Genomic DNA, 57,671 nt, shown 5'->3' with positions numbered 1-57,671 from the left:
ATATATTATTATCAGCAGTTAGTTTGGAATTAGTTTCACCAGTGTTGACTACACCTTTAGGCTCTACCAGCATTATATGGCATTCCTTTTCAGCATAAGGCTTATGCTCCACACCTTTTGGTATCACATACATTTCTCCTTTGGAAAGTTTAACCTGTCCATCACGGAATGTGATGGACATCTCACCGTCTATCACGATGAATACCTCATCGGTGTCTTTATGATCATGCCATACAAAATCTCCTAGAATCTTAACTAACTTAAACTGATAGTCATTCATTTCACCAATTACTTTGGGCGACCAGTGTTCACTGAATTTGGACAGTTTCTCGCTTAGATTAATAGCATTATAATTGATATAAATCCCCCCAGAACTATTCTTACCCTTATTTTACAACTTTGATAGATTAATTACTATTTTGATTAAGATCTCAAAATTTTCTACTGATCTTCAACAAAATGGCCCGATTGTTTAATAATAAATTCCTTCTAAGCTAGAACTTTTTATAAACCTCTGCATAAGCAACTTTCAATTACTCACGTAATTTTTTATTTTCTTCTTCTAACTTCTCATTCTTACGCTTAAGCGATTCAATAAGAGCTTTCTTTACAAACATCATAGTCTGTATATCTGTTGCTTTATACAATGTGTTATAATAAAATCAATCCAATATTAAAAAAGAAAATTGCAAAAGGACACACCTACGCAGAACCATGGCGTAGGTGTGTCCTTTTTTGTTTAAGGAGGAAAAAGTTATGGGAAAAACATTATTTATTGCGGAAAAACCGAAAGTGGCCAATGAAATTATGAAATCGCCAAGATTCCGTCACTCACAAAAGTACATTGGGAGCAAACCTTATTATGGTTATTATGAAAATGATCATTATATTGTCAGTTGGTGCCGTGGGCATCTGTTGGAACTCAAAAATCCAGAAGAGATGGATCCAGAGTATAAAGTGTTTAAGTTAGAGCATTTACCTTTAATTTATCAGCCGGCTTATAAGGTGAAACAAGAAAATGCTGAACAATTACAAATCCTTGTTAAATTGCTGCAACGACATGATGTTGACCATGCGGTTAACATATGTGACGCGGACCGCGAAGGAGAGTTAATCTATAGGGAAGTGTACGAATATGCAGGAGTGAATAAAAAGCAATCTCGTGTATATAAATCCTCTTATGAAGCGGCAGAACTAGAGGCAGCTCTCAATCGATTAGAAAGCGCATCAAAATACGATGGGCTGGCGTATTCTGCTAAAGCAAGGCAGTACCTGGACTATCTATTAGGTATGAACATAACGAGGGGATGTACAACGAAATTAGCACAGAATAAGTTCCTGCTATCTTCTGGTCGTGTACAGATGTGTTTGTTACATGAGATACGACAACGTGAGATAGCGATTGAAAACTATAGAGAGCAATTTTATTATCATCTGCAGCTAATTACAGATTTAGGACTTACTCCGGTTATGAAAACAGAAGACCAGGTGTTAAACCCATCGCCATTAAGAAGTTTGGGAGAAAACTTGAAAGGTCAATATCTCGTGGTGGAAGAATTTAAAGAAGGAAATCGAAAGAAGAACCCTAAATTATTATATAACTTAACGGATTTATATAAAGATGCTCACGCCCAGCTGCAGATTAATGCAGAAACTGCAAAAAAACACATTCAGAACTTGTATGAGGAAGGATTTATTACCTATCCACGTTCTTCTTCTAGGCATTTACCTACAGAACAAGTAGAGCGTGTGAAAGGTGTTATGCACTCATTAGCAACGAGTCACTATTCGTCATTGGTACAATTAGTAGATATTGAGGCAATTAATACAAAACATAAAACATTCAATGATGAGCTTGTATCAAGCCATTTCGCTATCATTCCGACGACAAAACAATATAAGGGAGGAGAGCGTCCTGATATTGAAAAACAGCTCTATGATCTTGTAGTAAAACGCTTTGTGGGTAATTTCATGCGTTCTGCAGTGTATCTAGTAAGAGACGTATCGCTTATTGACTCAATGGGTAATATCTATCAAACAAAAGAAAGTGTACTCAGGGAAAAAGGGTTTCTAGAAGTATTTCAAGAGGAAAAAGAAGAAGAAAGTGTGGAAGTATTTAAAATTCCTATTCTGCAGAAAGGACATGAACTTCAAATCTGCGATTTTGAGTTACTTGAATCCAAAACAAAGAAACCCGCGCTACACACAGAAAGCTCAATTCTGACTTTCATGGAAACAGCTGGACGCAAAATTGATGACGAACATTTAAAAGAACTGATGAAAGGAAAGCGAATTGGAACCGTTGCAACCGAAGCAACCTTTATCCCAGCTTTACATGGGAAGAACTATATAGCCATTGAAAAAGGGAAAATCACGACAACTCCAATTGGTCGTGCTTTTATTGAGCAATTTCCTGTCCAACAAGTCAAAGACCCATTATACACAGCTGAAATGGAAGGGATGATATATCGTATTGAAAAGAATGAATTGAGTTATGAAGACTTCATTGTACAAACAAATGCGTTTGTACGAAAAATAACGCAAGAGATTATAAAAATTCCTGATACCGTTTCGTACAATTTAATAGAGACCTGGAAGCAACAAATAGAGGTTTGCCAATGTCCTTGTAGAAATGGAATTATTTTAGATAGGGGGAAATTTTTCGGTTGCAGCAATCACCCGAACTGTAATATTGGCATGCCAAAAAAAATAAAAGAAAAAGCAATCCCTGCAGCACAAATCAAAAAACTGTTTGAAGATAATAAAACAGATGTTATCAAAGGGTTTAAATCAAATGGGAAAGAGTTTTCTGCTTATCTATCATTCATAAACGGTGAAATTCGTTTTAGTTTACCTACAGCTGAAGAATTATCACTAGGTCAGTGCCCAAAGTGCCAAAAGGGACAAATTCTAAACCGTAAAACATTTTTCGGGTGCTCAGACCATCAAAACGGATGTAATTTTATGTTTCCAGCTAAAATTAAAGGTAAGAAATTATCGGATAGTCAGATTAAGAAGCTATTAAATAGTAATGTAACAGACTTCATTAATGGTTTTAGTGGGGAAAAAGGAGAATTCACAGCTGCCATTCGATTAAAGCCAGACTTTAGTATTTGTTTTGAATTTCCAACTGCAGAGGATCGTACGGTAGGTAAATGTCCATTATGCCAGGGGAGAGTTATTATAGGGAAAACAAACTATCTATGCGAACAATACAAAAAGGGTTGTGATTTCATCGTTTCAGGTATGATACTTGAAAAAAGAATTACAGCAAGCCAGATTAAGAAATTATTAGAAAAGAATATGACAGATACAATCCAAGGCTTTATATCGAAAAAAACGGGGAAATCGTTTGGTGCAAAATTAACATATGACTCTGCACAGAAGAGAATAACCTTTGTATATGAGAAGAAGAAATAATATTATAAAATCCTAAATTTCATATATAAAATTAATAAGAATTATGATATGATGAAAGTAACAAAATACTTCTAAATCTACCTGCAAAAGGACACACCTACGCATACATATGCCATAGGTGTGTCCTTTTTTCGTTGTCTATAAATCGCTAAAAAAGAGAGAGGGGGAAGATATATTGCGTACGAGTGAAATACCATCTACAGATGTATCTTTTGAGAATGTGGAGAGTCATAAGCGTAATAAGGGGAATGAAATATCAGTATGTCCCAAATGTAAAAAGCAATCATTCAGGGCTACGTTTAACGAACATCCAAAGTGGGTTCGTTTTTGCTTGTGTTGTGATTATAAAGAAGTTAATCCAGCATATAGTCCATTTGTATATTAAGTAGAGTGATACTAATAGGAAAGGATACTACGGTATGAAACCATGGATTAAGATTGCTTGTATAACTTCATTAGTCTTTCAAATTACAGCATGTAGCAGTTCAACACAAACAAATGATTCGAGACCTGCACAAACGGCCTAAAAAGCAATCCAGCAGAATGTAGAAGGAAAGAGTAATGTTGATATTCCAGAAGCATACAGGGACAAATTAAAAGGCTTAGAAACGGGTAAAGGAAAAGTAATACATGTAAAAGACGGAGATACAGTAGATGTGAAAGTAAACGGGAAGAAGCAGACGGTAAGGTTACTATTATTAGACACCCCTGAATCTGTTTCTCGAAAGATTCCGCCACAAAAGATGGGTAAAGAAGCATCTTCTTTTCTAAAGAAACAAATAGAAGGAAAAGATGTAACCCTGGTATATGATCATGGACAAAAAGAAGACAAGTATGGCAGAAAATTAGCGTATATATTTTGCGAGGGAATACATGTAAATGAATTAATGGTCAAATTAGGATACGGGATTGTAGCTTATATTACTAAACCGAACACTACGCTGCTTCCACAAATGTTAGATGCAGAAAAGAAAGCAAAATCATCTAAAAGCGGAGTGTGGAGTATCAAAGGTTTTGTGGATGAAAAGAAACATCATTATAACCGAAATGATGCCGCTTAACGCATATCACTCAAGCCTAGTAAGAATACTAATGCTTTGAGATTAAAATAAGGAGGTTTTTAAGTGTGAAAGAGAATAAAAGAAACATGATCTTATCGTTTGTTATTTCGATTGTCTTTATATTTTCGAGCATGATGCCTTTCAGTAGTAACGAATACATCTATGTTATTTCAAAAATTGGAGCTGCAGCTGGTGTAATAAACATTGTGATGATGAGTGTTTTTTTGTATGTTCAAAGCAAAAAAATGAGATATTCATTGAATTAAACTGTAAGAGAGAAAGTTTTCCTTACTCACATTAAAAAGAGAGTGGTAAGGAAAACCGTGAAGGAGATGGAATAGATGAGTCAGGTAGCGGGATTCTTGAAATTCGTTTTAGCGAAAGAAAAACGATACGTATATTTGGCTATATCAGAAAAAAGAAACAAACGTGTAAACACGCACATTTTATATAAATTTGGTCCAATGGAAAAAGCATTGGAAAGCATGTACGAAATGCGGGATGATTTCGAGAATAGTTTCCCGATAGAGTTAAAAGAAAAAGGATATGACTGGAGAGATATCAACGATTGGATACTTTCCATCGAGACAGGATTTTCAAAACATGGAAATAAGCTAATCACATACGGACGCTAAGTAGAGCAAATCATTAAATGAGGTGAATGAAGAATGGCGTTAATTCGAAAGTATCATATTGCAATTGCTTGGATGATAGCTACAAGTGCAATGTTGATTAGTTTGGTTTTTAGTGAATGGATGAAGCTACCTCCATGTGATTTGTGCTGGTATCAAAGAATGGCCATGTATCCATTAGTATTGATATTGGGGATAGGGATGTATAGAAAAGATCCACACGTAAGTACTTATGCATTCCCATTTGCAATTAGTGGTTTATTACTAGCAGTCTATCAAATTACAATTCAAACCTTTCCCGCAAATGAGATGAAGATATGTTCTGTAGGAGTTTCTTGTACAGAAGATTACTTGAATTTATTCGGTTTCATCTCGATACCTATGCTATCATTTGCTGGATTTTTAGCTATTATAGTATTTTTATATATAAAACCGGATAGTAAATAGTAGTCAAACAGAAAGATACGCATGAACTCTATAAATTTAAATACAAACAAGTTTATTCAAAATAAAATAAAAAATATTAAGGAGATAACAAAAATGACAACAATGCAACTAAATAAAGAAATGAACAGAATTCCAGAGGCGGATGTAGAATTACTAAAGATCATGGCTCATCCAGTTAGGCTGCAAATTGTAAAAGAGTTAGAACATCGTAAGGTTTGCAATGTAACTCAGTTAACGGAGCTATTAGATATACCTCAATCTACTGTATCTCAGCATTTATCTAAAATGCGTGGGAAGATTCTTCGTTCAGAAAGAAAAGGGTTGGAGATGTACTACTATATTGTGAATTCCAAAGCATGTCAGATTGTTAGTGTATTAGGTATGTAATTATAGAAGGAGATAGATGAAGGGAGGTTCAGAGCCTATTTTAAAGTAAGTAAAATAAAGGATGAAAAAATGAATATTGAAATGTATGTTCCAAAAGGTATTGAGAAATTAGTAAGGGATCAAAAAAAATCTTAAATAATAAAGTAACTAGAATGGACGGTGTTTATGGATACGAAAATAAAAAAGAAAGATAATCAAACATTTATTTCACGCTTCTTTCAAATTGGAATTAGTGGGATAATGGTTGCCTTATGCATGTATATTGGTATATCTGCTTTTGTTTTTGTTTATGCATTTATCGGTATACACACTGAAGCAATAAAGCTTATGGATTTATTGCTTCCATTTGTTGATCTTTGGTCAGAAATTACATCAACTGAGCGTATTGGTTTAGGAATAAATAATGCGCTTAATGTGGGAACAAAGCACTTATTTATAAATAATACAATTGCAGTAATAATCTTGTTAATTTTGAAGCAGTTAGTGAAAAAAGAAGAAAATCATGGTTAATATATGGTTGATATCTCTCATTGTGATTGTAGGTGTTTTCATATTAACCAGGATTCTATCTTTAGACTTTGATACATCTGCTAGTATCATCACAGGAGCAATTTTAAGTATTGTTTTTATAATAATTGGCCTTATGTTGATGGGGGATCCGACTGTGATGGATTTTAATCAAAGTTCTATATGATTTTAGTTGTTTATAACAATATATTAAATGTTAGGCGCAGTCTCAACTGATTTTATGGACTGCTACTAATGTAAAAGGATGGTTATAAGTTGAGGATCTTCATAGAAAATGGTGATATTACAAACTATTGCGATAAGGTAGATGTAATAGTTAACGCTTGGAATAGAAACTTCATACCTGGATTTTTATTAATTGCATCAGGTGTTTCGAGGACAATATTTAAAAAGACTGGTAAGAACGTGTATAAGGAAGTAAGGGGAAAAGGTTTCTTGAAAATTGGGGAGGCGGTTATTACTTCTTCTGGATTTTTAGATTGTAAAGCTATCGTACACGTTGCTGGGATTAATGCATTTTGGAAAGCTACAGAGTATTCAATTAGAGAGTCAACTAAAAACGCTTTACAATTATTGATTAAAGAGAATTATAAATCAATAGCAATTCCGCTTATAGGAAGTGGCTCTGGTGGATATAAGAAAGAGAAATGTATAGCACTTATTAAAGAAGAATGCGAGAAATACCAAGAATATAATGTTGATGTATTTATTGTTAATTATGAGAGTGATAAATAGTAATTTACTTAAAAGCATTTGGATTAGAAAAAGTAAGGCTGGTGAGTAATTAATGTTAGATAAAAAAGCGATTGGAAAACGAATTGAACAAATTAAAAACTCTCATATTCCGCCTTTAAGCCTTGTTGAATTAGGAGAAAAACTTAAAAATAAAAAAGGATTACCAATTCCTAAAGGGACAGTAAATTCGTGGATTAGATGTTTATGTGTACCATCAAGAGAAATTGTTGAGCAGCTTGCACTTTTGGGAGATGTTACACCAGAGTGGATTTATACAGGGAAGGAAATACCTAAATTAAAATGCACAGACTGTAAAAGTGATTTGATAATTGAATCGAATAACACTTTATTTTGTATTCAATGCAGTTCGAATTTTAAATTGAGTAAACATGTAGGATAAATGACTTATATATTAGAGGTAATAAAAAGAATGCAGATTATATGACTGCATTCTTTTTATTATCAGGTACTATCGAGTAAAATAATCAGGTGATATATTATAAGTGTTATTCATACTATCCCAGAAGGAGTCTCCAGGACGTTTTATACCTTGTTCATACATAAATATCAGAGTAGGATTATAGCTTAGTTTGTTTGCAAACTGGGAAATTGTTAATGATTTATTTTGTCTAAATTCTCTTAGTTTCCAACTTTGAATTGATTTCAAAATTTTTTACGCTCCTTCTATTACACTATTTTAGTATCTCACTAAAAGGTTTTGTTTTTTACGAAAGTATACTCTAACGTCTTACGCCATCTTAATTTACAAGCCTGGAAAAACACTTCGAAAATTTCATCGTTATATAAGGGTAAATCGGATAAATCTACTTTATAGCCATTAAATAGCGATTGACCAGCCTTGACGATTGGCAGTGTGGATCCTGTTAGCGCCTCTGGATTTACCCCTTGTTTCTTATCCTCATGGTAAATCAATGCACTTAATGGAGAATGTTCTGTTTCGAAAATATTCCAATCAAAGCATTTATAAATTCCGGGGTATGCAGTTATATATAATACAGTTTCATAATCTGGTTCTTGGCCACTTTTCTCGATTCCTCTCATAGCTAATAGTTTTTGATAATTACGTTCATGCTCCTCGTTAGAAAAATACATTTAACCAGCTCCTTTTAAGTGGAAATTAATAAGTTTAATCAATATATCAATAGTTTTTTCATAAATTCTTATTTTAATAGTTACTATTCGACAAATTTTATTTCTCACCTTTTTAAGAAATTATGAATTATTCTAAGAGACCTCGATAGAAATTGTGAATTAAAGCATAAATTGGTCTGCAAACTAATCGTATATTTTCAGTTTTATATGAATTAACTTCCACACAATAATGTCAACTGGACATGATATGGGGGTAATAATATAAAATATGTTACCTTTATACGTAAAATATAAGTTATGCCATCGTATTTTCGATAATGTTTTAAATATTTCTCAATATATTTAGCGGATTTTTAAAAAGGGTATTTTGAGAATGAAAAGAATTATTATTTGGAAGGATGTGTTTAGAGAGGAGGGAGCATGTGAAGAAATTAGCCTTTTTAGCATTTGTAATTATAATGTTTTTAAATTTAAGTGGGTGTACTCTTAATTCTAGTGATAAAGGTGTTTCATCTAAACATGTAGCGTTTGAGGGAATGGAAGTAGAGAAATTAATAATCAAGGATTTGAATAATAGTTCTGAAAAAACAATAGATAAACCAAATGAAATGAAATTGTTAATGGATAGTATGAGAGGGTCAGATAAAGATTCTTTAAATTTAACGCCGGATATTACTCAAAAGGCAGATATAAGTTTGAGGTTGTTTTTTGAAGACGGTAAAGATAAGGAATTTTTAGTATGGCTAGATAAAAATGATGGGAAAATTATATTAGGAGAGAACCAACAACCAAATAATAAAGATACATCTGAACCTTATCCGACGGTTAAAGGTTATAGTATAAAATCGGCTGATGCGAAAAAATTTCAGGATTTGTTGAATTTTAAAGAATAAAAAAAGATTGCCTTGGTTATACCAAGGCAATCTTTTTTTATTCTTTAATTTCTGTAAAGTTTGCGGGAGAAGTAAGTTGGATTTTATTATAGTCAACAGGTTTATTTAGTTCTAGATTTTGAGCGGCAATAGAGTAAACTACTTTGCCTTGTTTATCGTATTCTTCCATTTTTAACATAATACCAGTGTCTTTATGAGTCCATATTTTAAATGTTTCAGCTTTGTGCTTTTCTTTATAATTATTTTCTAATTCACCTGATAAAACAATTGCATCAAATCCATTTAATTGTTCTTCAGAATCGATATTCCATTTTGAGTAGTCTTCTAAAAATCCAAGTGCGATATTTTGATTAAATAAAATTTCAGTTGCAGCTCCCATGTTAGCAGGGTCTTTTCGCAATTTTACACCTTGTACCTTACCGTCGGAACCTTTATAATACCTTTGTTTAGCAGGGCTTGCTTGTGAGCTTTTATTACTAGTATTATTATCTTTAAGAACAGGAATTTTCTTGAATTTTTTTGTTTTGCTATCTGCTTGTAAAACTTCATTACCGTCATATATCATAGTGATTTCTGAGGCGTCTTTTTTCTTTATTTTTGTATAACTTACTGGCGTGGATCCTTTTACGTTCACGTCAAAATCAACAGTATAATCAGCTTTACTATGCTCAGCGTAGTAGTGATATGAACCTTTTGCCGATGTAAAATAATCTATACTATTTACCATTTTATCCTGGATTTCTGCTTTGTGGTTTTCTGATATTGTTCCTGTATCAGCGTGTACATTGGTTTTATTGTCTGGCAATGAAGAATATGTAAAACCCATACCCCCTGCTAATATACCGAATGATGATAATATAATTAGCGCTTTTCTTTTCGAATTCATATTAAATCCTCCTCATATTAATCTATTAATTGGATTGAATCTGCTCCAGTGTTAAACCAAGATTCCGGAGCACTGCCATTTACTGTAAATGTATATGGTTGTCCAGACGTCATCCAGACTGTTCCAATCTCGTTATAACCACTTCTAGCTGTATCTTGATTGAATAAAGCGAAATTTAAACCATCCTTTCCGTAAATAGCCACTGTATTGGTGAAATTAGGGTTATTCAGATATACTCGGACCGAAAACCAACCACTAGCGACATACTGTGTAAAAGACCAATTATATTTGACAGAAATATCAGCACTGTCCCAATGAATTCTTGAATCTCCGTAGTTACCATTACTTAGTTTGCTCCAGGAACCTGAATAATAATTACTGTAACCATTAGTGTTTGTGTCATTGTCAATTTCCACTGTTCCAGCTGCATAGGCACTATCGGACGGTATTAAGGGTAAGAGTGCAATACTTGCTATTAAAGCGCCTAAAATTTTCTTTTTAAATCTCATGTGATTCCTCTCCTTTTATCGATAATTTTTGACTTGCAAGTATATAATTTGACGAAATAAGAGAAAAACCTCTTTATTTTTTGTAATATTTTGAAAATATAAATATTTTTATATGGTTCCATTTTTAATGGTTTTTATCAGAAAAAAAGTTAATCATAAATTGTCCCTCAAAAATAATGCATAAACTGTCCAAACTGACAATTTATGCTTAAACTTAAATATATACATGCTGAAAGTCAATTAATTATTGTCTATTTTATATATGTTACTCATAATTGTAACTTATAATAGTTTTATAAAAATTTTCTCTGCTTATGTTTACTAAGTATTTCGAGCGGAAAGGAGCAAGCAAATGGAAAGTGAATTTTTAGTAAAAATACCAGGGAAGGGGCTTCTATTAAAAGAGATAGCTTTTTCATATTTAGTACGGATTGAAGATGATTTCAACATGACAATTGATGAAATGGCTAATTATCTTAGATGTAGTTATGATTATGTGCAGAAAAATATAGCGCCATACATCCATCATATATATATTAATTCGGTAGCAAACAAAGCGCTGACTGAACATGATACAAAAGGTGTACATACTCATTTATTTACAAAACGTAAATTATTTTCTCGAAGGGGTTTTCAGGAATTTTTACTAAAAGAATCGGTATTATTGGTTGATCGGAATAGGTATTATATAGATGAACTAAGCATGGCAGCCAGAGAGAAGTTAGATGAAATAGCTAAAAATCAAGAAAAAGAAATGACTACTTTGGAAGCATTTCGGAAGATAGCAACGAAACAAGTGAATCGAATGTATTCTAAAATCGAGTTAAAGGATAAGCGTGTTGAAAATGTTGTGGTCAATGAAATGCCAGTTGAATTATATAGCTTGAAAGATTTTTTGGAAGGAATAGAGGATTTACATCTAAAGTTTAAATATAAAGTATTAGTATATAGATATCTAGAAGGGAAGGGCGTCCCTAAAATAAAGGTTCAGTCACTTGTGCGGTATAGAAAAGAGGATGTTAAACAAGCTGTAGATATGTCGTTCCCTCTTATAGTAGATAGAGAAAAATTATTATTAGCGATAGAGAATGAAATTGAGTTGTTAACATGCAATCAACAGAAATAGTAAGGAAACTAGATAATTTGGGGCGTATTGTAATACCTATGGAATTTAGAAGGAATATGGGCATTGGTGAAAAATTGCTCATGAGCCATGTATAAAAGTGCGATTCGGATTAGTCATAAGTAAAACAAAAAGATCCTAGCTTGATTTATGAGCTAGGATCTTTTTGTTTTACTTAAAATGATTCATGTATGGTGCGTGAAGTTAATATGAAAATAAATGTAATTAATAGGATTGTAGCTACAATATCTGAAATTAATATGTTGAATGTTAAAAATTTAAGTCCGATTAAAACGGTTCCTATCCAAGTTGCAATAAGTAAGCTTGACTTTTTATCTATCGAAATTTTGAAATCTTTGATAGTAGATAGATCATTTTCTTTCCATGCAGACCAAAATGGAATAGAAAATAAAAATAGTAATGTGAAAGTTAATGAGAGAAATATTACGTATAGGGCTATACGCATTAGTGTTGATGGATCAATTAGCATAATATCAGCTACTTTCATTTTTATTTTTGATAAAGATACGCGCATATCCTAGTTCTAATGTATTATGTGGCTTAATTTGATGCAAGAAGAGTTTTCCCCTTAATTAAGGTTTGTCTCGTTAACGGTTTTGCCTAGTGATTTAAACACAGCTTTCACATTAGTAGTCTGATCCGTTGCTATTGATACTCGATGGGTTTGTCGACATACTCATCTTTGTGAACATTTTATGAACATTGTGTATTAGTAGGAGATTATGGTGGTCGATGCAAAATATAAAGAGCACTATCTAAATTAGGATGGCGCTCTTTTAATATAAAGGAATTAGGAAAGAAACTCTGTAAATTGACTTGAAATATAATCGTTCATTGTGGATTGGTGATATTCAATCCATTCTTCAGTGGTCATATTAAACACCCTGGCGAACTTTTTGGCGTATTTATGGACGGTTTTATGTGTTTCCTTAAAGCCATATAAATCTATGTTACCAGTGGTTTCCCCATGCCCATCAACTTAAGAACCCAAACAAAATGAACTTTCGTTCATATGAACGGAAAAACTCTTAAAATACTTTGTGTCCTTAAAAATGAGCATACCAAATAAACCTCAATCGACCCAATTTTAAAAATTATGCAATTTCCCTTTGTTTTTCCAATCCACTATACTCATAAATAACACCCAGGATATCAAAGACTGTTTTCTTCTCATATCGGTGAGACTTTCTTCCATTTTTCAGTAAGAGGTTGAATAGACGGCACAAGATTTTGGTTATTTTTTGAGTGTTTTGTTGTATTGCTTGATACAAGATGTATAGATGATCTTGTATCATTCCAATGGCTTTATATTCGCTTAATTCCTTTTGTTTCTTTTGTAAAATTAATTGTCTCATCTTAAACATAGTAGAAGAACATAGAAAAATAGCGATGAGTTTTCCATAAATGTGGCATTCTAATCGCTCTCGTTTGATATTTTGCCAATTATGAATTTGAAATAAGGATTTCCAAGTTTTAAAGATAATTTCAATCTGCCAACGAAGGGAATAAAAATCATGTATTTGTTCCATCGGAACCCATTCCAAAGGTGTATTGGTGACATAAATATTCATACCAGCTAATCGTTTGCTTTTCTCTGAGTACGTAATACCCTTTTTACTTTCCTTATACACTTGTTTTTTCTTACGTTCTCGAAGTTGCTTTTCAGTTAACCGATATATAATAACGCGTGTAAATAGTTTTTTATCCTTTCCAATATAAGGATCTGCTATTTCATAGACCTGTCCCGGTTTTAAGGTATTCATAATGTTTTCTAAATCAATCTTGATGTACTGAGATTGTTTTTTAGCTGTCCCATTTCGAAAGTATTCAGGAAACTCATTTTTGATATACACCATATTATTTAATTTCAGCCGCGATATATAATATCCCCCACGTTGATCCATCTGATCTAAATCGTCCAGTGAATAATAACCTAAATCTCGAATACATAAGTCGCCAGGCCGTAATGTCGCTAAACATTCTGTTCCAAAGGTTTTATCATTATTCTTCCCTGGTTCAACTTGAAAATTTAAAAACTGTCCACTATGTAAATCATATTCTAATTGAATCTTTATACCTGCTGTTTGTGCACAACCACCCGAGCCAGGATACACACTAGCTAAGTGTTTTGGTACTTGAAAAATTGTTGCATCTAAAATGCGAATCCGTTGAAAATGGGTAAGTGAAGAACTGGGAATCACTGAGGTTTCACAAACTTTATTTTTTAATAATGCAGAGAAAACATGTTTTAAAAAGCAAACAGCTTTTTTATTGAAGCGTTTATTTAGTCCTTCTGGACTAATAAGAGTTCCTGTAGCTGCATGTAGTTGACTACACAGTCTAACTAAAGAATCACTCGCTATCCGTTGACTCACCCAAACACAGATAGTGGCTAAGTCATGCCCTGAAAACTTACGCTTTCTTTGAACAAAATCTAATTCTCTAGCAAGCTCCTCTAAGAATGAAGGAGTAAAATATTGATATAATTCCTCAGCAAATAATTGGAGTTCATCTTGAATCGAAAGATTCATAAAAAATGCCATCCTTTCTGTATATTTCTACAAAAAGAATAGCGATTTTTTTGCTATATGGATACAAATTTATTTTAATTTGATGGTGATGGATGGTGACCACTATTAAAAAGATACTAACATACTTTATAAAATATAAGCATTTAAGAATCAAATTTTTAATTTGAATTACGCCCTTTTCCCTTAAGGGTCTTTACTATATTAATAAAGAAGATTAGTCCTACGGTAAAGAATGTAAGTGGATGTAGCCATGTTCTAAAATTAACCAAAGTTACAATAATCATTATTATAGAAGCTATAAAGCCTATAATATCAATGCTAGAAGATAGTTTCCCTTTTGTTGTTTTCATTTATAACATTTCCTCTCCAGATACAACTTTAATTTTAAATTCCCTATATAATAATAACACGGGCTTAGATTTTTAACTATTTTTTACATTAAATTACTTTCGTTGGTTCTGGTGCAAGAAATACTGTCATTGTGTACACTGGGGTATCTACCACATCGCCATCAACCGGAAATTTTATAGTACCCCCAGAACGAAATTTTGTGCTAACTTGTAACAAAAAAACTCATTTTTTCGTTTTGGGGTAATTCTAAATTCTTAAGTTGATGGGCATGGGGTTCAGCCGAGATACGTGTAAAAATGGGTCATAGGCTTACTTTTATTTCCAGCAGATGACCCGTTTTATTTTTAAACAGGGATATACAATGCCTTAAATTTACAATTTTCATTCCAAATTATAGTATATTTTTATTGGGTTTATGATAGAAATAAAATGTAGTATAAAACTTTTGGATAGAGGTGCAAAATTATAGTTGATAAAATTTTTTTAACAACACTTTCCTCTATGTCATTTGCAATTACTGAGTGTTCAGCGGTTATGTAATCCCTCAACAAGCCCCAATTATTACCAAAATTAACAAACCCAGTTTAGAAATTTTAGATAAAACATATAAGGTAGTAATTAGGGCTTAATTCCATGATAGAGGTGAGGTGAAGAACGATAATATTTTTATTCAACTTCTAAAAAGGAGAGGAAGCATTTGAAAGTTCTAAAAATTAATACGTTAATTTGTACGGTTCTGTTATTAATTGCTTCGACGGTATATTCCTCCAAAATAGTGGCTGCCAAAGGATATCAAAAAGAAGTGGTTGTGTTTGAAAAAAAAGAAATAAGTGATGAAGAAGTTCTACTTTCAAGGGCATCAGAAGGAATTACTGATAATCCTCAGATTGAAAAGAGATTAGAATCATTAGTTACTATAACAAATGAGAGCGGAACCATGATTCCGTTATCCAATTCAGATTTAAAAAGTACTACTGAAAGCCTTAAAAGAATTGTAAATGCTAACGGTGAAGTAGTGGATAGTTATGTAACTACATTTTTTGGAGAAGTATCAATTAATCCAAACGCAGGTGAGGTGGGTTATTTTGCTGATCATGGAGGGGGTGAATTAGACTCCACTTTATCAGTTTATTCGTATTCTCGTCTATATTATAACATTACCACAACTAATGGGAAGCAACATTATGGTTTAACTAAAGTAACAGGTTATTGGACATTACAAGATGCTACAACTGGGATTAAAAATACAAAGGTTAGAATTGGGCAAACAGGATTATCTGAAGCTGGAGGCGGTATAAATAGTGGTCAATATAAGGATTATTCAACAGGAACTTCCTTTACTATAATTCCCCCACAAACCTGGTTGCCAATATTCCAAGGGAAAGGTAACAAAATAGGTGCATACCAAACATGTACAATTACGGAGGGTTCCCAATCATGGAATGTAGGTTTTACTCATAATTTGTGGTAACCGTTTACAAAGAATAAGTTATTGGAAAAATGACTTATTCTTTTCAGTATATTTTGTTACCTCGTATTCGCAAATTTTACCATAAGCTATAACGAAGAGGTGATACGATGAAATCGTCAAAATTTATTGGATTATTATTTTGTGTTTCTACTTTTATGTTATTGGTTGGATGCAATCAAAAAGTCCTCAGTTTTAAAGGGGAAAGCGAAAATTGGATTGGTTCGTACAAAACACAGGTTTCAGAGGATAGCGAAGATGGTGCTTATGTTGTGAAGTACAAAGGAGAAAATCCAGAGAAAATAAAAGTATTAAATATTGTAATTAATGATGGAGAAAGCGATTTTAATGGTGATGGAAAGGCATTAGATGAAAATAATGAACTATCTTTTCCAAAAAAATGTACTGATTGTTTAACAACAAGAGAAGACAAGGAAATGATAATTGACATAAAGTGGGATGGTCATCATGAAAATATTACTCTGGAAAAAAAGGATTAATATAGCTTTCTAAACAAATTCCATGTATATGGTATAGCATTCAAAGGAATATAATAGCAAAATCTTTTGAAATCTGGGGGGGAATAAAAATGTATAAAAAAGTAAAGTTATCTATCCTAAGTATTATTATAGCACTATGTACATTTGCTCCATCAACTTTTGCTGCTGGAGGTTCTGAGTTAGAAAATAAAGAAGTAATTATCTTTGAAGCGCAAGAAATTAAAGATAATAATGCTCTTCTTTCAAGAGCGAAAGAAGGAGTTACTGATAATCTTGAATTAGATAAAAACATGAACACCCTAATGGAAGTTAAAGATAAGAATGGAAAAAAGGCTAATCTCTCCAAAAAAGATGTCCAAATTACATCACAAAAGCTTAAGGCTGTAAAAAAGGGAACAAAAGTTGTAGAAAGTTATGTTACAACAGTTTTTAGTGAGGCTACGTTTGAAAAGTCAAATGAAATTATTTCCAATTTAGGTTATGATTCAGGAAAAGGAGGATTAGATTCAACTCTTTCAGTTTACTCTTATTCGAGGGTTTATTATGAGATCGTAAAAGGTGGATCGGGAAATATTAATCACTATGATATAACGAAGGCAACTGGATACTGGACATTACAAGATGCTACAACAGGTATCAAAAATACAAATGTAACTCTCCAACAATGGGGGACGTCAACTATCGGCGGAAACCATTATGTTAACCATTCTAAGAAATTTGATGTGGGCACTTCTTTTAGTGTTGTAGCCGATGCTAAGTGGGAACCAGTAATAAAGGCGACAGGATCAGTAGTTAATGCAGTCATGCGCTGCACTATAACGGAGGGATCTAGTTCATGGAATGTAACTTTTGTAAATAGTGTTATTTAAATGAAAAAGTAGGGCCGGCACGATAAATCAAATAACCTCTTGTTTAATGATGAAAATGAAATTAAAGAAAAGTGTGAGCTAAAAAATAGATCTTTTAAAATAAAGCCCTGAATTTTCTGCTTAACGTAGAAAACTCAGGGTTTTTGCTTCCAAAAATGCCTTAGCAATATCCGAGTTTTTCCAGCTGGACCCTAAAAACATAAAATAGGTCATTACTGGAAAAAAAGTAAGCCTATGACCCATTTTTACACGTATCTCGGCGGAACCCCAAATAAGGTTTGACCCTAAAAAATTTTCTCAACATGAAAAATCGCTTGCGGTTAAAGGAATTGTGTTAATATTTAAATAATATGTAGGTAGTATATAAAGAGAGGGTGACGGGCGATGGAAACAAGGGATTTCACAAATACAGGATATACATTATTACAAGAATGGTATCTTGAAATGGTTTCGCAGCATACAGAAAAAACGATTGCCTTGAAACAAATTATAGATGAAAAATTTAATAGTATGAAAGAATATGACGATCTTTTAGATTATTACACCTTATTTAATTGTCGTTTCCAAATGTTAATCGGTAACTTTGAACATGAACTAGGAAGTCTTTCACATCTTCAGGAGCAACCTGATTCAAGATTGCAATACTATTATCACTTTTTTAAATTCATCTATACAACAGAAATGGGACAGTATCCAAAAGCAGAAAATCATTTGAGACTTGCAGAAGAATTACTACCAGTCCTTAATGACGAATTAGAAAATGCAGAGTTTCAATATAGAGTAGGCTTGTACCATTATTATTTATCACAACCCACTTTAGCGGTGAAACATACATCGAATGCCCTAGAATACTTCGAAAAAGATAAAGAATTACATTCGTTTCATGCGAAGGTTGGAGCGTGTAAAAATACAATAGGGATGTCCCTTATTACACTTGATCAGCATGCTATGGCAGAAGAATATCTAATATCTGCCTTAAGTATACTAGAGGATGAAAAGGAATCGAAAGCGGCCCTAACGGTTCGTTATAATTTAGGGGTTTTCTATTCGAATCAAAAGCTGTGGGAGATATCTCTACGACATTTAGAAGATGTATATGAAAAATTCAGTTCTCCCCGATTACCGTATCAGAAAAAAGGTGTACATACCTTAGCGGAAGTTCACTATAATTTAGGGAATTATGAAAAGGCAAGAATTTTTATTGCTGAAGGGTTAGAAGACTGTACGGAAGAATATCACCACCGTTATAATATCTTGAATGCTTTAGTTGATAAGGTTGCTATCGAAGAATTAGAGCCTATTGTTTTGGAAGCTATTGCTTATTTCAAAGATCAAAATATTTCGAAAGAAATTCAAAACTATTCTGAATTTTTAGCTAATGAGTGTTATAATGTAGGAATGAAAGATAAGGCTTCGGATTACTATCGTATGAGTTATGAAGCTAAAATTTCAATAAAGGAAAAGGGGTATTTAAGATGAAAAAGATCAAGATTTTCGTCCTAAGTCTAGTAACTGTCGCTGTATTATCTGTTGGATTAAATAACCCTGTGATTTATCAAGATGCAGCAAAAAAAGCACCTGTTGTACAATATATGACTGAACCAGGTGGAGGAATCTAGTAAAAGGTTCATTACCCCATTAAAAACCGATAATTATGATTCCTTACAAAAGCCCATCTCGTAAAGAAATGGGCTTTTTGTTACAAATCAGGTTAAAGGAAGTATCATATATTATATGTGTTACTGATAAAGGTAACATATATAATATCATTTAATTATTATATAATAATTAAAATTTTAAAGCATAAAGGAGATTGAATGATGAATTTGAATCTTTTGTTAGAAAAAGCAAATCAAATTGCTAAGGATCCTAATTTAAAAATAGAGAAATCTAATAATCTATACAATTTACCTACGTTTATTTGTTTAATATGGGCGGCTATATTCACACTGAATTATTACATGGGTAACAGTATCCTAAGTATAGGAGGTTCAATGCCCCCGTTAATTGTATTACTATTAACTATTGGTATAGGTACATTAACATTTATTTATACAATAATTGTTGCAATAGCAGGTTATGTTTATTCTGTTACAAAGGAAGTTCCACTAGATGAGTATATTATTAAATCCATATCAGGATTAATTTTTATTTGTATATTACTATTTTGGGAGAAAGGTTCTCAATTGTATACAGATATACTTGACTTTATAATTAATAAAATGTAAATTTGCTAGTTAATAAAAAGTAATTAAAAGCCGGTGCCAGCAGTTGGTACCGGCTTTTTGTAGTTAGAAAGCGGTATATAAAGTTGCGTATTAAAGTCAACAATGAATCGACCGGGAAATATACAGTTGAATTTGAATCTATAGATATACTGATAATAGAAAAATAAATGCAAGATACAAATGGTATAGCGAATGCTGCTGAAGTAAGCTACGAGTAGTTAGTCAAAGATGGTCAAAAAAATGTTTGACTTTGACTAACTTTGACTATATACTGATTTTAGAAAGAATTGGTAACTATGCAAGTCTGTTTTTCAAGACTTTCGGCCTGTTTGTTACATAAAATTCTATTCAATAAATGCATAGGAGTGTTAAACAATGAATGTAGAATTGAATGCATTACAACAAGAGCAACGTGCTGTAATTGAAACGAACTTAGAATTAGTCAAGCAAGAAATTAACGGACAGGCACACGAAGATCATAATCAGTTATTCGAACAAATGGCTGAGGTAGCACACGAGCTCCATATGTCACTTGAACCATACCCAAAACATCATCAGTATATGATAGAGAATAGTGGTATGCAGCCAGAAGAAGTAGGTTTTTACCGCAGTATTCATGCAGTTAAAGATTTATTGGCGTATTTGGACAATACAGATGCTAATAATGACCCAGAAGACCAAACGATGGGCGATTCATTCGAGATGTTAATTTATACACGTAGATGGGGACATGATGATCGTTATACGCTTACTCGTAACGAAGGTGGATGGCATGTTTCTCATCAAACATATGCGGGTCAATCGGAGAGAGATGCTCTTGGAGTTTTAATTCCGAGTTTACGTCACGACAGTGTTAAATATCCGCAGCAATTAGGTGATGTTATGGAGGATATCTGGAATCAAGCTGCTGAAGCTGGTTTGTCTCATGACGAGGTACAGAGCATGCTTAGTGAGGTAGCAGAGTGGATTAATGCCACAGAACGAGCTTATCCAACATTTGTACGATAAAATAATCGGGGCTTCCTGATTATTTTATCCCAATACGTTTAGTTTATATAAATTGAAATGGAGTGGAATAAGAATGAAAAAGAGTATAGTTGAAATGATTTTAAGTGCGATTACAAATAATATACCTGGTAAAGGGCTTTCGAACTACCTTTACCAACAAATTCAACAGTTAACATCACAAAAGGATATTGATGCTTTTTCAGCGGAATTGAAAGAACGTGTCAAGAATATTGGGACAGCATCTCAATTCGAGTTAGTGAATCTAGGTACAGCCCTATATGCGGCGTTTTCAGCTGATAGAGAATATAAAAAAGGCTGGGTTGTAGATGGATATTGGCAAGTCTATCACAAATGTAATGAAGCCAATAAAGCTGTATTAACAGGTGTTTCTGGTTGGTAAGGGTTTTTATCCGGAAGTAATAAGTTTGATTGTACAGAAACAGGCCATTTCCCTAACGGATATGGCCTGTTTTTTTATTCAAATTGTCTTCTTTCTAAACGATCAACAGCCTCTCGTTTTTTCTCGTTATTAATATTTGTATAGATACTAGTCACCTCAACAGAAGTATGACCAAGTTGGTCGCGTAGTAATACTAAGTCCTTGTTTTCTTTATAGTGATTTGTAGCGTAGGTATGTCGTAGTTTATGAGGGCTGCGTTTTTCATCAAATGCACTTGTGTATTTATCGAGTAACTTTTGTATAGCTCTAACAGTGAGCTGCGTATATTTCCCACTATAATTTGTGACGAAAAGTAAGTCTTCGTCTGTAGGGCAATTATATTTATTTGAACGAATCTTAATATATTCCTGAACATCATCTAAGCAAGAACGGGTAGCTAATATAGAAGACCTTTTATTCCCTTTACGAGTAACTTTCACGGCTCCTTGACGGAAGTTTATACTAGAGATAGTAAGGCTAGCTACTTCAGAAACTCGTAAGCCAGTGCCTAAAATGAGGCTTATGATTGCTATGTCTCTTTCTTTATCTCTCTGGAAAAAACTATATTTTCGTGGTGATACCTCTTTTAACATTTCGCCGTAATCGTTGGCTAAAAATTGAAGGAAGGCAACATCTTCATTATCATTAAATATCATATTTGCAACATCGTCTGCTCTTGCAGCCGCATCTATTTTTTCTTTGTGCAGTTCAATTTTCTCCATTACATTACGAGTTATGTAATTTTCCCCATGCTCATTTTCTGTATTCTGAGCCAAATATTTGAACAGGGATTTTAAAGCTGAGAAGGTCCTATTGATAGCTTTTGTTTCAATTCCTTCTCCCTGAAGGTATCTTTGGAACGATCTAGCTTCATTTAAAGGTAATGCTTCTAATGTTGTAATAGGTACATCACATATGTCCGCAACGACTTTGCCATTATCAATAGCAAGCCGGTTGTTAATAAGCCACTTTAAAAATTTTTCATATTCAGTCATGTAAGCATATAATGTAGCAGGGGAGAGCACTGTTTTCATTTCTGCATACTCTATGATATACCAGGGCATTTTACTTTTATGTTTTTCTATTAGTATTTTAAACTTTTCTTTTTCTTTATTACTCATGTTGTACACCTCAAATCGTATAAAGTTTAACTAGTATTCAAGCCAATTATTAGAATGTATAAGCCAGGATTTCATTTTAGTAAAGTTATAGATTACATATGGATACCCAGTAGTTTTTTGTAAATGAAGAGAGGTATCCGTATATGCTGGATACCTCTACTATACTTAATTATGTGAAAATCTTCAAACTGTTCGTTAAATACAATTTTAACGAACAGTTATTTCTGTTGATCTGCTTTTTTAACGAGTGCAGGATGTGTATAACCATTTAAATATCGCTTAATGTCATATGGTTCATCTGCTTTAAAATCAATAACTATTTGTTCGCCGGCTTTAAGTAGGGGGGATGAAGCAGGAATTGGCTTTTCTCCAAAAGTTATATAACTATTAAACCATCTATCTTTTGGTAATTTAAGTGGCATTTGGTCTTCGAGCTTTGCAACTTTTTCCTGCAACTCTTCTTTTACAGCTTTTTCAATATCATGGTCCTTCATCAGTGTGTCAAGTTGTGTTTTTAATTCATCAAATGATCTTTGTTTTATATTATTTTCAGCAACTAATTCTCTTATTACAGTCGCCATTTCGTCAGCACTTCCAGCAACTCTATTTAAAACTAGTAGCTGCTTAGTTAGATGGACGTCGTTCATATTATTAGGGTATCTTAGCTGATGGTCAATTTCACTCCAACCTTCTTCAAAGATTGTTCTTACCTGAATTTCTGCAATGTGAACGTCTTTTGTTGCTTGCGAACTTATTAAATAGTGCCATGAACGATAGCCAAATGGATGTACCTTGAATTTAAATAATTTATTATCTTCAGGTTCTTCTTGATTTGAGTAATCACCTTGACGGTAGTAGATGGTACATTTTTCTCTTAAATCCCAAGTTTCACGGACAAATATGTCAATAGGAGCTGCTTGGTCTTTGTAAAGATGAAGAACTCGAATTCCAATTAAATCTGTAATCTCTGATTTATAATTATTAACGTCAATGTTATAATCAGGATTTTTCTCCTTTTCTCTAATAATCTTTCTAATAATTTTATCAATTAAGTGTTCAGGATCTTTAACCCTAGACCTAACAGTATGGGCCGCTGGGTGAGTACGTAACGTCTTTGATAAATATTCTGCTGTGGCATTTAGTGATTCCTTATATGATAAGTAATCAGTATGTATTTCTAATAAACTAGCCCAACTAATTTCTGCAGTCTCGAACTCTTGTGTGTCTATGTTATATGCTTCAAAAAACTGTTGCTGAGTTAATTGCATTGAGTTCAGCTCCTTATTTATAGTATAGGAATATTATACCACATTATAAGTGTTCGTTAAATGAGAATTTAACGAACACTTGGATGATTGTAAGTTAACCTCCCCTCCTATTGCAAAAAGATTGAAGGAAGAAATGAAAATCTAAATCATTTCTATAAGGAACTCTAAACTATTAACAGCTCATATATGTGAAGATTGAATAATGCTCATTTACATGAATATTTTATTATTAGTAGCTAAATAGTTTAAAGTTTGTTGTCTTTCTAAAAACGATAAAAATATGAATACTTTTAAAAACACCATTTTGAAAAAAGATAATTCAAAATGGTGTTACTCTCATTATTAATAAAGCTTTTTATATGGACAACGCATATTGGTATTTAGGACTCATTCTATTATTGTATTGATATAAACATACTTCGCTCCAAATATTAGGGTTAATTCCTCTCCCTATTTCTATGGCAAGACCAGCTGGACCTGCATAGAATAAATGGATTTTGTTATAGTCGTTTTGTTGTAATAGTTTCTCTATGTCATCTTTTATTTTTGCTTGGATATTTACAACATCGTCTTTATACAATACCCTTTTTAATCCAGGTTCATCTATTTCAAAAGAGATAACATCAAATTCTTTTTCTAATACTTCTTCAACTGTCTTACTTTTAACTATACCACTTATTGATACGAGTACAGCTAGTTCATCGGACTCTTTAATGTCTTTAGAGCAAGTTAAAATAACATCTTTGTTAGTTCCAAAATTATCAGAAACCCATAAGCCTGTTTCTCTATTGAATTGATATATTGAATAAGGTACAGTATCGGTTAACAATGACCCTAGATGAATTAATAATGGGATAGGCGACAAAGGAAATATTTCTCCGACATGCGCATCTTTTTCTTTAATTTTTTGGAGAAACTTTTGATAAAGTTGTTCATTTCTTTCTTTTCCTTTTTCCCAGCCTTCTCTTGTAAAGTCATCGAACACGGTTTGGTCTTCTACAGCATCAAGAAGTATATACGGCGCCTCTCCATCGTATTCAATATCAGCTAAAGGACCACCCAATCTTTTGTGTATTAAAGCAATGCTTTTCTTTTTTTTAGACTCGGCCCAAGAAGCGACACGTTGTTCGTGCTCCTCTTTCATCTTAAATAATCTATCTGGTGGGAACTGATCTCTTGTGTGTGTATCATCTATACGTTTTGAATGAGTATAGCACATTAGCATTAGGTTAGATACGTTTTCTAGTGTCTCTTGTGTGTATCTGTATTCCTCCATAAATTCGTGACGTGCAGACCCTTTTGCGTGCCCAATAATATGTGCTTTTATCCCGCCGTTAGTTAAATTCCCGGACGAAGATTCTATCAATCTCCGATTACACCCTTCAAATGAACAAATTCCTCCACATGCTACCCACAAATGATAATCTTCAGCTGGACTCAATTGTCTTCTTCTTGTCTTTTTCACACCCTTTTCCAATGACTCTCCTCCTTTTTAGTTCAATTATAACTGGCTCTTCTCCACTTCCATACCATACTTTTAATTCCTCTATTCCAACTATAATAAAAAATAGACATCCATTTTCATAGCCGATTTTTAATAAACGATCCCAATCCGTTCTGTCAATGGAAGAAGGAATCGGTACTTTCTGTGGGTGAGTATGCCATTCTCCAAGATAAAAGCATCTTCCGTTCTCTCTTTCCCAAACACCGTTAAAATATTCTTGATGTCCTTCTACTTTCCTACTAAATCGAGTTCTCATTCGTTTGTCTTTTGGCATTGGTTCTGATACATCATCTATTATATAATTTCCATCCTCTACTAATATTCTTCCTATCAGAATCCCACCAGCTTCGGTATCCCTCCGTTTTATCTGCTTGTATTTATTCATCTTATCTAATGATTCAGGACGGATATACAATAACTTGTTATCAGGTAATATAAAAACCTCTTCTATTTTGTTGTTATTCATGCACATCACTACTTTCTTCGGAGCAAATGAGGCATTGAGCATCTTTATATAAATATTTTGTCTCATTTAATCTCTCGTTAGTAAATGAATAACGTGTCGTTTTTTTATAGTCATACTTTTCAAAAAGAAAATCATCCCCTTTCCATGATAAAAGCGGATTACCTTTTAGGCTTCCTAAAAGTATCTTGATCCCAGTATCTACAGTTAACATAGCGGAACGTTCACTGTCTAAGAAATTATATGGTGTAAATACAGAGCCACAACCGGTAATTGACTTAGCAAACTCTTGGAATGGCTCTGCGAATGCTGAACGGTTATAAATAGGTGTATCCTCATCTGGTTTAAATAGACATTGATAACAGCCTGTCCTTTCTTTATTCAATGTTATTAAAGTATGTCCTCCAATACCTAGTGGCTCCACCCAGGTATATATGGCAGGTGGAGGATTAGGTAATTTATGCAACCTTTCATTAATCATCATTTCTTTATTAGGGGAGCCTATTGCAACAATAATTAAATCTATACTATTCTTATTAATTTCTACTTCATCAAGTACAGTAAAAATACTTTTGTAGTAAGTCTCCACTATAGTAAATGGGTATTTTCTATTTATTTCTTCTTTAATTCCTCTTACCTTTGATTTGTTATAAATAGCTGTCTCTTTACCCAGATTGTATACTTGATCACCACCAAGTGCATGACGATGGATATTTTCTAGCTCTAATGTGTCATAATCGATTAGTGAAACTTTATTTACCCCAGCTTTCGCAAAACGCATAGCAATCTCACTTCCTACAGAGCCTACACCAGCAATCAATATGTGTTTATTATTTAATTCTGTATTTCCACCTGTCCGATTCAATAGATGATTGGGATGCCAACGATTAATACTGGCATTATATAATGTAGCATCTTTAGGTTTTGCAATAAATGGGTGTAGTTGCTTCATATGGCTACTATTTTTATGGGATCTTAAATGAAACATGGTCCCTTTTATTCCACAACCAAATAATGCAGTATTTCCGTTTGACATAGGTAATCCTATAATAATAAATTCTAAATTCGAACGAATATTTTCTACAGGTTTATTAATTAAACGATTTAACACTTTTGTGTTTCCTGTAGTTAGATTAGAAAAAACATTTTTTTTAAAATCTGCAAGATTCCACATTTCTTCATTTAATGGTGGTAATAACAAAGATTCTTCTTTTAAGGGAATATATATACATCTAAATTTATTATCGTCATTTACATTTATGTGAAAAAAGCAACTAATAACATTTTCTAAGTTATGATTTTTCTCCGCACTAACTATAATAAAATCATCATTTTTAGCTTTCGTACTCCATAAATCTAATTCCCTTACAGTCGGATTTGTGGTATCGATATGAGCAAATATATCTAACACCCAATTACGTTGCCAATAGACTTCGAATTCATCCGTGAAGTCTTTTTTATTTATCCCTTTTATTCCATCTTCCAATAATTTCACTACTTTTATCAGACAGTTTAATAGAATAGAAGCAGGGTACCTCGTATCTAAAACTAATGATTCGTTTCTAGTGAAACATAAAAAGCCATTGGATAGCTTGTGGGGAATAGAACCAAATAAATTTCTTTTATCATAAAATTTTGGTAATTCATTCGGGAATTTTTCAGGAAAACCAACTGTTATTATCGCATTTTTGCCACATATTTCTAGCTCTATTTCTGCAATTTTAACGCACCCAGGATATTCTTTTAAATTCGGTTCTTCCAATATGTTAAATGCACTAATAATGTTTTGGTTTATTTCTTCTAATTCCGATTTAATTTCTTCTAGAGCTAATGCCATTACCTTTCCTCACTCGCGGATTCTGAACTAGAAATAACTGCAGCAGCCATTGCCTTCTTTCCTGTAGTTGATTTTTCTGGAACGGGAAAATCATCACCAAATTGTTTTTTCAATATTTCTGCTGCGTCTGTAGGATCAGGTTTGCCTTTAGCTTCTTCTAATGCTTCTAGTAATGTCTCTAACTTCTCTTTAAAGGTTTTCATTTGTTTGTAAGACATTTTTTCAAATAGTTCTGGTTTTGGTTCTACAGGAAGGTATACCCTCAACCTAGGCATAAACTGGTACTCTTCATCGACTATCACGTACTCATCCTTAAAATTAGAAATCATATTAGAAACAATATTAATTAATGCATCAAGGTCTTTATATGTTATTTTACCGGTGAAGTAGTCTGTTTCTTTCTGTACAGTTAGCCAATGATAAACACAAGAAGTTAAAGCGATTCCTGTTGGCTTACCGTTAACGGAAGTGAACTTAATATCTTTCCATCTTTTTAAATACCGTACTACTCTTCTAAACTGTTTTCGGTCTTCTTTATCAGATAAATGATCTCGTATTTCTTTAATCAAGTCTTTAGGATTAGATTCATCCCAATATTTATCTTCTGGTTTACTTGTTGGCTTACCTTTTGCAAGATATACCTTACCGTCACTGTTATTAGAGGCGTATACTGTGACATCTACATGATATCCTGCAGCGTACGTAACCGTTACACAGGGATTCTTAATCTTTACATCAGATGTGTGACCAACAAGAGCGTTATAAATCCACTTTTTAGCATCAACGGGGTTTATGTCATCTTTTGACATATCAAAATATAATCCGACATCAATATCGTAATCAGAATCTAATGGTTTAATTCCTGTGTGCATGGCATAAGAACCTTGATTAAAAACTTCAAAACTATAATCAGTTTCTTCTGGTAGTTTATCTTTAATTCGTTTTATAATAATGTCTCTTTTACTACTTAAAATCTCATTTTCTTCCTTTAATTTAATATTATCGTGAAATTCAGTAAACTGTGATCTGCATTCAGCCATATTTTCCCCTCCTAAAGAATCTCCTAATACTATATTCAAAATTATATCATGAAAAGTACAAATGTTCGTATTTGTTTGTAATTGTAGTTTTGTTAATCTATTAATAGGGAACTATAAAAATTATTTTTGGAGGTAATATCTATGGCTCGAATTGCATTAGATGGAAATCAAACGGTTTATGCTTATCAAGAAGGAAAACTAGAGAAAAAAGGATATCTGTATAATTGTAAAAACCCTCAATGTTCAGCTTTATTAAAAATAGCATCCATTAACGGAGTATATGGACCATACTTTACTACAAATGGTACTCCAAAGGGGCATATTCAGGGATGTTTATATGGAAGTTCAAACAATGCAGTTAATACTATTTATGATGCTTCAGAATTCGATTTAAAACAATTCGCGAATAAACTTTTGAAAAAACAGCATAGTGAATCAGAAAAGTCAGGATATAGCTCCAATACTACAAGTGGAAGTAACGAAACTCCTTCGGTTAGACCGATAAAAAGTGTCACTCAATTTTATTATTTCGCGAAGCAACATAGTGAAACTTATCTATTAGGAAATGAGCCTTTGTATAAATTATTATCGGATACACGAATTAAATCTAAGAAATACTTTTCTGACTTAAAGGAATTTGATGGCAATGTTATTGCTGAAGTTATATTTGGTGGTTATGACCGAAAAAATCAGCAAATATATGTGCGGCCAAGGTTTTGTATAAAATCAAATTTAGATCTTAAATTCACGTTACATATTGATAATGAAAAGATCTTAAATTCATTAATAAAAAAAATTCTTAATAAGAACAAAAAACCATTTGTTGTATTTGCTAATTGGGATAATACAGAATGTAAAATTTATTCCTCAAAACAAGTGGTATTCCCTACTATAATTGAGTAATCTATAAAAGTTAAAAAACACGGGGGACTGTTCATACCCGTGTTTTTAATTATTCTTCTAAATTTGATATAGCAATTTTAAATTGCGATACGTTATACGTTGTAGTTTTATATGATTCATAACAATATTTTATCCAATATATGTATATCATCATTAACAATAATGCAGCCCCTAATATATATTCTGGGTATGTACTCTTATCAAATGCAATACCTAAAAAGAAAACGAGAATTGGAATGGGAGAAATTGATTTTAAAATATCTATTTTAATTTTAATAACATCACACCGTTGTTCCAGTAATAATAATGATGATTTTAGACTGAGTTTTGGTTTGGTCTCTGTTTGTACTATATCTTTTATAATATCAGCTATGGTAAGTATGTTGTATAACCTTCTGTAAAATTTATATGGAGGATAAATTAATACAAATGAACACACTGATAATATGAAATTGAAATTAGCGTTAATATACGTTCTAATTGGATCGATAAGTTCTTTACATATTATTAAACAAATTATAAGTATAAAAAAATTTATCGAGTAATTTATTAACATTTTTTTATTGCAAACTTCCTACTGTTTTTCAGTTTTTCTTCTATTGATACAAAATTGTACATAGTCCCTCCTAATAGTTAACTCAAAAGTTATAAAGTTTTATATCGTCAGATAAAACGTAGATACATGGATTAAATTAGAATTTAATGCGAGACTATGGAAATGAGTTTAAGTCCTTTCCTTTATCCATGGTTTAAGTTAGGGAAGCTTCTCTAGTTCGTTCTTCTTTAATTAATAGGTTCTCTTGGAAATAAGTATTAATACCTTTTCTACTGTATTTCTCCTCTACTTCAGTAGTAATCATAAAAACTAATTTTTGTTTAGCTCTGGTCAAGGCAACATATAAATAATTTAACATTTTATTTTGATTAACATTTTCACCGAATAGATACGGTGCTAAATCGGTAGAAAGTATAAATAAGCATTTATTTCCTTCTAATCCTTTAATACTATCTATGGAATTCACCAATATTCCCTCATTTGTCGGAATTTCACGATTTAGATTAATAGCATCAGCTAACTTTCCTTTATCTTGTCGAGTTAATTTTATGGATAATGATTTTTCTAACGTTGAAAATGCTTTAAAGTTATTTAATTGGGACAGATCTTTCAAAATAATTTTTTGTATGTCATAAATTAATTTATCTACTAGTTGATCATTAATGTTGGATTTATTTATTATAGACTTTAATTCATAAGCTAAATTTTGTTTAGCCAAATTTTTATCGTTAATATGAGTTGCAAATCTGTCGTTTTTCTTATAAATAAATGCATAATCCCAATTTATAGTATTAACAAAATTATTAATTTCAATATCACTTTCAAATACATAACCAAGCTCACCAAATAAAGCTTTCTGAGGTAATTGCTGCTCGTCCGCAGAAATATATGAATTTGCTAGTTGTACATGTGAAATAGGACATCTATGATTTTCGGATAAATATTCCACAGATTGTCCATATTTATCGATTAGTGTCTTGAATGCATTCCTACCACGCAAATCTTGTTTAGGATCTCCTACTAAATACAAGTCAATATTTTCTCTATCTAGCATTTGAACAACTTCTAACAAATGTTTATCCATATCTTGCGCTTCATCAATAAAAATCGAATCTAGGTATCTCGATACAATGTCTAATAGTTTTTTTCGTTTTTCTTTAATTTGGATGGTATCTCTCGTTTTCTTGCATATAATCCATTTAGCTATTTCAGTAACCTTTTCAACATGTACTATTTTATTATCTGCTAGCTCTTTAATTTTCCTACTCTTAAAGATTAAATTATCTGGTAGTTTCATTTGAGATGCTTTTATAAACTGTTGATTGTACAGCAAATGGTGAAACGGGAAAACAAACTCTCTTAATAAAAATACATGTATTGTTTCAATAAATAATTGGTTTGGAATACAACCATTTAATTCAGTAATTTTTTCTCGTATACGGTTTCTAGCGGCGTTAGTATACGTAATGACATATATAAATTTCCCATTAGTAACTTCCTCAAGCTTGTCCAATACTAACTGGGCCATTGAAGTAGTTTTTCCTGCACCAGCACCTGCTACAACAATCTTCATTTCTTTTCACCACTTTGTAAAAAATTCAATACACTACTGATATGTTTTGGTAATTCAATCGATTCTAAATCCCCTGTTCCAAAATCTTGACAAAATCTGAGCATTGTATTTGCTTTAGCACCTCTCCATTTATCAGATAAAGCTTCAGGTGTAGTTATATCTGACCATCCATGATTCGATATAAAATAGTTTTTTAGTTTTTCAAAGTTTTCACCAGTCTTTACAAACTCAGGCTCCAATGTATATTCAGTAGTTGTAGTAACGTAAATATTGTCATGGATATTATAAGCTTCATGATTTTCTTTAGCTTTTGGTTCATCATCAAAATCCCTAATAATTCCTATTCGATTAGGTGAATCTTGGTGGACTCTTAACCAAATATCTAGCATTGTTTTAAATCCTTTATGTAGGGATATCACTTCAATATCATTTAAAGAACGGGTTTGTGAACTTAAATATGATTTAATTAACATTTCTTCAGTAGGCCCTTCCACTAATATACATCTTCGTGAAAATAAGAATTTCAAAAAATCTAAATTAGGTTTCTTAGCTAGATAGTTTAACTGTTCAGGTTTTAGCACTGTTTCTAATGAGAATGCTCCCCCCTCAGATACAACTGTTACATTTTTCAACTCTAACTTATTCAAAAATTCTGAGCTATGTGTAGAAACAAATAGTTGTGTTTGATTACTTGAATTAACGATAGAGTTAATAAAACTTGCAAGCAATCTTTCGTTGCTAATGCATAAATGTGCTTCTGGTTCTTCAATCGTTAATATGTTTAGAGCTATATCTGAGGTGTTTTTTAAAGAATTCATCATTACTAATAAATAAACCAAGTTTCGATATCCCAATCCTTGAGTATTAAGATATTCTTCTCCAAATCCGAGTCTAACATTATTTAGCAAAGAATTCATACTAGGCATATTAGGAAGTAAGGTAATCTTTTCAAAGAAATCCGTTGCATTTTCTAATTCAGATTGTTCTTGCCAATTAAAGACACTTTCTAAGTTACTTATCTCTTTTAGATTAGTAAAAAAAGTTTCATATGATTGTTCAACTTTTACTTTTTGCTCTTCGGATAGTTTATTATGCAAAAGGTTAACTAAAGCTTTTGAGCCTAATTGAGTATTTTTATTGGAGAATTCATCTCGTTCTGCAGCCAAAGCATTGTATTTGAATTTCGTTAAATCATTAAATGCTACTTGTTCTAGTGTAGAAGGAACTACAATGGTATATTTAAACATTTCAATCGGTAATAAATTCATTTTTATATTTTCAATTTCGTCTATATCACTTAATATTTTTGAGACATGTGTCAATAAATCTTTAGGGTTCTCTACACAAAATTGGTATCTGATAGCGTAATGAAAACTTGTACCATCAATTGAATTAATCCACTTATGTACATAATATTCATCAGCGTCTTCAGGTTCAAAAGTAACTTCTACTTTTATAACAGGGAGTGCTTCAATGAAACTTTCTAAAGATATATCTCCATTTTTTATACTATCTAAATTCTCTTGGATGAAATTAAAATATTTTGCTTTAGCTGAGTTACCAATATCTTGCCACCCCAAATTTTTGTTTACACTACCAATTTCATCATTAAAAAATGGTAGTGTAATAGCTTTAAGGAGATTACTTTTCCCACTATTATTCTCTCCAATAAAAATTAATAATCTATTTACTTTAATATTAATATCATTTAAATTTCGATAGTTTTTTATATGTATTTGTGAAATTTTCAATACAATGCACTCCTTCTAAATGTATACATAAAATTTATGATCTTTTATAAGATTCTCATATTGTATCTCTGAATGATTTAGCTTAGAATATAAGTCCTCTCTTTCTTCGAAATTCTATGGTTTCTTATCTCCACTATTTAGTTAAAGGTTCTGACGTATTGAATAGATTGGTTTCATATATGCAACGTACAAGTGTATCAAAAAATAAAAAAGCACGTAACGAATGCTCCATTGTTGCATATTCTAAATCTACACCGTGTACAACTTGATTACGACTAAACGTTTCAACTTCTTCTCCAATATTACGAAAGATTTCTTTTTGCAAATATCCTTGGACAATTGACATAAGTTCTTCATTTGAAACCCGTTGTTGAATTGCTTCTTCCATAGATTCTCGAATTGTACTTTGTTTCATCCACTTTTTCGGGAAACTTTCACGGATGATACCTTCAGAATGAATAGTAAACAAAGGGACACTTACATAATAATTCCCCGTTAAATGAGCTAATGCGGCTTCTTTGACAATTGGATATCGATTATCTAAATAAATTTCCCATTGATCGATTTTTCGCTCCAACAACTCAGGAGTATAGTATAAAAGTAATTGCTCAGTTTCTAACACAATTCCTCCTGTTTCAGTTTCTATATAAAAGAAATCTAGAAGATCTAATGTTTTAAAATCTAAGAAGATGAACCAGCCTTGCTGAACAAAAATGTTCTAAGGCTTCTAAGCACTTTTGTTCAGCTTGAGATAACAGCTCTGATACATTTAAATCTCTCATAGTTTCATAGAGATTATTAAAAGATGCTCTAATTCTTGACATCATTTCATTCATGGATGATGCAATCCCTCGAAAAATAGGTGTTATATCACGTAGCATATGGTTAACATCAGAGAATAGTTTTACATTTTGGTTATTTAACCGATTGATACTCTTTGTAAAATCCGGTAAACGTATTGATTGTATGGTGGCTGTAACAGTTTCTTGTAGCCTTTTATAGGCTTCACGAACATAAGCATCTAAAGAAATTATATAGTCATCTATTGCATTGCCAGTATTAGGATTATGTTCTTGAATTCCTCTCATGTGTTTTAGCATCTCAGATGCAATGCGTATTAATTCATCATCGTTTATTTAAAATGGAGGAAATGCTTCTTCTACATCCCTTTCTTCATTTAGTTTTTTAAATTCAAAAATCGGAAGCGCTTTAATAATCGCTCTTTATTTGTTTTTTTAGATGATAAAATATACTTCCAATACCTGATACCCTTTTTCAGTGAAATTATCGTATCGATTAATTTAGTCTCCCCAGGATTTGTATGAATAGTGATTAAATCCTTCACCATAATTAGCATTCCTCCACTCCCTATGTATAACCATTATTATACAATACTTTGTATAGTAACATCGCACAAACAGGTCAATGCTTAATGAGTTCAATCAGAAAAAAGAAGCAACCTATATAAGTTTGCTTCCGTTTGATCATTAAATCTTCTCTTTTTCATCATCTCATCATGATTGAAGGAACACACATAATCAATAATAATACCTGCATTAATTTTCGCTGTATATTCCCCTACAATACCACATACATCCTGAATGTTAATCGTTAAATGTTTTTATAGATCTTTTACTTCTATTTAGAAGGTAACCACTATGGTGTTTCTATTCTTTGTATAGGAAATAAGCAAACATTTTATATTTATATTTCTAATTATAATTATACATGATAATATAGATTTTATTTATATAAAGGAGAAAATGAAATGAAGACCCATTTACAACAGTTAATAAAATTTTATGGAGATAACATGAGTAATTCGAATATATTAAAAAAACAAGGACCATATGCTTGGGTTTGTATAATTTTAACATTGTTATTCTTTATGACAATGTTTTTTAATCAAAATACTACTCTATCGACCACAGTTATAATTTCAATGTTACTTATAACACTTATATCTTATATAGTTTTAGTATATAAATTAGAAAAAAGATTAGGTGGCCTTGAAAATTTAACAATGGCACAAAAGATTGGTGTATGTTGTGATACTATTTTAACAACAAAGTTTTTAATATATTTAAATGATACTAAATCTCTAAGAGAAGAAAAGATAAATCGATTACGTAATTATTTTGAAGAAAAAGGATTTTATAATGAAAAACATTTAAAAATTTTTATGGATGTATCAGAAAAAGAATGTCAAAATCGTTTTTCAAATATTTCATGGCTCTCATTATTAGTAGGTTTTTTGATTCCAATTTGGACGTATTTAATGCAAAATTTATTTAAACTTCCAAATGTTAAGATTGATACCACCAATCTTATTGATATAAATATGGTAAAATTTATTTTTATAGGAATTGCATGTATTGTTAGTCTCTACTATATTTTTATAAGATTTTTTTGGACGGCTATCAAATCTATAATTTTATTGCTATTTCCTGTAAGAAAATATGAGATGCTAGATTTAACCAGTCTGATTAGAGAATTATATCTTGAATGTTATATAGAGGAAAATCAAGAAGAGAAATCTTTAATTGTGAAGGGCTTTGTTAGAAAAGAATAAAAGGGAATGGGAAATGTCATATTTCCCATTCCCTTTTATTTATAGTTTTTTTGAATGTATATGTGAAACGAAGTATATCCGGCACATGTTGTATACTAAAAAGAAAACACCCTGGTATTTCTCCCTTACTAATTAGTATGGATATTTAATAGAATCTAAAATTATGTTTTATGATTCTATAGTAAAAAGTCATTGTATCTTATGCCAGTTACAATGATTTTTTTACGTAATAGATAACGAAAATTGCATATCCTTTATGTGTATTTGCAATAAATTTTGATTAATCTTTTTTATAAGTCTGTATTTTAACGACGAATTTCATGTGGCAGAAAACTAAGTGGGAAAGGAAATATAAATTTGGACAAATTAGGTTGGAGTAAGTCTAGATGTAAAAAATAAGCGTATTCAAAATTAGAATTGAATATGCTTATTTTCCGAGCAGAGAACAATTAAAAATTGAACCCAAGTTTATTATTTTAATAAATGATAAAGCATGCTGAAACTTGTTTTTAACTTAATGTTGGAGTAGGTATTGCAGTGTGGAACTGTTCTAATAGTCCGTCAAAATGCTCACGGTCTTCTAATTTTATGGACCTAAGCGCGGTCTTATAACATTTAAAGACGTGACTACGTTCTAATAGTTCGCCATCGCAAATAATTTGACATAAATCTAAAAAACGATGTTGCTTAATAAAGACAGGATCTTGCTCATCATCACCATTTGGATAAACCTTTAACGGTAATTCTTGAATGACATTCTGTATGGAATAGTCATTACTACATATGTATTCTGCATGAATAACACTAGCTGCAGCTAACGAGTATATTTCACCGGTTCCAGCACTTGCTTCTTTCCCTCTTTTGATATCAATTTCTTTCAATTTACTATCGATATCTGTAATATTATTTAAATACATACGTTGTTCTGTAGGTGTTAATTGCGAATCATCGAATAGAATCCATTTTTCCAAATGGATTTTTTCTCTTGCGAAAACTTGTCCAGCTGGATTTAATTCATCTAATACTTCTGGATGAATAATAACTTTCTTATATACCTTTTCGATAATGTCTGGAAAAGTATGTTGCTTCATGTCATGAATATAAAAGATGATATTCGCGTCTATAAAACACGCTTCAGCTATTGGTAAATTCATAGAATACTCCTCTCAAATAAAGTTAATCATCCTCATTATCTAGCTTACTCAACAATGCTGTATATTCACTATACAGTTTTGCTGAACGCTCGGGGTTAACTTTATTTAATCTTTTAGCTGAATCGAGTAATTTTAATTGTTTGTTAGCGAGTCCTTTTTCAATTAATCTTACGTACGGATGAAAAATAGGTTTACGGGTTGGTTGATCGAATAGTGAATCTCCCAAAACTTTAATACGCTGTTCTAATAATTCGGGTTCCTTATAATTCAGGTAATCTCTAAATTCATCAACCAATAAATTTAATTCATCTAATCTTCGTATAATACTAACATATGGGACTCTGAAAATATCACTTAATTTAAAAACTAAATTCTCAAAATCATTTTTCTCATACAGATAATGATAATGTGCTCTAAACTCTTTTGCATTCATCAGTAATGAAGCTGCAAAAAAATCTCCTGCTCGTTCTAAAAGTTCTTCGTCTCTTAGAACGAATCTTAGTTTCGCTGGATTCTCCTCCATTAATAAATGATGAAACAATTCATGTGCTAACGTAAAATTCTGCGTCCTTGTATCATCTAATGCATTAATAATTATTTTATGTGATTTGTTCGATATATCTGTACTTCTCATATATATCCCATTAATAGGTCGATTTTGATCGTTCATATTGTTAAAATTATAGTACATAACGTCAATATCTAAACTTGAAACAATTTCTTCAAGCAAATCGGTTATTATTATAGAACCAGATGGAACATTCCGTTTATAAAATGTTTCAGCATAGTTTTGTACTAATCTTTGAAAATCAGATTCTTTTCTAGCTGTTTCAACTTCCATAATATCTCACCCATTTCTCTTCATTACTTAACGATCTTTTTCAAATACTCATAGTCGTTTGCTATTAATGCGACTTCCATAATCATTTTTTCTTGTTCAAAGCTTAATTGTTTACTTCCACCACGTAGCATCACAGAATATCCAGCAAAATTATTAGTCGATGTGCCTATTAGCTCACAAGCTGGAATCTTTGTAATTTCAGCAAGAGTATCAATACGTTTGGCTGTTAATTGGCGTTCTCCGTTCAAGATAGCACGTACTAAAGATTCACTAACACCCATCTTTTCAGCCAATTCGACTTTAGATACGTTATTTTTTTCCATCCACTCTTTTAATAAGTTCACTAAGTTTTCATTCATCATTATTCCACCTCTTTATTATAGGATACCACACTATCGCACAAAATATACTAATTTTATCGTAAAATGTGCGATTTTTGATTCTTTAGCATGCTGCTGTTGTAGATTAACTATAAATTTTATTATCTTCTTTAATGAAATTATGTTTAGAAGCGATAATAAAGGGATCTTAGAACCCTATATATATAAGGATTCCAAGACCTTATTCTTTTCGCAAACATTAAGGTATTAATAATTTATTGTTTTTAGGGCACATACATATTACGACTGCCGTATTATGCCTTCTTTAATGCCAGTAATATAATCTCCATAAATAATCTGTATTTAAACTAATACAACTTAAAGTGTAATTTTATAGTCTTAAAATAGTAAGTATTAAAATGAACATTTCAAATTATATATAGTCCTATTTATGCTCCTTGTAAATAGATATGCACTTGTAAAACAATTTTATATGGAGGTGTTTTTCGTTGGAGGGAGGATGAGTTTAAGCGTTGATTGGATAACTTTGTTTCTAATGGGTACCGACTTGTTTGTGATATCCTCGTTATTACTATTCATTTCCGAAGCATTTAAGGTTAATCCAACAAAAACGGGATGGTAATTGTTTTTGCAGTTGTTTGTCTCCTACTCTAACAAACTATTTTCCTCTGTTCCTTTCAAATATAATCTCATAACAACATGTAATGGGAAAATTTCACGTAACATAATTAAGAATTATATTTAAAATATAGTTACCAAGGGTGTTTCTATTCCAAAAGAAAAGAGCATCCAGATGGATGCTTTAATTGTATTCTCTATAATTTAATTAGATTTCCTAATTTAGTTTAAGCTTGGTACCCAAAATATGAATCATTTCCCGTTATATCAAACTTGTTTTCTATATAACCGCCCTCCAAATATAATCTGCATTTATAAGTGACAACTCAAACATTGGATGTCCGCATATTACGCTCTTATTTGAATAATATTAATAAAATAAGAGTGATAATAATGTGTCAGACTTAAGTAGAGTATAATCATTGATCCTTATAAGAACTCATCTGAATTAATATTTCCACATTATCTTCTCAAGTTTGGGTATTTCAATACCAGATAAATACAAAGAATATAGTTCGTTTCTCAAATCGTACCCCTACTCCTATACCTGATATTTTTTATGTTAAAAAGGAATTTGATTTTTTAGTAAGAAGTTTAGAATACTAATAAAAAAGTGAAAATCTGAGTTAGATTATAGGGAAATGAAAATAGGAATTCTGGAGGGAATGTAAATGAATAAGACAAACCAAACAAATAGTAATAAGGAATTGCCTTTTAATAATTTTTACGATTTAAGTTATAGTAAACAAAAAGCTCATCTTAATACTCTCGCACAAATTGCATTGACGAATTATGAGCTAGGAAATTTTCATTTTAAATTAATACAATACGAGGATAATGCAGTTTACTTTGTCCAAACTGAAAATAAGAAAAAATATGTGCTACGAATAAGTACACCGACAGAAAAAGGTGGTCACACATTTTCACAACAAAAATCGGAAATAGAATGGTTATTGTCACTTAAACAAGAAAGTGATTTAATAGTGCCCAATCCCGTAAAATCTTTTAGTGGTAATTATGTAATTACGGTTGAAGATACTCAGTTTGTTCCTAAATTTCGGAATGTTGTACTCTTTGAGTGGATATCAGGAAAAAGCCTCGGTGAAGAGATAACACCTTTGAATGCTGAACATTTAGGAAAAATAATAGCTAAATTACACAATAATTCGGAATCGTACTCATGTAAACAAGAAATTGATCGTCCATCATGGGATTGGGGGAAAATATTTGGTGCAAGATCAGTTTTCAATTCTGAACATATAACAGAAAAGCTGTCTAAAGAGGAAATAGAAATTTTTGATAAGGTTTCCTTGATTATTAAAGAAGATTTACTTCAGAAGGATGCTTCAAACTTTGGCCTTATTCATTCTGATTTGCACCGTGGAAATATTGTTATTGATAGTAATAACTTAGGAGTAATTGATTTTGATGATTGTGGTTTTGGATATTTCATGATGGATATTGCTACAATTTTAAGCTCAATATTACGGATTTCTAAAAATGAAGCGGACTATTTACAGTTTAAAAAGCATCTATTATACGGCTACAATACTACTCGATATACTGGAGATATTAACATACGAGAGCTTGCTACTTTTTTAGTCATGCGTGATATGGTGATTGTAAACTTTATCTTAGGGACTAATAATGCCGAAGTATTATCATGGGGAGGAAAAAGATTGAAAGGTATTATCCAGGAGATGGAAAAATTCTCCAAGACCTTTAGGTATCCTGGAGTGTAATTGTTTTTTTATTAAATTTCAAATTCATAGTATAGTTATTGAAAGAAAAGTGTAGGTTATTTATGCTTGTATTCAATTTCTTCTGAACAAGTATTTTGTTCCTTCAAAAAGAAACACCTATCTATATTCATTATCGTTTAAATATAGATAGGTGTTTTTTATATCTTAATTTTATTATTTATCTTAGTAAATAGTAGAGATAATAACAGGAAGATGCAGTATATATTTCTATTTAGATTAGGATAATTGATATTCTCATTGTTCTAAGAGGAGTTTCTTTTCTGTCTTATAATACTCCAAATACCAATCGATGAAATTATTTATTCCATCTTGAATTGTAGTTTTGGGAGTGAATTTAATGGCTTTATTTAATTCGTTCACATCAGCGAATGTGTTTGGAACATCATAATTGGGTAATGGTAAGAAATTTTTCGTTGCTTTTATTTTTAGTTTCTCTTCAATTAACGAGATCGCATCAATTAATTTTATCGGATTATTATTACCAACATTAAACAGTTTATATGGTATATTAGGTGAGTTGTCATCGTTAGTTTGTTTCTCTGTTATATTTTCCATAATTAATAAACGATAAATACTTTCAACAACATCATCAATATATGTAAAATCTCGAAGTGATTCTCCAAAATTATTTACATTAATACTTTCCCCCTTGAGAATCGCATTAACAAATTTAAATATCGACATATCCGGTCTTCCCCAAGGACCATAAACTGTAAAGAAACGTAACCCTATACATGGTATTTGATACAAATAACTATAGGTATGAGCAATTAATTCATTAGCTCTTTTGGTAGCCGCATAAAGTGTTAGTGGATGATCGACACTATCGGACTCAGAGAATGGAATTTTTTTATTCGCTCCGTAAACTGAACTGGACGATGCGTATATTAGTTTTTGTATTTTGTTTTCCCTACAACACTCAAGAATGTTTGAAAAACCAACTAAATTAGAATCGATATAAGACCTTGGATTTTCAGTACTATATTGAACCCCTGCTTGTGCCGCTAGGTTAATAACGAAAGAAGGTTTGTGCATTTTAAAAATCGAATTGAGTGAATTTTGTTCTTCAATAGACTCACGATACAGAACAAAATCATCAGACTCTAAAGATTCTAACTCTTTAAGACGTCTCTCTTTTAAGGTAACATCATAATATGAATTTAAATTATCAATTCCAATTACGTTAAACTTTTCTTTTAATAATCTTTTGGCTACATGAAATCCAATAAAACCCGCTACACCAGTAATTAATACAGTTTTCAATGTAATCACCTCTATAAATTTATTAGTGATACTTTTTATAAAGTTGAAAGCACAAACACTTATTAATACCATCTTGGTAATCATTATGAAATTAATTCAAATGAAAAATTAAACCATAAAATATTTTTATCAATTGTTAATAACTAATTGATTTTCCAATTTATCGTAGATTATCTCACCTTTTATAAATACCATTCGAATATCTATATCCTTATTAAAGACTACTATATCAGCATCTTTGTCGCTAGAAAGACTTCCTTTTGTTTTATCTATTCCAATAATTTTTGCTGGTGTGGATGTTGCCATTCTAACAGCATCCACCAAAGGAACATCTGCTTTTTTAATCATTGTTTGTACCAATTTATTAGATGTTGCTACGCTTCCAGCAAAAGAACTTCTATCGGTTAATTTTGCTACCCCGTCTTCTATAATCACTTGTTGCCCTTCTTTTAGGCTACCTAAAATACTTTTTCCTTCAGGCATCCCTGCTGCTCTCATAGAGTCTGTTATAAGTGCAATATTAGATGGCCCCTTAATATTATATATTAGCTTTAATATACTTGCAGGTAAGTGCATGCCATCTGCGATGATTTCAACTGTCATTTCATCTATTATGAATGCACTCTCTATAACTCCGGCATATCTTTTACAGTCTATACGCTTAACACCTGACATTCCTGAATACAAATGAGTCATATGAGTAAAACCATTTTCAAATGCCTGTTGTATATGTTCATATATTGAATCAGTATGAGCAATTGAAGGAAGAATTCCTTTTTTCCTCATATATCTACCAAATTCCAAAGCTCCTTCTAATTCAGGAGCAGCACTCCAACGAATAATATCTTTAGACCAAGTTAATATTTCATTATATTCTTTGAAATCTGGATTTTTAATATATTTACCATCTTGTGCCCCTTTTTGAGCCATGGAAAAATAAGGTCCTTCAAGATGTAAACCCAGAAGTTCCGCCCCAATAACATTTTCTGCCTTGGCTTTATTAAAAGCATAGATCGATTTTTTTAAATCCTCGATTGAACTAGTTAAAGTGGTTGGAACTAGAGTTGTTGTCCCGTATTGTGCATGTGTTTTTGCAGTACATAAATACGCATCCACAGTACCATCCATAAAGTCATGCCCTCCACCACCATGGCAATGAATATCAATAAACCCTGGTGCAACATAGTTACCCATGACATCTATTTCCATAACGTTATCAAGGGATAAATTTTGTTCACCAACATACAAAATTTTACCTCTATCAATAATCATAGTACCATTGTTAATTATTCTATATGGTGTAATTATTTTGGCATTATAAATTTTAATTTTTTTCATCTTTAATGCCCCCCTAAGACTTATAATCATGTACAAAAACATTTAAGTCTTTACCCTTGTTTAGCCATACAATCCAACACCTAATAGGTAAAATGTGGAATTTTATTATTTGGGTTTCTTTTAGAGGTAAATACAGCGATGAAAATGTTCTGTACACTAGAAAAACAAAAGAAATCTATCTTTTCATCTAGATGGGAACATAATGAAATAGAAAAGCTAGATTTCTTCATATGAAAAAGCTAGAAAATTAAACGTTGTAACGGCTCTCTCTATTTATCTAGTATTCTTAACTAGGTGTTGAGTAGTTACATAGCATATATGTTTTATTGTTTTTTTCAATCGCTTAATTTTTCTTTGATTATAGATTATCACCTGAATAAAATATGAGGCTATGATTCTCTTATAGTATTAATCTTATCCTCAGGAGTTTTGAGATAATCATTTATAAATATAGGTTGTTTGATTTTGATACTTTTATTTGCACATATACCAAGTGAAATTGATTTTGCTCCATCAAGAGAACCTGCAAATTGACGAAACGGATCAGGTAAGCCACCTCGAAAAATCATTTCGCGTAGTCTTTCATCTCCACCATCATGTTTACCATGTATTTTAGGTATTTCATAACTAATAACTTCCCCTTGTCGATTCGCCCCTTGTGATTTGAATACTTTAATCAGGTTTGTAGTATGATTTATTTGATTTCCACTTTGATATTCAATTGCTTCTAATCTACCTTCTGTTCCAGTAATAGATACCTTCCAGCCTTCATATGGACTGTAGGATATTAGTGAATATGTCAGTAAGGTTCCTTTACTATATTTCGCTGTTAAAGACATAGTATCATAAATGTCGATTTCATCATCAAATATACATCGATCGCGAAAATATCCATCTTCTTTTTCTGCTTTAAAATACATATTGTCGACAATTGGGTATAGGTGTGCAGGGAATGAGAAATCGCAATTTTTATGATTTTCACAACTACTACATCTTTCTCCACGTTTTTTCTGTTTATCCCCATAAAATCTTAATGTCCCATTCGCATATACCTCTTCTGGATCCTCATCTATCCACCAATTAACTAAATCAAAATGATGAGTAGATTTATGCACCAACAAACCTCCAGAGTTTTCCATTCCCCTGTGCCATCTTCTGTAATAATCAGCACCATGAAATGTATCTAATAACCATTCGAAATTCACGCTAAGTATTTTTCCAATTACACCTTTCGTGAGTAATTCTTTAATTTTTATTGTATTTGGTTTAAAACGGCAATTAAACGTAACAATAACTTTTTTTCCGCTTCTTTTTTCTGCTTCAAGGATTTGATTGCATTTATCAATGTCAATTGTCATTGGTTTTTCAGTAATAGCATCTGCACCATATTCAAGAGATTTAATTATATACTCATGATGAAACTTATCTATAGTAGCAATTATCACTCCATCGGGTAAGGTCTCTTTCATCATTAAGTCATAATCCGTATACACTGGTATATTAGAATCTGAACTGTCTCTTACATACCTTGCTCTAGTTTCATTTATATCGAATATTCCGACAATTATAGCTACATCACTATAATCCTTCACGAGTGGTATAGCATACATTTCAAGGGATCTTGCACTTGCTCCAACTAATACATATTTTCTCATTTTTCGTCATCCTCTTATCGTTTAGAAATTAAGCAATGATACTAATTGTGAGAAAAATCCCATACATCATTTTGGTTCGCTACTATAATCAACTCAATTCCCTCCTTACAATATAAAGAATCTATATTCATGTCAGTAAGAAAGAAATATTTTATATAAGTGCTTCGATGTATTGTTTTTTTCTTTGTCAGTTATTTGATTTTTCATGAATAATCGAACTAAGCTTTTGGGCTATCAGAATTGGATCATCATTACCCCAAACATTTCTGCCGATAGCTGCTCCAGCAATCCCTAAATCAACAGCTGTTTGAACATCTTCGAGTAATTTAGCTGAATGCATTGTTTCTCCTCCTGCAATGACAATAGGAATACGTACTGATTTAAGGCAATTACTTATTACTTCAGGATCTGGTGGTAACGCTGTTTTGACAAAATTAGCCCCTAATTCCTCACCAATACGACAAGCATTTTCATATGCTTTAGGTCCAAACTTCTTAACATACTCAGGCATTGCGTAGATTGTTAGTAAAACAGGTAAGCCATAAGCATGAGCGCGTTCAGCTATTTCACTGGCAATTTTAGCATTTTCAAGGGAACCATCAGATCCTAATTTAAATTCTGCACAAACTGCATCAGCTCCACAACGTATAGCATGTTCTACTGAATTAAGTTGAACATGATCAACTCCTCTTTCTAGCCGTCCTGTTAAACGAAGGATTATCCCAAGTTTTTTGGAATCAGTTTCTAAAACTGCATCCATTAAACCAGGACGGAGCATAATTGCATCCGCACCAGCCTCAGCAGCATCTGAAATAACCTTTTTTACGTCACTTAAGCCAGCAATAGGACCAGACGTAATCCCATGATCAAGCGGAATGATTAGTGTGCGACCAGTTTCCTTTTTGAATATCCGTTGTAATCTAACACCGTGCCCTGCTGAATTCGAATTTACTAAAGTACTCATTAATTAGCCCCCCATATAAATATAAAATAATTAGAAATGCCATCTCAAATTGAATAATCTCTTATACTTTAAATAGCTTTTATTCTAAGGTTCAATAATAAGTGCTATGCAGTCATTTTTTTTGGCGACTATTGGTGCATTTATAACTTCCTCAAGTGGTAATCTATGTGTAATTATCTTTTCTAAATTTATAGCTCCTGAAGCAAGTAATTTCAATGAACGTTCAAATAACCCTGGTCTATAATGATAAGTTCCTATTAGTTGTATACCGTTATAATGAAGATGGTTAGGGTCAATTGTAAGATTTGTGCCAGGTGGAGAGCCACCAAAAAGAACTATCATTCCACCTGGACGAACTAATTTCATAGACAATGAATAAGTTTCTGAACTACCAACTGCCTCAACTACTACATCAGCCCCGATAGTAGAGCATAAATCTTTCACTCTTTGTTCAACAAAACCTTCTCTTACATCTACTGGTATTGCACCCAAAAGAGAAATAATAGATTCCCTTTCGGAGTGATTATATAAACAAATAACCTTTGCTGCTCCACGTAATCGAGCAAGTTGAATCTGTATCATTGCAATGGGCCCACATCCAATTATAACTACAGTATCACCAATACTAATCCCGCTTACAAGTGTTGCTTCAGATACACATGCTACTATTTCTGTATATACAGCGTACGCATATGAAAGCCCACTTGGGATTTTGTGTATATGTCTTGTTAGTGGCGATTGTATTCGAACATATTCAGAAAGTCCCCCAGGTTCTAGAGTTTGCTTTGAAAGGCATAAGGCTTCTTTTTTATTCATACAATTAACACATTTTAGACACGGGGGATGAGGGTCTACTATGACAGGAGTCCCTAAAGAAATATCAACATTCTTACCGCGGGAAACAACATCACCAGCTACAAGTGTTCCAAGAACTCTTGGTGGTTTGAACTTTGGATGTCCAACAGTGACAGCTCGTACTAGAGCGGCACCAAATACTGCAGCACGCACACGAATAACAACGTCAGTATCCTCTTCAACCTTAGGTATTGGCTTTTCGTGAATTTCTATTGGTGAGCCTTGTCTATTCCAAAGTGCAACTTTCATTTAGTCCTCCCAGAGTGTTATTTTGGAGTGTATTAGATGAATGATTAAGATAATAAATATTTTTTAGGATTTCCATACTAAATCCCCTACAATCTCTACACTTTTCTAAAACTAATCTAATTATTTGAGAGCCATTTATAGCGCGGGTCAACATGGCATTTTAGTTCACGTTCATCACCAGCTAAAGCCCATAAGTAATAAAACTTATGTCCAGCTGCTGCGACTATTGTATGATAACCTTCTTCAACTGTAATGGTCTCCATATCCCGAACTACAATGGCTTGTTCCCTTTCATTCTCATTTTTATAATTTATGAATATCCCAAAACCATCAGTGGGTTGTACACGTATTAAGTATATTTCATCATGTTTACTTTCGCCTGGGGGATTATCAGTATCGTGTTTATGAGGAGGATACCCAGACCAGACTCCTTTAGTACTAAATGTTTCACCAACAAGTAAGCAATCAGCAGGGTGACTAGAGCTCAAAATATTATGAACTTCACGGCTCCACTCATTTTGTCCCCGATCTTCTATAAATACATCGTTAGGAGCTATTACATATGGTTCCCTCTTAGAATGTGCAGGGGCTGAAATCACTACCAATTGGACAGTATCAGTCTCTGCCTTTATAATAGATGAAAGAAAAGATGGAAGATAGATTGATGTAGCAGGACCATCGAATACATTTTTTCTTTTTCCGAGCCCAGTCCAACAAATATTTTCTTCTTCAAATTGAATTGTACAGGTACCACCCAATATAACAACAACGCGTTCTAAATTATCGCCAATTAATGTAATAGATTCATTAACTTTCAAATTCTCTACGGAAAGTGTGAGTCCCGAATCCAAACGAGATTTAGTAATATGTTGATTTACTACCATAATATTCAACACTTCCTTTATTCGTTTTTTATATTATGCTTTTAAAATCAAATCTGTCTTTTCTCCTGTTATCTTACTATAACAATCAAGATAACTTTCAACGCAACGTTGTAATTCGAATTTTTTAACTCTTTTAAGACTATCGTTCTTCATTTTAACTTGGAGATCGCTATTATTCACTAATGACTGCAATTGTTCAGTAAACCCCTTTAAATCACCAATTGAAAAATATAAAGCTGATTTATCTGCTAGCTCTCGATGAGGAGGGATATCTGATAATAGCATTGGTAATCCATAGGACATAGCTTCTAGTATAGAAATTGGTAATCCTTCAAACTTACTTGCAGAAACAAATCCATGTGAACTTGCAATTAATGACTGAATAATATCTTGTCTCCAGATAGCTCCATACCATTCAATATTTGAATGAAGATCTAATTTTATGCATTGCTGATATAACTCAGCCATCATTGGGCCATCACCTATTACACGGAGTTTAATATTGATACCCAACTTCTTTGCTTCTGCTATACCATTGAGTAGCTCTATATGATTCTTATGTGGATAAAGACCAGCAAGCGATATCAAGGTGAATGAATTGTCTCCTTCATTAGTTGTTACTGAAATCGGGCGAATATCAACTCCATTTTTAATTACTGAAACTCGTTTTTCTGGAATTCTAACATCTTTAACACAAAAATCTTTTACTGCGTCCGAAACCGCAACAATACCAGAGGCACGCGATGCCCAAAATTGGTCTATTCTATTCATTAACCATGTGCGCTTATGGCGGTATACACTGTGATAAGTTACCACAATTTTTCTTCCCCATAACGCGGAACGGATTAGTGGATGAATACGTCCATCACCAAAATGAATATGAACCAGTTGTCCCCTTGTTAATTTTCGTAATGTAGATAACTTATTAATAACCGAACCAGAAAGTAATATTACTTTAACTCTTTGATCAAGTTCAGTAATTAAAGCGTTACGTTTGCCTGTCGACATAACAATAACTTGTGTTTCGATTCCTTGAGCTACATAAGAGTTTGCTAACGATGAAACGACCCTTTCTAAACCACCTACCGTAAAATAACGTAAAAGTAATGTTACACGGGGTTTGTTCATGTCTACACCTTCTTTATGAGTCTATTTAATTTAAACACGTCTTTATAAACTATAATAAAATAACATTTACCAACCTGTGATTATTTCATTCAACCTATTTAAGACCATTAGCATCTAACTTTAGATAATTTACTTAAGAGATCAGCATACCTACTGGCCCCATTAAGCATAAGATTGTTATTAGGTATAATAGCTTCATTTAATCCGTCGTTTACAATTTTGTCTAATTTACCTTCTAAAACATCCTCTAAATTACACACTCTAAGTATTCCTTTTTGTTCAAGTAAAGCTGAATGAATACGTTGTTCAGCTTCTCTTACTTGTCGAGGGATTGCTATAGAATTACAGCCAGTTGCAAGGATTTCACCTAACATATTTGAACCAGCTGCTCCTATAAATAAATCAGAAGCAGTCATCCATGTAGTCATATTGGGTACATACTTAATAACCTGTAACCACGGAATTTCTGATGCAAGTTTATTAAGTTCAATACTCTCATTTAACTCTAAGTAGGGACCTGTAACTACAATTGCTTTGTCGAATGATTTTTCATTTGTTTTAAGGGCAGTTATTACAGATTTCCAAATATCGAAAGCACCTTGACCACCTCCCATACTTGCAACAATAATACGTTCCTCGCTATTAATATTAAGTTGTTCCCGTGCTTTATTTTTAGTCAATGAGCTCTTGTTTGCCAAGTAACCGGTGTATTGAATTCGATCTCGAAGTTCTATGGGAACATCATAATATTCCTCTAGCATAAAAACATTGGGATCAACGTGTACAAAGATAGCATCAAAATTATCGTGAATCCATTTAGTGTGTTTAGACGAAAAATATTCACGCGTAGTTTTCTCCCTATCAAACAGTACTCCTCGAAGTGTAAGTACACGTAAACCCGACTTGGTATTAGACAAAGCTGGTGCTAATTCATTTTCTGCACCATAAGGTAAGTGATTAATAAGAAAAATATCAGGTTTATAGTGTCTGATTAAAACTTTAGACATTTCAGAACGGAGTTGAAATAATGCCTTGACATCCATTCCTTGCCTTCCAGACATGTCCCAACCAGAAGCCTTATCATAATTTACAAATGCGGGTAGTTTAACAATGTCCATACTTTCTGGTAATAAATCCAATCCACGATATGCTCCCGAAAGGCCTACAAGAGTAGCATTTGGCATATCTTTTACAAGAGCATGTGAAATCTTTGCAACCTCTGCTGTATGTCCTAGACTACGTCCATTGTGCCAATACATAGAAATACGCATATAAAATAACTCCTTTCAAATAAAAAATCATATAAAAATACTTAGGGTTTTATATAAAAAAATTATTACACTGTATCAATTAAACTTAGTCCTTCTAACGGTTGCTTAACCATCATACGAATTTCATTCTTCTGAGAGTCTGTATTTTTAACAGGTGCTCCAAGCTTAAATATATGGGAGCATTTTTTATTACCGAATGCATTTCGTGTATCTAATATTGGTATATTTAATGCGGCTAACTCTTCATAGTTAAACTCACTATGATTAGTAATTAACACCATGCAATCATAATTTTTAAAATGGGTTAAATCATAATTAACCGACTGGATATCATGACCTTCAGCATCTCTAAAGCTTTGTGCATGCGGATCATAAAATTCTACAATTGCACCGCTTTTTGTATATAACTCATAGATTGAAAGAGCAGGAGATTCACGAAGATCACATATATTAGACTTATAAGATACCCCCAAAATTAATATTTTCGAATATTCAATCTTTTTTTGAGCGTAACTTTAAAATCTCTTTTGTTTTTGATAGGACATGTTCAGGCATCTTATCATTAATCATTTGTGAGAGATTAATAAATTTGCTAAAAAAATGATACTCTTTTGCTTTCCATGACAGGTAGATTGGATCCAGAGGAATACAATGACCACCAATACCTGGTCCAGGGTAAAAAGGCATAAAACCAAATGGTTTTGTTGAAGCAGCATTTATCACCTCCCAAACATCTACATTCATTTTTTCACACATTAGTGCCATCTCATTAATAAAAGCGATATTCACACTTCTAAATGTATTTTCTAGCAATTTAGACATTTCTGCCACCCTCGGTGAACTAACCGGTAAAACAGTTTTTATAGAATTTGAATATAATAACATACCTAATTCAAGACATCGATTAGTTGTTCCACCGATAATCTTTGGCGTATTAAACGTATTATACTTGCTATTTCCTGGATCTATTCTTTCTGGAGAAAAGCATAAAAAGTAATCTCTACCAACAATAAGACCACTCTTTTTTATTTCTAGTTCAATAAGTTCCTCTGTAGTACCTGGATAAGTCGTACTTTCCAGTATAATAAGTAAAGGTTTTTCGATATATATTTTAATCTGTTTCACCACATTAACGATATACGATGTATCAGGTTCCTGATTCTTATTTAAGGGGGTAGGAACGCATATACTTACAACATCAAGCTCTTTCAGTACACTATAATCAGTTGTAGGAAAAAAGCTGTTTGTATTAATATATTGGGAAACTTCCATACCTTCGACATCACTTATATATGATTGTCCGGATTGGAGTAATTTTATTTTATTAGAATTTATATCAATTCCATAAGTACTAAATCCTGCTTTAGTAAAGCCTAATGCTAGTGGTAGACCTACGTAACCTAGACCAATTACACCTACTTTTGCTGTTTTCTCTTCAATTTTTTTTCTTAACACTTCAAAATTAGACACAGTATTTTTCCTCTTTTCTATTTTTATATAGTTTAAAAATTCACTATGTCTTCTATAAAGGTAATAATTAATATTTACTAAAGAATGTAATTATAGATACAAATATGACCACCTCCTGTTCCCATATTCTTTAACTAGTACTTTTCTCTCTTTACCAATTACATTTTTCATTTCACTTCATAATTCCTTGCAATTAATTTTTAAATATTACATACCTTGATGATTATTTCGACTAGTTTTTCTATACCTTACAAAGATAATTTTCCATAAAAAACTGCATACATAGATGGATTATTTAGTGTCTTTTCTTGTGGTAAAGTTAAATATTCTCCCTTTTTTTGGATATTCCTTTTTTGTTTTCTGAATATACTCACTTTTTCGTCAATTAGGTACAACAAAAATAATGAGAATTTCACAGCAGTTTCGTACATATCTTGCATAAATTCAAGAATATTTTTGTTCTTAGAATTTTGTAGGATCTGAAACACCATAATTCCCCATTTTCTTTTTGGGGATTTTATTAAGACTTCTAAATTACATTTAAGAGGTTTTAGATTTATATGTATTTTCATATGATTAATTATTACTGTTTTAAAAATCATTCAAACCTATATTTTCAATTACAAATCTTAAAAATCATCTAGTTTAATAAATTCCATAATTCTTAATACTTTTACGCATGATTCTATTAAAAACGAGAAAAGGGTGCCGAAATTAGCGAATTACTTGTTACGATACAAAACAAACAATAATTAAAGATTCCTCGATTTTTTATCAAGCAACAAGGAATTCTTTCGTGTAAACAAGAATTAATCGATTTAGAACTTATTCAAAGTTATAAATAAAGCCTTCCAGTGATTCTTATAGCCCCAATTCTTTGCGTTTTATTAAAAAAGTTTGATTGAAATCCAAATGCTACGAATCAACCAGTTATTTTTTAAACAATCATACTTTGGAAGTGAGTTTGAAATTTCAATACTCTATTCTCATAAAAATCCTTCAAAAAATTATTGATTCAGTTTTTTAAAGAAATCGCAAATAATACCGTTTTTTTTTGATTTTGTGGCATAATCAAACTTCAAGAAAAAAAGATTAGAAAAAGCGTGGGTAAACAGGAAAACAGGTTGAAGAAATAGTAATGCTAAAAGCATATATTGATTTTGTCTCAAATGACACCTATTTATCAATATAATTCAGGCATTTATAAGGTGCTTAGTCTAATATTAAGAGACCTTAACAACTTTCCTCTCGAATTTTCGTTATGTTATTTGATGTCCCATATAGCTGTACGAGGAATAATACGCCTAACATTCCAAATGGATTTTTGAATGGTTTTAAACGGACTAATAATTTAAAACTAGCTGACAAAAGCAGAAAAAACAAGGATTTACAACAGTATTAGGGGTAGATGTAAATTGAGATTTATCTATAGAAAAAAATTCAAAGAAGCATCTAATAAAATATATTACATATCTAGTGGGTGAATAATTTGATTAAAAAAATGGAACTCTTCTATGGTGGATATATTAAAATTTTCCAAAATAAAGATTATAAAAAACTATTTTTAATAAATATTTTTATGACAGTACTTGCATCTATGCTGGCACCTGTTTTTCCCTTATGGATTATGGAGGTTGTTGATGTATCCCCGTCTTTTGTTTTTTTTATGTTAGGAGCAATTGGAATCGGAAGTTCTATAGTTAATATTTTTATTGGCCACTTAACAGATTTAATTGGTAAAAGAAAACTGATTATTGAAGTGAAAATAGCTTTACAATGCTTACGAGCGTTACTTTTTAGTTTTTTCCCTTATACAACGGTAATAATAGTCGCTAGTTGTTTAACACAATTTTCAAGTAGTTCTCTTATTTTCGCAGTCTTAGCAGATAAGATTAAAGACAATAATGATGAAAAGAACAAAGGAAGTATTAATTCTACTATTCGAGCAGGTATCTCTTTGGGATATATTGTAGGACCTTTTATAGGAATATCTATTGTTTCTTTGGTTTCATATTACTATTTCTTCATCATATATGCCCTTTTAAACATAGGGTTGTTAATTGCTATACACTTTTTCATTAATGACTCTAATAAGTTAAAAGTGAAAAAGAATGATAAAGATAAGAATAACAATATTGAAAAAAGAAGAAACTATATAGGTTTCATTCTAATAACACTCCTTCCGATTTTTTTATTTATAGGATGTCAGACTAACAGTACATTATTGTCTCTTTACGTTGACAGTATAGCTGGCAAGTGGATGTTAGCTCTAATATTTGGCGTTGGACCTTTATTTGAAATAATTACTTTTCCGATAGTAGGAGTGTTAACAGATAAGTTTGGTACATCTAAAACCGTATTTTTGGGTATACTAGGCGAAATTTTATATTTTATAATGTTAGCAATGACAACTAAAATATGGATAGTTATTATCGTTCAAATATTCAGTTCATTTTATGTAGCAGTTATATTTAGTAGTTTGATGATGTATGTTCAAGATCAGTTTAAAAATCGAATTGGTTTTTCATCATCGCTTTATTTTAGTTCCATGGGTATTTCAGGCACAGTAGGTAATATTTTAATGGGATCAACAATTATGGCCAAAGGGTATAATACTAGCTTTTTAATCTTAGCAGTAATAACATCACTTGGACTTTTAACATTCTTTATTTTAGAGTATTATAAGTATTACGAATTAAAAAAACATAAAACAACTCAGTTAAGCTCATAGCAATCTCTTATTTACGTTTATACCCTCACTTGTTGTTTATTCGTTTAGTGAAGTGTTATTTATCAAAAATTAAATAACTTTATTTTACCTCCGTCTCAATTTTAGGACGGAGGTATGCGTGTTTTAGGTTTTAATATTTAATGATTTTATTGTCGTTCTACATGGGAATATTTAAATTCTTTATACATAGCCTTTAAAAAAGCAGCAATATCTACTATGATTGGCGTTGTATGAGTTTAACTTGATAGCGATGGGGTACGACTATATACGACTAAAAAATAGTTATCAATACCCATTTAATTTAGTATATTCGTATATATAATAAATTAGAAAGCGGGTTGATAATATGGTGAAAGAAAAACAAAAACAAATTATAGATTGTATTATGGAAAAATACGGTTTTGAAAACTATGAAGTAAAACCTCTATATGAATGTAAAAACTGGTGGAAGCGAATATCCAATCAAAGTTGGTGTGATTATCGCGAAAATGGTAAGACTGTAATATATTTAAAAGAAAATGAATTAAATAACCTAGAAGATATCATTGTTGCAGCACACGAAGCATCTCATGTAATAAATTATCAAAATGGTAAAACAAATTTCAAGAAATTGAAATTATGGAATAAAATTTGTTATGCTGCATTCATTTCTGAAATTATCGCATCTATTCTATTTGTGGTGTCTATTTTCTATCTGTATTTTAATTTAAGTATTTTTATATTATTTAATTTTTACGTTTGTTTAGCAAGTTTTTGTATAGATAGGTACTTCAAAATGTATATAATTGATGAAAATAATGCTGATAGTTTAACGGAAAGAGAGATTCAGCCATTATCAAGTGAATTGCAGATTGACGAAGATTCGATGAAGAATCGTATACAGGAGCGTATTGAGTGGCCAAGAAAATCATGTAGAACATATTTTTTTGCAAGCTTAATTATCCCTGCAGCTGCAAGCCTGCTATACTGCTTTATAGTTTGTCTTTCTATATTTTTTGTATAATATAATTATGTAAACAACGTTTCTTGAACAATGAAATCACTATCACTACATCAAAATTAAAATAAAAGCCCTCCTACAATTAGGAAGGCTTTTATCTTTCATATAAGTGAATCCGATTTTATGATTTTGAAAATGAATGTCGTCTGTTATACCCCTATAACGTAGACTGATCAGAGCATGCTCTGACATTAATATTATACTAGTGTATATAATTGAAATCAAAATTATAGTAATAGGTAGATTCCCCCTACTTTCGTTCACTTTTAATACCTTTTATATCATAAAAATAATATCTAAAAATATATAGTTTTACGATTTTAATTATTATATACTTATACAAGTAATTTAGCCCTTTTTAAGAGTTAAAATTACGTTATATATAAGGAGTGGTTTGAATGAAGAACAAATTAACGCGAATAATTATGTTAATGGTGGTAATAGCTTTATCAGTTACAGCACTTGCAGCATGTGGAAATAATCGTGATCCCGAAGAAGTTGCTACAGCATATTTTGAAGATGCAAAAGACGGGAATGTAAAAGATTTCGGAGAGTTATTCACTCCAGAAGCGAAAAAAATAGTTGCTTTTGTGGGTGGAAATGCAGAACTAATGAAATCAATTAGTGAAGACCTTAAAAGCTATAAGATTAGAAAAGTTGAAGAGAAAAATGAAATTGCTACAGTAACGGTTGATGCTGTATATAAAGGTAATCCTAAAAAGGTAATCGTAATTGGACTAGAGAAAACGGACGATGGTTGGAAAATTAGTAAATCATAGAAAAAACGGTCTATATTTTATAGGCCGTTTTTTATTTTCTTCAATCTTCGTCTTCGAAATCACGAAGACTATCAAGTAACTGTTGAAATGTTGAACACACAGGGTAAATTGATTCCTCAATTCCCTCTTCCTCGTGATCCCAGAATACAATTATAGGTGATTCAGGGTTGCTACGATAGTCAAAACACAAATGATTTCCAAATGAGTCTTTACCAAAAGGATGTATATTACTTGGTAATCGGTCTTTTATATCTTCGTAAACTTTAATAATTGAATTTCTACTTTCTAAATCAAAAGTCAAAAGCTTACTAAATACATTTTCATCCTGTCCAGGTATATCAAATATTTTAGGTCTTGGATAACCACCATCATATTTTTTTACACATTTTATAAAATCCATAGGAAATTTAATATTAAAATATTTTTCTACTTCCTGAATATTTTTATCTGTAATTTCTTTTTTATTTACCCCAATCCAAGTAACATTATTCACATATACTCCTCCTTATTTATCGCTGTCTTTTCCCCAAATTTTATATCCACCAGTGTGACCTGTTTGTCTATGTACCTCATACTCAACGAGTTGCATTCGTCCTGTTTCCTGATGATGATGCCAAGTGAATCTGTCAGGTACCTCGCCTAGCTTAAATAACTCTATTTCTTCTTCTGTGAATTCTGCAGCTAACTTAGGGTCTTTCATTATTTGTTCGTATAATGCTTTACTACATATTCTATCATGTGTTGGTCTAGATTTTTTTAAATCAGCTTCTTTTAATTTAACTTCAGAAACGGGTTTAAAAATAGGGAAACCATCTAAATCATACGGAATTCCTGTAACTGGATGTTTATTTCCCGCTAACTCACCCAATCTTAATCTTATTGTTTTCGGACCATTTGGCCCCTCATAAGTATATGGAGCTGCTTTCCGCAAGTACTGTTGAATACTTCCGACTCCCGCATATGAAAGATGATTTCCAGCTTTGAATTCATAGTTGTTTAATATATGTAATGCATTTCTGTATGCCGGAGAATTAATTACAAGTGATTTTCCTTTAGTAAAACCTGTAATAGCAGCTACCTTCCCAACTTGTCCTGCTTTACTAAGACCCTTATCACCCAGAAGTCCGAGTCCTAACGTTGCTATACCATAAGCTACATAATGCTCTCTACTTTCCATATCTCCATTCCAAAGATTGTTTACAAATGAATCTGATAGAGCATTCAATGCAGCAGGAATAGTTTCCTCATAGTTTACAATCGCATCTCGCATATTCAGCCAGGTTTCTTTATCACCTAAGGATATCAGTCCTTCCCACGCATCCACTGCACCATCTATAAAACCGGTAGAAATACCAGTCCATGCAGCATTTAAATCCTTTGTATTCAAAAATGACTCTTCTGATTTTGGAGGAAGTTTTCCACACATGGCTCCTTCTTGAATATCAGAGTCAACTAAATTTCCGCCATACAACTCATCGGCTTCTCTGAACTTAACAGCTGCACGTTCTAATTCTACTGCAATTTTCTCTAATTCTTGTAAAACATTAAACATCATTGGCTTCGTGTCATTAAACATATAATAGAATCGATCACTCGTTGCACCACTCCACTGAGAGGCTATGTATTCTGT

The 57,671-nt window shown here is 32.0% G+C and carries 56 protein-coding genes and 2 pseudogenes (2 of these 58 cut by a window edge); 27 read left to right on the top strand and 31 right to left on the bottom strand.

The window, feature by feature from the left end; genetic code table 11:
- A protein-coding gene (locus AC1DKZ_RS16680) for a cupin domain-containing protein (protein ID WP_476996713.1) crosses the window boundary here: on the bottom strand, positions 1 to 358 show its 5' portion. 8 nt of this gene lie to the left of the window's left edge; the window shows 358 of its 366 coding nt (coding positions 1-358); its start codon is at positions 356 to 358; the stop codon falls past the left edge of the window.
- Between the two features lie 398 nt (positions 359 to 756).
- On the opposite strand from AC1DKZ_RS16680, the gene AC1DKZ_RS16675 reads away from it, so the two are divergent.
- The 10 genes and pseudogenes from AC1DKZ_RS16675 to AC1DKZ_RS16630 all read left to right on the top strand — a co-directional run bounded on the left by AC1DKZ_RS16675 (position 757) and on the right by AC1DKZ_RS16630 (position 7,610).
- Complete coding sequence (locus AC1DKZ_RS16675; RefSeq protein WP_476996650.1) at positions 757 to 3,420, top strand: type IA DNA topoisomerase; 2,664 nt, start codon at positions 757 to 759, stop codon at positions 3,418 to 3,420.
- Between the two features lie 175 nt (positions 3,421 to 3,595).
- Positions 3,596 to 3,805, top strand: coding sequence for a hypothetical protein (locus tag AC1DKZ_RS16670; protein ID WP_016095075.1), 210 nt, complete (start codon positions 3,596 to 3,598; stop codon positions 3,803 to 3,805).
- 34 nt (positions 3,806 to 3,839) lie between these two features.
- Positions 3,840 to 4,481, top strand: a pseudogene (locus AC1DKZ_RS16665) (thermonuclease family protein).
- 65 nt (positions 4,482 to 4,546) lie between these two features.
- Positions 4,547 to 4,747, top strand: a complete 201-nt coding sequence (locus AC1DKZ_RS16660; protein WP_016095072.1) for a hypothetical protein — start codon at positions 4,547 to 4,549, stop codon at positions 4,745 to 4,747.
- Positions 4,748 to 4,822: 75 nt separating this feature from the next.
- Positions 4,823 to 5,116: a hypothetical protein gene (locus tag AC1DKZ_RS16655; RefSeq protein ID WP_447620306.1), complete on the top strand. Its 294-nt coding sequence runs from the start codon at positions 4,823 to 4,825 to the stop codon at positions 5,114 to 5,116.
- 33 nt (positions 5,117 to 5,149) lie between these two features.
- A complete protein-coding gene (locus tag AC1DKZ_RS16650; RefSeq protein WP_476996649.1) occupies positions 5,150 to 5,560 on the top strand; it encodes a disulfide bond formation protein B in 411 nt (136 codons plus the stop codon).
- Between the two features lie 93 nt (positions 5,561 to 5,653).
- Positions 5,654 to 5,947, top strand: a complete 294-nt coding sequence (locus tag AC1DKZ_RS16645; protein ID WP_427225483.1) for an ArsR/SmtB family transcription factor — start codon at positions 5,654 to 5,656, stop codon at positions 5,945 to 5,947.
- A gap of 165 nt (positions 5,948 to 6,112) precedes the next feature.
- Positions 6,113 to 6,457, top strand: coding sequence for a hypothetical protein (locus tag AC1DKZ_RS16640; RefSeq protein ID WP_427225485.1), 345 nt, complete (start codon positions 6,113 to 6,115; stop codon positions 6,455 to 6,457).
- A 273-nt stretch (positions 6,458 to 6,730) separates the two neighbouring features.
- Positions 6,731 to 7,210, top strand: a complete 480-nt coding sequence (locus AC1DKZ_RS16635) for a macro domain-containing protein (protein ID WP_427225487.1) — start codon at positions 6,731 to 6,733, stop codon at positions 7,208 to 7,210.
- Positions 7,211 to 7,262: 52 nt separating this feature from the next.
- The gene (locus AC1DKZ_RS16630) at positions 7,263 to 7,610 is read left to right on the top strand and encodes an XRE family transcriptional regulator (RefSeq protein ID WP_476996648.1); all 348 of its coding nucleotides are present in this window, start codon (positions 7,263 to 7,265) and stop codon (positions 7,608 to 7,610) included.
- A gap of 69 nt (positions 7,611 to 7,679) precedes the next feature.
- On the opposite strand, the gene AC1DKZ_RS16625 is transcribed toward AC1DKZ_RS16630, so the two are convergent.
- A complete protein-coding gene (locus tag AC1DKZ_RS16625) occupies positions 7,680 to 7,877 on the bottom strand; it encodes a helix-turn-helix domain-containing protein (RefSeq protein WP_427225491.1) in 198 nt (65 codons plus the stop codon).
- Between the two features lie 41 nt (positions 7,878 to 7,918).
- Positions 7,919 to 8,323, bottom strand: a complete 405-nt coding sequence (locus tag AC1DKZ_RS16620; RefSeq protein WP_427225492.1) for a hypothetical protein — start codon at positions 8,321 to 8,323, stop codon at positions 7,919 to 7,921.
- Positions 8,324 to 8,745: 422 nt separating this feature from the next.
- Between AC1DKZ_RS16620 and AC1DKZ_RS16615 the strand changes: the two genes are divergently transcribed.
- Positions 8,746 to 9,216, top strand: a complete 471-nt coding sequence (locus AC1DKZ_RS16615; RefSeq protein WP_427225500.1) for a hypothetical protein — start codon at positions 8,746 to 8,748, stop codon at positions 9,214 to 9,216.
- Between the two features lie 37 nt (positions 9,217 to 9,253).
- Here AC1DKZ_RS16615 and AC1DKZ_RS16610 read toward each other — a convergent pair whose 3' ends face one another.
- Together AC1DKZ_RS16610 and AC1DKZ_RS16605 are read right to left on the bottom strand one after the other, a co-directional pair.
- Positions 9,254 to 10,102: a LolA-like protein gene (locus tag AC1DKZ_RS16610; protein WP_427225502.1), complete on the bottom strand. Its 849-nt coding sequence runs from the start codon at positions 10,100 to 10,102 to the stop codon at positions 9,254 to 9,256.
- Between the two features lie 17 nt (positions 10,103 to 10,119).
- Positions 10,120 to 10,611, bottom strand: a complete 492-nt coding sequence (locus AC1DKZ_RS16605) for a hypothetical protein (protein WP_427225504.1) — start codon at positions 10,609 to 10,611, stop codon at positions 10,120 to 10,122.
- Positions 10,612 to 10,963: 352 nt separating this feature from the next.
- On the opposite strand from AC1DKZ_RS16605, the gene AC1DKZ_RS16600 reads away from it, so the two are divergent.
- Together AC1DKZ_RS16600 and AC1DKZ_RS16595 are read left to right on the top strand one after the other, a co-directional pair.
- The gene (locus AC1DKZ_RS16600) at positions 10,964 to 11,737 is read left to right on the top strand and encodes a hypothetical protein (protein WP_476996647.1); all 774 of its coding nucleotides are present in this window, start codon (positions 10,964 to 10,966) and stop codon (positions 11,735 to 11,737) included.
- 188 nt (positions 11,738 to 11,925) lie between these two features.
- Complete coding sequence (locus AC1DKZ_RS16595; RefSeq protein ID WP_476996646.1) at positions 11,926 to 12,276, top strand: hypothetical protein; 351 nt, start codon at positions 11,926 to 11,928, stop codon at positions 12,274 to 12,276.
- Positions 12,277 to 12,849: 573 nt separating this feature from the next.
- Here the strand turns inward: AC1DKZ_RS16595 and AC1DKZ_RS16590 are convergent.
- Together AC1DKZ_RS16590 and AC1DKZ_RS16585 are read right to left on the bottom strand one after the other, a co-directional pair.
- A complete protein-coding gene (locus tag AC1DKZ_RS16590; RefSeq protein ID WP_476996645.1) occupies positions 12,850 to 14,286 on the bottom strand; it encodes an IS4 family transposase in 1,437 nt (478 codons plus the stop codon).
- Positions 14,287 to 14,444: 158 nt separating this feature from the next.
- Positions 14,445 to 14,636, bottom strand: a complete 192-nt coding sequence (locus AC1DKZ_RS16585) for a hypothetical protein (protein ID WP_002090657.1) — start codon at positions 14,634 to 14,636, stop codon at positions 14,445 to 14,447.
- Between the two features lie 698 nt (positions 14,637 to 15,334).
- Here AC1DKZ_RS16585 and AC1DKZ_RS16580 point away from each other — a divergent pair.
- From AC1DKZ_RS16580 to AC1DKZ_RS16545, 8 genes are all read left to right on the top strand, one after another.
- A complete protein-coding gene (locus AC1DKZ_RS16580) occupies positions 15,335 to 16,108 on the top strand; it encodes a hypothetical protein (protein ID WP_476996644.1) in 774 nt (257 codons plus the stop codon).
- A gap of 107 nt (positions 16,109 to 16,215) precedes the next feature.
- Positions 16,216 to 16,605 carry a hypothetical protein gene (locus AC1DKZ_RS16575; protein ID WP_427225526.1) on the top strand — a complete coding sequence of 130 codons (390 nt, stop codon included), beginning with the start codon at positions 16,216 to 16,218 and terminating at the stop codon, positions 16,603 to 16,605.
- Positions 16,606 to 16,694: 89 nt separating this feature from the next.
- Positions 16,695 to 17,474 (top strand): hypothetical protein, encoded by a 780-nt coding sequence (locus AC1DKZ_RS16570; RefSeq protein WP_427225527.1) that lies wholly within the window; start codon positions 16,695 to 16,697, stop codon positions 17,472 to 17,474.
- Positions 17,475 to 17,858: 384 nt separating this feature from the next.
- Complete coding sequence (locus AC1DKZ_RS16565; RefSeq protein ID WP_476996643.1) at positions 17,859 to 18,953, top strand: response regulator aspartate phosphatase; 1,095 nt, start codon at positions 17,859 to 17,861, stop codon at positions 18,951 to 18,953.
- Positions 18,950 to 19,093 (top strand): Phr family secreted Rap phosphatase inhibitor, encoded by a 144-nt coding sequence (locus AC1DKZ_RS16560; RefSeq protein ID WP_476996642.1) that lies wholly within the window; start codon positions 18,950 to 18,952, stop codon positions 19,091 to 19,093. Before AC1DKZ_RS16565 ends, AC1DKZ_RS16560 begins: the two co-directional genes overlap by 4 nt.
- A gap of 375 nt (positions 19,094 to 19,468) precedes the next feature.
- On the top strand, positions 19,469 to 19,702 hold the full coding sequence (locus AC1DKZ_RS16555; protein WP_476996641.1) for a hypothetical protein: 234 nt from the start codon (positions 19,469 to 19,471) through the stop codon (positions 19,700 to 19,702).
- 375 nt (positions 19,703 to 20,077) lie between these two features.
- Positions 20,078 to 20,710, top strand: coding sequence for a hypothetical protein (locus AC1DKZ_RS16550; RefSeq protein WP_476996640.1), 633 nt, complete (start codon positions 20,078 to 20,080; stop codon positions 20,708 to 20,710).
- 73 nt (positions 20,711 to 20,783) lie between these two features.
- Positions 20,784 to 21,110: a hypothetical protein gene (locus AC1DKZ_RS16545; RefSeq protein WP_476996639.1), complete on the top strand. Its 327-nt coding sequence runs from the start codon at positions 20,784 to 20,786 to the stop codon at positions 21,108 to 21,110.
- A gap of 74 nt (positions 21,111 to 21,184) precedes the next feature.
- On the opposite strand, the gene xerS is transcribed toward AC1DKZ_RS16545, so the two are convergent.
- The 6 genes from xerS to AC1DKZ_RS16515 all read right to left on the bottom strand — a co-directional run bounded on the left by xerS (position 21,185) and on the right by AC1DKZ_RS16515 (position 28,382).
- A complete protein-coding gene (gene xerS / locus AC1DKZ_RS16540; RefSeq protein WP_476996638.1) occupies positions 21,185 to 22,270 on the bottom strand; it encodes a tyrosine recombinase XerS in 1,086 nt (361 codons plus the stop codon).
- Positions 22,271 to 22,488: 218 nt separating this feature from the next.
- Positions 22,489 to 23,538: a RelA/SpoT domain-containing protein gene (locus AC1DKZ_RS16535; RefSeq protein ID WP_476996637.1), complete on the bottom strand. Its 1,050-nt coding sequence runs from the start codon at positions 23,536 to 23,538 to the stop codon at positions 22,489 to 22,491.
- Positions 23,539 to 23,893: 355 nt separating this feature from the next.
- The gene (locus AC1DKZ_RS16530; RefSeq protein ID WP_476996636.1) at positions 23,894 to 25,015 is read right to left on the bottom strand and encodes an SAVED domain-containing protein; all 1,122 of its coding nucleotides are present in this window, start codon (positions 25,013 to 25,015) and stop codon (positions 23,894 to 23,896) included.
- Positions 24,966 to 25,508 carry a Mov34/MPN/PAD-1 family protein gene (locus AC1DKZ_RS16525; protein WP_476996635.1) on the bottom strand — a complete coding sequence of 181 codons (543 nt, stop codon included), beginning with the start codon at positions 25,506 to 25,508 and terminating at the stop codon, positions 24,966 to 24,968. The genes AC1DKZ_RS16530 and AC1DKZ_RS16525 overlap by 50 nt, the downstream gene beginning before the upstream one ends.
- Positions 25,501 to 27,342 (bottom strand): ThiF family adenylyltransferase, encoded by a 1,842-nt coding sequence (locus tag AC1DKZ_RS16520; RefSeq protein ID WP_476996634.1) that lies wholly within the window; start codon positions 27,340 to 27,342, stop codon positions 25,501 to 25,503. Before AC1DKZ_RS16520 ends, AC1DKZ_RS16525 begins: the two co-directional genes overlap by 8 nt.
- Complete coding sequence (locus AC1DKZ_RS16515; protein ID WP_476996633.1) at positions 27,342 to 28,382, bottom strand: nucleotidyltransferase domain-containing protein; 1,041 nt, start codon at positions 28,380 to 28,382, stop codon at positions 27,342 to 27,344. The genes AC1DKZ_RS16520 and AC1DKZ_RS16515 overlap by 1 nt, the downstream gene beginning before the upstream one ends.
- Positions 28,383 to 28,523: 141 nt before the next feature.
- Here AC1DKZ_RS16515 and AC1DKZ_RS16510 point away from each other — a divergent pair, with 141 nt between their 5' ends.
- A complete protein-coding gene (locus AC1DKZ_RS16510; RefSeq protein ID WP_476996632.1) occupies positions 28,524 to 29,285 on the top strand; it encodes a hypothetical protein in 762 nt (253 codons plus the stop codon).
- Positions 29,286 to 30,034: 749 nt separating this feature from the next.
- On the opposite strand, the gene AC1DKZ_RS16505 is transcribed toward AC1DKZ_RS16510, so the two are convergent.
- The 4 genes from AC1DKZ_RS16505 to AC1DKZ_RS16490 all read right to left on the bottom strand — a co-directional run bounded on the left by AC1DKZ_RS16505 (position 30,035) and on the right by AC1DKZ_RS16490 (position 34,253).
- Positions 30,035 to 31,414, bottom strand: a complete 1,380-nt coding sequence (locus tag AC1DKZ_RS16505; RefSeq protein WP_476996631.1) for a UvrD-helicase domain-containing protein — start codon at positions 31,412 to 31,414, stop codon at positions 30,035 to 30,037.
- Positions 31,411 to 33,165 carry an ATP-dependent nuclease gene (locus tag AC1DKZ_RS16500; protein ID WP_476996630.1) on the bottom strand — a complete coding sequence of 585 codons (1,755 nt, stop codon included), beginning with the start codon at positions 33,163 to 33,165 and terminating at the stop codon, positions 31,411 to 31,413. Before AC1DKZ_RS16500 ends, AC1DKZ_RS16505 begins: the two co-directional genes overlap by 4 nt.
- 133 nt (positions 33,166 to 33,298) lie before the next feature.
- A complete protein-coding gene (locus tag AC1DKZ_RS16495; protein ID WP_476996629.1) occupies positions 33,299 to 33,787 on the bottom strand; it encodes a hypothetical protein in 489 nt (162 codons plus the stop codon).
- Between the two features lie 52 nt (positions 33,788 to 33,839).
- Positions 33,840 to 34,253 (bottom strand): hypothetical protein, encoded by a 414-nt coding sequence (locus AC1DKZ_RS16490; protein ID WP_476996628.1) that lies wholly within the window; start codon positions 34,251 to 34,253, stop codon positions 33,840 to 33,842.
- 680 nt (positions 34,254 to 34,933) lie between these two features.
- Between AC1DKZ_RS16490 and AC1DKZ_RS16485 the strand changes: the two genes are divergently transcribed.
- Positions 34,934 to 35,737 (top strand): hypothetical protein, encoded by an 804-nt coding sequence (locus AC1DKZ_RS16485; RefSeq protein ID WP_476996627.1) that lies wholly within the window; start codon positions 34,934 to 34,936, stop codon positions 35,735 to 35,737.
- A gap of 509 nt (positions 35,738 to 36,246) precedes the next feature.
- Here AC1DKZ_RS16485 and AC1DKZ_RS16480 read toward each other — a convergent pair.
- From AC1DKZ_RS16480 to AC1DKZ_RS16470, 3 genes are read right to left on the bottom strand one after another with little or no spacing between them, the layout of a single operon-like run.
- Positions 36,247 to 36,891, bottom strand: coding sequence for a hypothetical protein (locus AC1DKZ_RS16480; RefSeq protein WP_476996626.1), 645 nt, complete (start codon positions 36,889 to 36,891; stop codon positions 36,247 to 36,249).
- Positions 36,892 to 36,913: 22 nt separating this feature from the next.
- Positions 36,914 to 37,732: an ImmA/IrrE family metallo-endopeptidase gene (locus AC1DKZ_RS16475; protein ID WP_476996625.1), complete on the bottom strand. Its 819-nt coding sequence runs from the start codon at positions 37,730 to 37,732 to the stop codon at positions 36,914 to 36,916.
- 23 nt (positions 37,733 to 37,755) lie between these two features.
- On the bottom strand, positions 37,756 to 38,091 hold the full coding sequence (locus AC1DKZ_RS16470; RefSeq protein WP_476996624.1) for a helix-turn-helix domain-containing protein: 336 nt from the start codon (positions 38,089 to 38,091) through the stop codon (positions 37,756 to 37,758).
- Positions 38,092 to 39,362: 1,271 nt separating this feature from the next.
- Between AC1DKZ_RS16470 and AC1DKZ_RS16465 the strand changes: the two genes are divergently transcribed.
- Positions 39,363 to 40,433 carry a phosphotransferase enzyme family protein gene (locus tag AC1DKZ_RS16465; RefSeq protein ID WP_476996623.1) on the top strand — a complete coding sequence of 357 codons (1,071 nt, stop codon included), beginning with the start codon at positions 39,363 to 39,365 and terminating at the stop codon, positions 40,431 to 40,433.
- A gap of 255 nt (positions 40,434 to 40,688) precedes the next feature.
- Here AC1DKZ_RS16465 and AC1DKZ_RS16460 read toward each other — a convergent pair whose 3' ends face one another.
- The 9 genes and pseudogenes from AC1DKZ_RS16460 to AC1DKZ_RS16420 form a co-directional block, all read right to left on the bottom strand.
- Complete coding sequence (locus AC1DKZ_RS16460) at positions 40,689 to 41,717, bottom strand: NAD-dependent epimerase/dehydratase family protein (RefSeq protein ID WP_476996622.1); 1,029 nt, start codon at positions 41,715 to 41,717, stop codon at positions 40,689 to 40,691.
- A 129-nt stretch (positions 41,718 to 41,846) separates the two neighbouring features.
- The gene (gene nagA / locus AC1DKZ_RS16455) at positions 41,847 to 43,055 is read right to left on the bottom strand and encodes an N-acetylglucosamine-6-phosphate deacetylase (RefSeq protein ID WP_476996621.1); all 1,209 of its coding nucleotides are present in this window, start codon (positions 43,053 to 43,055) and stop codon (positions 41,847 to 41,849) included.
- 389 nt (positions 43,056 to 43,444) lie between these two features.
- Complete coding sequence (locus AC1DKZ_RS16450) at positions 43,445 to 44,710, bottom strand: Gfo/Idh/MocA family protein (RefSeq protein WP_476996620.1); 1,266 nt, start codon at positions 44,708 to 44,710, stop codon at positions 43,445 to 43,447.
- Positions 44,711 to 44,897: 187 nt separating this feature from the next.
- The gene (locus AC1DKZ_RS16445; protein ID WP_476996619.1) at positions 44,898 to 45,674 is read right to left on the bottom strand and encodes a class I fructose-bisphosphate aldolase; all 777 of its coding nucleotides are present in this window, start codon (positions 45,672 to 45,674) and stop codon (positions 44,898 to 44,900) included.
- A gap of 84 nt (positions 45,675 to 45,758) precedes the next feature.
- Entirely contained in the window at positions 45,759 to 46,778 is a 1,020-nt protein-coding gene (locus tag AC1DKZ_RS16440; RefSeq protein WP_476996618.1) for a zinc-binding dehydrogenase, read from the bottom strand.
- A 116-nt stretch (positions 46,779 to 46,894) separates the two neighbouring features.
- The gene (locus AC1DKZ_RS16435) at positions 46,895 to 47,662 is read right to left on the bottom strand and encodes a 5-deoxy-glucuronate isomerase (protein WP_476996617.1); all 768 of its coding nucleotides are present in this window, start codon (positions 47,660 to 47,662) and stop codon (positions 46,895 to 46,897) included.
- Between the two features lie 33 nt (positions 47,663 to 47,695).
- On the bottom strand, positions 47,696 to 48,790 hold the full coding sequence (locus AC1DKZ_RS16430) for a glycosyltransferase family 4 protein (protein WP_476996616.1): 1,095 nt from the start codon (positions 48,788 to 48,790) through the stop codon (positions 47,696 to 47,698).
- Between the two features lie 107 nt (positions 48,791 to 48,897).
- On the bottom strand, positions 48,898 to 50,061 hold the full coding sequence (locus tag AC1DKZ_RS16425) for a glycosyltransferase family protein (protein ID WP_476996615.1): 1,164 nt from the start codon (positions 50,059 to 50,061) through the stop codon (positions 48,898 to 48,900).
- A 65-nt stretch (positions 50,062 to 50,126) separates the two neighbouring features.
- Positions 50,127 to 51,531 (bottom strand): annotated as a pseudogene (locus AC1DKZ_RS16420) (nucleotide sugar dehydrogenase).
- A gap of 1,489 nt (positions 51,532 to 53,020) precedes the next feature.
- Between AC1DKZ_RS16420 and AC1DKZ_RS16415 the strand changes: the two are divergent.
- From AC1DKZ_RS16415 to AC1DKZ_RS16405, 3 genes are all read left to right on the top strand, one after another.
- Positions 53,021 to 54,262, top strand: a complete 1,242-nt coding sequence (locus tag AC1DKZ_RS16415; RefSeq protein ID WP_476996614.1) for an MFS transporter — start codon at positions 53,021 to 53,023, stop codon at positions 54,260 to 54,262.
- A 346-nt stretch (positions 54,263 to 54,608) separates the two neighbouring features.
- Entirely contained in the window at positions 54,609 to 55,265 is a 657-nt protein-coding gene (locus tag AC1DKZ_RS16410) for a hypothetical protein (protein WP_476996613.1), read from the top strand.
- A 395-nt stretch (positions 55,266 to 55,660) separates the two neighbouring features.
- Entirely contained in the window at positions 55,661 to 56,041 is a 381-nt protein-coding gene (locus AC1DKZ_RS16405; protein WP_476996612.1) for a DUF4878 domain-containing protein, read from the top strand.
- Between the two features lie 40 nt (positions 56,042 to 56,081).
- Here the strand turns inward: AC1DKZ_RS16405 and AC1DKZ_RS16400 are convergent, their stop codons facing one another.
- Positions 56,082 to 56,534 carry an SMI1/KNR4 family protein gene (locus AC1DKZ_RS16400; RefSeq protein ID WP_476996611.1) on the bottom strand — a complete coding sequence of 151 codons (453 nt, stop codon included), beginning with the start codon at positions 56,532 to 56,534 and terminating at the stop codon, positions 56,082 to 56,084.
- Positions 56,535 to 56,546: 12 nt separating this feature from the next.
- Positions 56,547 to 57,671: the 3' portion of a WXG100 family type VII secretion target gene (locus AC1DKZ_RS16395; protein ID WP_476996610.1), read on the bottom strand. The gene runs 108 nt beyond the window's last position; 1,125 of the gene's 1,233 nt are visible here — the last part of the coding sequence; its start codon lies off the right edge, out of view; the stop codon is at positions 56,547 to 56,549.

Source organism: Bacillus sp. 05T21 (assembly GCF_056396785.1).
Note: the sequence above shows the minus strand (reverse complement) of the source record. Positions and strands in the feature narration are given on the sequence as shown.

Bases quoted from the DNA above. Each gene is read 5' to 3' on its own strand.
- AC1DKZ_RS16450 (WP_476996620.1), bottom strand. From the start codon at position 44,710: ATGAGAAAATATGTATTAGTTGGAGCAAGTGCAAGATCCCTTGAAATG.
- AC1DKZ_RS16550 (WP_476996640.1), top strand. From the start codon at position 20,078: ATGAATGTAGAATTGAATGCATTACAACAAGAGCAACGTGCTGTAATT.
- AC1DKZ_RS16655 (WP_447620306.1), top strand. From the start codon at position 4,823: ATGAGTCAGGTAGCGGGATTCTTGAAATTCGTTTTAGCGAAAGAAAAA.
- AC1DKZ_RS16640 (WP_427225485.1), top strand. From the start codon at position 6,113: ATGGATACGAAAATAAAAAAGAAAGATAATCAAACATTTATTTCACGC.
- AC1DKZ_RS16470 (WP_476996624.1), bottom strand. From the start codon at position 38,091: ATGAATGAAAACTTAGTGAACTTATTAAAAGAGTGGATGGAAAAAAAT.
- AC1DKZ_RS16520 (WP_476996634.1), bottom strand. From the start codon at position 27,342: ATGGCATTAGCTCTAGAAGAAATTAAATCGGAATTAGAAGAAATAAAC.
- AC1DKZ_RS16575 (WP_427225526.1), top strand. From the start codon at position 16,216: ATGAAATCGTCAAAATTTATTGGATTATTATTTTGTGTTTCTACTTTT.
- AC1DKZ_RS16440 (WP_476996618.1), bottom strand. From the start codon at position 46,778: ATGAAAGTTGCACTTTGGAATAGACAAGGCTCACCAATAGAAATTCAC.
- nagA (WP_476996621.1), bottom strand. From the start codon at position 43,055: ATGAAAAAAATTAAAATTTATAATGCCAAAATAATTACACCATATAGA.
- AC1DKZ_RS16465 (WP_476996623.1), top strand. From the start codon at position 39,363: ATGAATAAGACAAACCAAACAAATAGTAATAAGGAATTGCCTTTTAAT.
- AC1DKZ_RS16485 (WP_476996627.1), top strand. From the start codon at position 34,934: ATGAAGACCCATTTACAACAGTTAATAAAATTTTATGGAGATAACATG.
- AC1DKZ_RS16645 (WP_427225483.1), top strand. From the start codon at position 5,654: ATGACAACAATGCAACTAAATAAAGAAATGAACAGAATTCCAGAGGCG.
- AC1DKZ_RS16620 (WP_427225492.1), bottom strand. From the start codon at position 8,323: ATGTATTTTTCTAACGAGGAGCATGAACGTAATTATCAAAAACTATTA.
- AC1DKZ_RS16600 (WP_476996647.1), top strand. From the start codon at position 10,964: ATGGAAAGTGAATTTTTAGTAAAAATACCAGGGAAGGGGCTTCTATTA.
- AC1DKZ_RS16425 (WP_476996615.1), bottom strand. From the start codon at position 50,061: ATGCGTATTTCTATGTATTGGCACAATGGACGTAGTCTAGGACATACA.
- AC1DKZ_RS16475 (WP_476996625.1), bottom strand. From the start codon at position 37,732: ATGGAAGTTGAAACAGCTAGAAAAGAATCTGATTTTCAAAGATTAGTA.
- AC1DKZ_RS16605 (WP_427225504.1), bottom strand. From the start codon at position 10,611: ATGAGATTTAAAAAGAAAATTTTAGGCGCTTTAATAGCAAGTATTGCA.
- AC1DKZ_RS16610 (WP_427225502.1), bottom strand. From the start codon at position 10,102: ATGAATTCGAAAAGAAAAGCGCTAATTATATTATCATCATTCGGTATA.
- xerS (WP_476996638.1), bottom strand. From the start codon at position 22,270: ATGAGTAATAAAGAAAAAGAAAAGTTTAAAATACTAATAGAAAAACAT.
- AC1DKZ_RS16675 (WP_476996650.1), top strand. From the start codon at position 757: ATGGGAAAAACATTATTTATTGCGGAAAAACCGAAAGTGGCCAATGAA.
- AC1DKZ_RS16630 (WP_476996648.1), top strand. From the start codon at position 7,263: ATGTTAGATAAAAAAGCGATTGGAAAACGAATTGAACAAATTAAAAAC.
- AC1DKZ_RS16435 (WP_476996617.1), bottom strand. From the start codon at position 47,662: ATGGTAGTAAATCAACATATTACTAAATCTCGTTTGGATTCGGGACTC.
- AC1DKZ_RS16595 (WP_476996646.1), top strand. From the start codon at position 11,926: ATGGTGCGTGAAGTTAATATGAAAATAAATGTAATTAATAGGATTGTA.
- AC1DKZ_RS16480 (WP_476996626.1), bottom strand. From the start codon at position 36,891: ATGAATTTACCAATAGCTGAAGCGTGTTTTATAGACGCGAATATCATC.
- AC1DKZ_RS16535 (WP_476996637.1), bottom strand. From the start codon at position 23,538: ATGCAATTAACTCAGCAACAGTTTTTTGAAGCATATAACATAGACACA.
- AC1DKZ_RS16590 (WP_476996645.1), bottom strand. From the start codon at position 14,286: ATGAATCTTTCGATTCAAGATGAACTCCAATTATTTGCTGAGGAATTA.
- AC1DKZ_RS16410 (WP_476996613.1), top strand. From the start codon at position 54,609: ATGGTGAAAGAAAAACAAAAACAAATTATAGATTGTATTATGGAAAAA.
- AC1DKZ_RS16565 (WP_476996643.1), top strand. From the start codon at position 17,859: ATGGAAACAAGGGATTTCACAAATACAGGATATACATTATTACAAGAA.
- AC1DKZ_RS16555 (WP_476996641.1), top strand. From the start codon at position 19,469: ATGCCCCCGTTAATTGTATTACTATTAACTATTGGTATAGGTACATTA.
- AC1DKZ_RS16505 (WP_476996631.1), bottom strand. From the start codon at position 31,414: ATGAAGATTGTTGTAGCAGGTGCTGGTGCAGGAAAAACTACTTCAATG.
- AC1DKZ_RS16545 (WP_476996639.1), top strand. From the start codon at position 20,784: ATGAAAAAGAGTATAGTTGAAATGATTTTAAGTGCGATTACAAATAAT.
- AC1DKZ_RS16430 (WP_476996616.1), bottom strand. From the start codon at position 48,790: ATGAACAAACCCCGTGTAACATTACTTTTACGTTATTTTACGGTAGGT.
- AC1DKZ_RS16585 (WP_002090657.1), bottom strand. From the start codon at position 14,636: ATGAAAACAACAAAAGGGAAACTATCTTCTAGCATTGATATTATAGGC.
- AC1DKZ_RS16515 (WP_476996633.1), bottom strand. From the start codon at position 28,382: ATGGCTGAATGCAGATCACAGTTTACTGAATTTCACGATAATATTAAA.
- AC1DKZ_RS16560 (WP_476996642.1), top strand. From the start codon at position 18,950: ATGAAAAAGATCAAGATTTTCGTCCTAAGTCTAGTAACTGTCGCTGTA.
- AC1DKZ_RS16445 (WP_476996619.1), bottom strand. From the start codon at position 45,674: ATGAGTACTTTAGTAAATTCGAATTCAGCAGGGCACGGTGTTAGATTA.
- AC1DKZ_RS16490 (WP_476996628.1), bottom strand. From the start codon at position 34,253: ATGAGAGGAATTCAAGAACATAATCCTAATACTGGCAATGCAATAGAT.
- AC1DKZ_RS16525 (WP_476996635.1), bottom strand. From the start codon at position 25,508: ATGAATAACAACAAAATAGAAGAGGTTTTTATATTACCTGATAACAAG.
- AC1DKZ_RS16405 (WP_476996612.1), top strand. From the start codon at position 55,661: ATGAAGAACAAATTAACGCGAATAATTATGTTAATGGTGGTAATAGCT.
- AC1DKZ_RS16650 (WP_476996649.1), top strand. From the start codon at position 5,150: ATGGCGTTAATTCGAAAGTATCATATTGCAATTGCTTGGATGATAGCT.
- AC1DKZ_RS16510 (WP_476996632.1), top strand. From the start codon at position 28,524: ATGGCTCGAATTGCATTAGATGGAAATCAAACGGTTTATGCTTATCAA.
- AC1DKZ_RS16570 (WP_427225527.1), top strand. From the start codon at position 16,695: ATGTATAAAAAAGTAAAGTTATCTATCCTAAGTATTATTATAGCACTA.